This is a genomic window from Lysobacter niastensis (assembly GCF_015453285.1).
Classification (GTDB): domain Bacteria; phylum Pseudomonadota; class Gammaproteobacteria; order Xanthomonadales; family Xanthomonadaceae; genus Lysobacter_J; species Lysobacter_J niastensis.
In genome coordinates this window covers 1-54670 of sequence record NZ_JADLZT010000004.1, presented here as the reverse complement: position 1 = coordinate 54670, position 54670 = coordinate 1, and the positions used below count along the sequence as shown (strand labels likewise).

The 54670-nt window shown below is 67.4% G+C and carries 60 protein-coding genes and 2 tRNA genes (1 of these 62 cut by a window edge); 21 read left to right on the top strand and 41 right to left on the bottom strand.

Going from position 1 to position 54670, the window contains the following annotated elements:
* The 9 genes from IU514_RS07830 to IU514_RS07790 form a co-directional block, all read right to left on the bottom strand.
* Positions 1–421 carry the 5' portion of a F0F1 ATP synthase subunit epsilon gene (locus IU514_RS07830; RefSeq protein WP_194930547.1) on the bottom strand. The gene continues 5 nt to the left of window position 1, outside the view, so the window shows 421 of its 426 coding nt (coding positions 1–421); the start codon lies at positions 419–421; the stop codon falls past the left edge of the window.
* A 39-nt stretch (positions 422–460) separates the two neighbouring features.
* Positions 461–1861 carry a F0F1 ATP synthase subunit beta gene (gene atpD, locus IU514_RS07825; RefSeq protein WP_194930546.1) on the bottom strand — a complete coding sequence of 467 codons (1401 nt, stop codon included), beginning with the start codon at positions 1859–1861 and terminating at the stop codon, positions 461–463.
* 67 nt (positions 1862–1928) lie between these two features.
* Positions 1929–2792 carry a F0F1 ATP synthase subunit gamma gene (gene atpG / locus IU514_RS07820; protein ID WP_194930545.1) on the bottom strand — a complete coding sequence of 288 codons (864 nt, stop codon included), beginning with the start codon at positions 2790–2792 and terminating at the stop codon, positions 1929–1931.
* A 77-nt stretch (positions 2793–2869) separates the two neighbouring features.
* Entirely contained in the window at positions 2870–4420 is a 1551-nt protein-coding gene (atpA, locus tag IU514_RS07815) for a F0F1 ATP synthase subunit alpha (RefSeq protein ID WP_194930544.1), read from the bottom strand.
* A 22-nt stretch (positions 4421–4442) separates the two neighbouring features.
* On the bottom strand, positions 4443–4970 hold the full coding sequence (locus tag IU514_RS07810; RefSeq protein ID WP_194930543.1) for a F0F1 ATP synthase subunit delta: 528 nt from the start codon (positions 4968–4970) through the stop codon (positions 4443–4445).
* A gap of 11 nt (positions 4971–4981) precedes the next feature.
* On the bottom strand, positions 4982–5452 hold the full coding sequence (locus IU514_RS07805; protein ID WP_194930542.1) for a F0F1 ATP synthase subunit B: 471 nt from the start codon (positions 5450–5452) through the stop codon (positions 4982–4984).
* Positions 5453–5532: 80 nt separating this feature from the next.
* On the bottom strand, positions 5533–5829 hold the full coding sequence (gene atpE, locus IU514_RS07800; protein WP_158983994.1) for a F0F1 ATP synthase subunit C: 297 nt from the start codon (positions 5827–5829) through the stop codon (positions 5533–5535).
* A gap of 76 nt (positions 5830–5905) precedes the next feature.
* Entirely contained in the window at positions 5906–6736 is an 831-nt protein-coding gene (gene atpB / locus IU514_RS07795) for a F0F1 ATP synthase subunit A (RefSeq protein ID WP_194930541.1), read from the bottom strand.
* 9 nt (positions 6737–6745) lie between these two features.
* A complete protein-coding gene (locus IU514_RS07790) occupies positions 6746–7114 on the bottom strand; it encodes a hypothetical protein (protein WP_324187797.1) in 369 nt (122 codons plus the stop codon).
* A 241-nt stretch (positions 7115–7355) separates the two neighbouring features.
* Between IU514_RS07790 and IU514_RS07785 the strand changes: the two genes are divergently transcribed.
* On the top strand, positions 7356–7583 hold the full coding sequence (locus tag IU514_RS07785) for a DUF2061 domain-containing protein (RefSeq protein WP_194930540.1): 228 nt from the start codon (positions 7356–7358) through the stop codon (positions 7581–7583).
* A 196-nt stretch (positions 7584–7779) separates the two neighbouring features.
* On the opposite strand, the gene lpdA is transcribed toward IU514_RS07785, so the two are convergent.
* The 4 genes from lpdA to IU514_RS07765 form a co-directional block, all read right to left on the bottom strand.
* Positions 7780–9585 (bottom strand): dihydrolipoyl dehydrogenase, encoded by a 1806-nt coding sequence (gene lpdA, locus IU514_RS07780; RefSeq protein ID WP_194930539.1) that lies wholly within the window; start codon positions 9583–9585, stop codon positions 7780–7782.
* An 18-nt stretch (positions 9586–9603) separates the two neighbouring features.
* Positions 9604–10257: a hypothetical protein gene (locus IU514_RS07775; RefSeq protein ID WP_194930538.1), complete on the bottom strand. Its 654-nt coding sequence runs from the start codon at positions 10255–10257 to the stop codon at positions 9604–9606.
* A complete protein-coding gene (locus IU514_RS07770; protein WP_194930537.1) occupies positions 10254–11675 on the bottom strand; it encodes a dihydrolipoyllysine-residue acetyltransferase in 1422 nt (473 codons plus the stop codon). The genes IU514_RS07775 and IU514_RS07770 overlap by 4 nt, the downstream gene beginning before the upstream one ends.
* A gap of 123 nt (positions 11676–11798) precedes the next feature.
* Positions 11799–12602, bottom strand: coding sequence for a DUF2884 family protein (locus tag IU514_RS07765; protein WP_228760571.1), 804 nt, complete (start codon positions 12600–12602; stop codon positions 11799–11801).
* Positions 12603–12861: 259 nt separating this feature from the next.
* Between IU514_RS07765 and IU514_RS07760 the strand changes: the two genes are divergently transcribed.
* Complete coding sequence (locus IU514_RS07760; protein ID WP_194930536.1) at positions 12862–13518, top strand: OmpW/AlkL family protein; 657 nt, start codon at positions 12862–12864, stop codon at positions 13516–13518.
* Positions 13519–13580: 62 nt separating this feature from the next.
* Here IU514_RS07760 and IU514_RS07755 read toward each other — a convergent pair whose 3' ends face one another.
* The 3 genes from IU514_RS07755 to IU514_RS07745 form a co-directional block, all read right to left on the bottom strand.
* The gene (locus tag IU514_RS07755) at positions 13581–14423 is read right to left on the bottom strand and encodes a DMT family transporter (protein WP_194930814.1); all 843 of its coding nucleotides are present in this window, start codon (positions 14421–14423) and stop codon (positions 13581–13583) included.
* Positions 14424–14625: 202 nt separating this feature from the next.
* Positions 14626–15447 carry a transporter gene (locus IU514_RS07750; protein WP_194930535.1) on the bottom strand — a complete coding sequence of 274 codons (822 nt, stop codon included), beginning with the start codon at positions 15445–15447 and terminating at the stop codon, positions 14626–14628.
* Between the two features lie 98 nt (positions 15448–15545).
* Positions 15546–16319 carry a hypothetical protein gene (locus IU514_RS07745; RefSeq protein WP_194930534.1) on the bottom strand — a complete coding sequence of 258 codons (774 nt, stop codon included), beginning with the start codon at positions 16317–16319 and terminating at the stop codon, positions 15546–15548.
* Positions 16320–16361: 42 nt separating this feature from the next.
* On the opposite strand from IU514_RS07745, the gene IU514_RS07740 reads away from it, so the two are divergent.
* Entirely contained in the window at positions 16362–16568 is a 207-nt protein-coding gene (locus tag IU514_RS07740; RefSeq protein WP_194930533.1) for a hypothetical protein, read from the top strand.
* A 3-nt stretch (positions 16569–16571) separates the two neighbouring features.
* Here the strand turns inward: IU514_RS07740 and IU514_RS07735 are convergent, their stop codons facing one another.
* Positions 16572–17645 (bottom strand): NAD(P)-dependent alcohol dehydrogenase, encoded by a 1074-nt coding sequence (locus IU514_RS07735; RefSeq protein ID WP_194930532.1) that lies wholly within the window; start codon positions 17643–17645, stop codon positions 16572–16574.
* A 148-nt stretch (positions 17646–17793) separates the two neighbouring features.
* Here IU514_RS07735 and IU514_RS07730 point away from each other — a divergent pair, with 148 nt between their 5' ends.
* Together IU514_RS07730 and IU514_RS07725 are read left to right on the top strand one after the other, a co-directional pair.
* The gene (locus tag IU514_RS07730; protein WP_194930531.1) at positions 17794–18276 is read left to right on the top strand and encodes a YajQ family cyclic di-GMP-binding protein; all 483 of its coding nucleotides are present in this window, start codon (positions 17794–17796) and stop codon (positions 18274–18276) included.
* Between the two features lie 35 nt (positions 18277–18311).
* Positions 18312–18851 carry a DUF1415 domain-containing protein gene (locus tag IU514_RS07725; RefSeq protein WP_194930813.1) on the top strand — a complete coding sequence of 180 codons (540 nt, stop codon included), beginning with the start codon at positions 18312–18314 and terminating at the stop codon, positions 18849–18851.
* Between the two features lie 124 nt (positions 18852–18975).
* Here IU514_RS07725 and IU514_RS07720 read toward each other — a convergent pair whose 3' ends face one another.
* The 3 genes from IU514_RS07720 to IU514_RS07710 are packed head-to-tail and all read right to left on the bottom strand — an operon-like array spanning position 18976 to position 21430.
* Positions 18976–19653 (bottom strand): HAD family hydrolase, encoded by a 678-nt coding sequence (locus tag IU514_RS07720; RefSeq protein WP_194930530.1) that lies wholly within the window; start codon positions 19651–19653, stop codon positions 18976–18978.
* Complete coding sequence (locus IU514_RS07715; RefSeq protein ID WP_194930529.1) at positions 19650–20357, bottom strand: pseudouridine synthase; 708 nt, start codon at positions 20355–20357, stop codon at positions 19650–19652. The genes IU514_RS07720 and IU514_RS07715 overlap by 4 nt, the downstream gene beginning before the upstream one ends.
* Positions 20354–21430, bottom strand: coding sequence for a class I SAM-dependent methyltransferase (locus IU514_RS07710; RefSeq protein WP_194930528.1), 1077 nt, complete (start codon positions 21428–21430; stop codon positions 20354–20356). The genes IU514_RS07715 and IU514_RS07710 overlap by 4 nt, the downstream gene beginning before the upstream one ends.
* Before the next feature lie 144 nt (positions 21431–21574).
* On the opposite strand from IU514_RS07710, the gene IU514_RS07705 reads away from it, so the two are divergent.
* Complete coding sequence (locus IU514_RS07705; protein WP_194930527.1) at positions 21575–21835, top strand: hypothetical protein; 261 nt, start codon at positions 21575–21577, stop codon at positions 21833–21835.
* Between the two features lie 73 nt (positions 21836–21908).
* Here the strand turns inward: IU514_RS07705 and IU514_RS07700 are convergent, their stop codons facing one another.
* Positions 21909–24422 (bottom strand): ABC transporter permease, encoded by a 2514-nt coding sequence (locus IU514_RS07700; RefSeq protein ID WP_228760570.1) that lies wholly within the window; start codon positions 24420–24422, stop codon positions 21909–21911.
* Positions 24419–25117, bottom strand: a complete 699-nt coding sequence (locus IU514_RS07695) for an ABC transporter ATP-binding protein (protein ID WP_228760569.1) — start codon at positions 25115–25117, stop codon at positions 24419–24421. Before IU514_RS07695 ends, IU514_RS07700 begins: the two co-directional genes overlap by 4 nt.
* A 42-nt stretch (positions 25118–25159) precedes the next feature.
* Here IU514_RS07695 and IU514_RS07690 point away from each other — a divergent pair, with 42 nt between their 5' ends.
* Positions 25160–25897, top strand: a complete 738-nt coding sequence (locus tag IU514_RS07690) for an arylesterase (protein ID WP_228760568.1) — start codon at positions 25160–25162, stop codon at positions 25895–25897.
* Here the strand turns inward: IU514_RS07690 and IU514_RS07685 are convergent.
* Positions 25894–26829: a hypothetical protein gene (locus tag IU514_RS07685; RefSeq protein WP_194930526.1), complete on the bottom strand. Its 936-nt coding sequence runs from the start codon at positions 26827–26829 to the stop codon at positions 25894–25896. The genes IU514_RS07690 and IU514_RS07685 overlap by 4 nt on opposite strands.
* A gap of 716 nt (positions 26830–27545) precedes the next feature.
* On the opposite strand from IU514_RS07685, the gene IU514_RS07680 reads away from it, so the two are divergent.
* From IU514_RS07680 to IU514_RS07665, 4 genes are all read left to right on the top strand, one after another.
* A tRNA-OTHER gene (locus IU514_RS07680) sits at positions 27546–27615 on the top strand.
* A 2-nt stretch (positions 27616–27617) separates the two neighbouring features.
* Positions 27618–27681 (top strand) — tRNA-Phe (locus IU514_RS07675).
* Positions 27682–28028: 347 nt separating this feature from the next.
* Complete coding sequence (locus tag IU514_RS07670; protein WP_194930525.1) at positions 28029–29153, top strand: slipin family protein; 1125 nt, start codon at positions 28029–28031, stop codon at positions 29151–29153.
* 62 nt (positions 29154–29215) lie between these two features.
* On the top strand, positions 29216–30436 hold the full coding sequence (locus tag IU514_RS07665; protein WP_194930809.1) for an RtcB family protein: 1221 nt from the start codon (positions 29216–29218) through the stop codon (positions 30434–30436).
* 280 nt (positions 30437–30716) lie between these two features.
* On the opposite strand, the gene IU514_RS07660 is transcribed toward IU514_RS07665, so the two are convergent.
* The 4 genes from IU514_RS07660 to IU514_RS07645 all read right to left on the bottom strand — a co-directional run bounded on the left by IU514_RS07660 (position 30717) and on the right by IU514_RS07645 (position 33595).
* Positions 30717–32000, bottom strand: a complete 1284-nt coding sequence (locus IU514_RS07660) for an aminopeptidase (protein ID WP_194930524.1) — start codon at positions 31998–32000, stop codon at positions 30717–30719.
* Between the two features lie 132 nt (positions 32001–32132).
* Positions 32133–32600 carry a hypothetical protein gene (locus IU514_RS07655; RefSeq protein ID WP_194930523.1) on the bottom strand — a complete coding sequence of 156 codons (468 nt, stop codon included), beginning with the start codon at positions 32598–32600 and terminating at the stop codon, positions 32133–32135.
* Positions 32597–33187: an RNA polymerase sigma factor gene (locus IU514_RS07650; protein WP_194930522.1), complete on the bottom strand. Its 591-nt coding sequence runs from the start codon at positions 33185–33187 to the stop codon at positions 32597–32599. Before IU514_RS07650 ends, IU514_RS07655 begins: the two co-directional genes overlap by 4 nt.
* A gap of 39 nt (positions 33188–33226) precedes the next feature.
* On the bottom strand, positions 33227–33595 hold the full coding sequence (locus IU514_RS07645) for a nuclear transport factor 2 family protein (protein ID WP_194930521.1): 369 nt from the start codon (positions 33593–33595) through the stop codon (positions 33227–33229).
* A gap of 339 nt (positions 33596–33934) precedes the next feature.
* Between IU514_RS07645 and IU514_RS07640 the strand changes: the two genes are divergently transcribed.
* Positions 33935–34261, top strand: coding sequence for a DUF6249 domain-containing protein (locus IU514_RS07640; RefSeq protein WP_194930520.1), 327 nt, complete (start codon positions 33935–33937; stop codon positions 34259–34261).
* A gap of 67 nt (positions 34262–34328) precedes the next feature.
* Here IU514_RS07640 and IU514_RS07635 read toward each other — a convergent pair whose 3' ends face one another.
* Together IU514_RS07635 and IU514_RS07630 are read right to left on the bottom strand one after the other, a co-directional pair.
* Positions 34329–35990, bottom strand: a complete 1662-nt coding sequence (locus tag IU514_RS07635) for a M28 family metallopeptidase (protein ID WP_194930519.1) — start codon at positions 35988–35990, stop codon at positions 34329–34331.
* A gap of 214 nt (positions 35991–36204) precedes the next feature.
* Positions 36205–36639, bottom strand: coding sequence for a PepSY domain-containing protein (locus tag IU514_RS07630; RefSeq protein WP_194930518.1), 435 nt, complete (start codon positions 36637–36639; stop codon positions 36205–36207).
* A 284-nt stretch (positions 36640–36923) separates the two neighbouring features.
* Between IU514_RS07630 and IU514_RS07625 the strand changes: the two genes are divergently transcribed.
* Entirely contained in the window at positions 36924–38198 is a 1275-nt protein-coding gene (locus IU514_RS07625; protein ID WP_194930808.1) for a CynX/NimT family MFS transporter, read from the top strand.
* 125 nt (positions 38199–38323) lie between these two features.
* On the opposite strand, the gene IU514_RS07620 is transcribed toward IU514_RS07625, so the two are convergent.
* On the bottom strand, positions 38324–38533 hold the full coding sequence (locus IU514_RS07620; RefSeq protein WP_194930517.1) for a cold-shock protein: 210 nt from the start codon (positions 38531–38533) through the stop codon (positions 38324–38326).
* Between the two features lie 245 nt (positions 38534–38778).
* On the opposite strand from IU514_RS07620, the gene IU514_RS07615 reads away from it, so the two are divergent.
* The 4 genes from IU514_RS07615 (at position 38779) to IU514_RS07600 (ending at position 40601) form a co-directional block, all read left to right on the top strand.
* Positions 38779–39063, top strand: coding sequence for a DUF4031 domain-containing protein (locus IU514_RS07615; RefSeq protein WP_194930516.1), 285 nt, complete (start codon positions 38779–38781; stop codon positions 39061–39063).
* Between the two features lie 64 nt (positions 39064–39127).
* Positions 39128–39610: a DUF4019 domain-containing protein gene (locus IU514_RS07610; RefSeq protein ID WP_194930515.1), complete on the top strand. Its 483-nt coding sequence runs from the start codon at positions 39128–39130 to the stop codon at positions 39608–39610.
* An 84-nt stretch (positions 39611–39694) separates the two neighbouring features.
* Positions 39695–39931 (top strand): DUF3297 family protein, encoded by a 237-nt coding sequence (locus tag IU514_RS07605; RefSeq protein ID WP_194930514.1) that lies wholly within the window; start codon positions 39695–39697, stop codon positions 39929–39931.
* 112 nt (positions 39932–40043) lie between these two features.
* Positions 40044–40601 carry a DUF3016 domain-containing protein gene (locus tag IU514_RS07600; protein WP_194930513.1) on the top strand — a complete coding sequence of 186 codons (558 nt, stop codon included), beginning with the start codon at positions 40044–40046 and terminating at the stop codon, positions 40599–40601.
* 9 nt (positions 40602–40610) lie between these two features.
* On the opposite strand, the gene IU514_RS07595 is transcribed toward IU514_RS07600, so the two are convergent.
* From IU514_RS07595 to IU514_RS07585, 3 genes are all read right to left on the bottom strand, one after another.
* Positions 40611–41372, bottom strand: coding sequence for an ABC transporter permease (locus IU514_RS07595; RefSeq protein ID WP_194930512.1), 762 nt, complete (start codon positions 41370–41372; stop codon positions 40611–40613).
* Complete coding sequence (locus IU514_RS07590; RefSeq protein ID WP_194930511.1) at positions 41369–42322, bottom strand: ABC transporter ATP-binding protein; 954 nt, start codon at positions 42320–42322, stop codon at positions 41369–41371. Before IU514_RS07590 ends, IU514_RS07595 begins: the two co-directional genes overlap by 4 nt.
* Before the next feature lie 74 nt (positions 42323–42396).
* A complete protein-coding gene (locus tag IU514_RS07585) occupies positions 42397–42654 on the bottom strand; it encodes a DUF2798 domain-containing protein (RefSeq protein ID WP_194930510.1) in 258 nt (85 codons plus the stop codon).
* Between the two features lie 182 nt (positions 42655–42836).
* Between IU514_RS07585 and IU514_RS07580 the strand changes: the two genes are divergently transcribed.
* Positions 42837–43211 (top strand): YciI family protein, encoded by a 375-nt coding sequence (locus IU514_RS07580; RefSeq protein ID WP_194930509.1) that lies wholly within the window; start codon positions 42837–42839, stop codon positions 43209–43211.
* Positions 43212–43265: 54 nt separating this feature from the next.
* Here IU514_RS07580 and IU514_RS07575 read toward each other — a convergent pair whose 3' ends face one another.
* Complete coding sequence (locus tag IU514_RS07575) at positions 43266–44585, bottom strand: metal-dependent hydrolase family protein (protein WP_194930508.1); 1320 nt, start codon at positions 44583–44585, stop codon at positions 43266–43268.
* Between the two features lie 292 nt (positions 44586–44877).
* Here IU514_RS07575 and IU514_RS07570 point away from each other — a divergent pair, with 292 nt between their 5' ends.
* The 3 genes from IU514_RS07570 (at position 44878) to IU514_RS07560 (ending at position 47333) form a co-directional block, all read left to right on the top strand.
* Positions 44878–45204 (top strand): RcnB family protein, encoded by a 327-nt coding sequence (locus IU514_RS07570; RefSeq protein WP_194930507.1) that lies wholly within the window; start codon positions 44878–44880, stop codon positions 45202–45204.
* A 439-nt stretch (positions 45205–45643) separates the two neighbouring features.
* A complete protein-coding gene (locus IU514_RS07565) occupies positions 45644–46225 on the top strand; it encodes an aldose epimerase family protein (protein ID WP_194930506.1) in 582 nt (193 codons plus the stop codon).
* 115 nt (positions 46226–46340) lie between these two features.
* Positions 46341–47333 (top strand): MBL fold metallo-hydrolase, encoded by a 993-nt coding sequence (locus IU514_RS07560; protein ID WP_194930505.1) that lies wholly within the window; start codon positions 46341–46343, stop codon positions 47331–47333.
* A 4-nt stretch (positions 47334–47337) separates the two neighbouring features.
* Here IU514_RS07560 and IU514_RS07555 read toward each other — a convergent pair whose 3' ends face one another.
* From IU514_RS07555 to IU514_RS07525, 7 genes are all read right to left on the bottom strand, one after another.
* Positions 47338–48054 (bottom strand): SDR family oxidoreductase, encoded by a 717-nt coding sequence (locus IU514_RS07555; protein WP_194930504.1) that lies wholly within the window; start codon positions 48052–48054, stop codon positions 47338–47340.
* Positions 48055–48091: 37 nt separating this feature from the next.
* Positions 48092–49282, bottom strand: a complete 1191-nt coding sequence (locus IU514_RS07550) for an acetyl-CoA C-acyltransferase (RefSeq protein WP_194930503.1) — start codon at positions 49280–49282, stop codon at positions 48092–48094.
* Between the two features lie 61 nt (positions 49283–49343).
* Complete coding sequence (locus IU514_RS07545; RefSeq protein ID WP_194930502.1) at positions 49344–49844, bottom strand: PaaI family thioesterase; 501 nt, start codon at positions 49842–49844, stop codon at positions 49344–49346.
* A complete protein-coding gene (locus tag IU514_RS07540; protein WP_194930501.1) occupies positions 49841–50443 on the bottom strand; it encodes a TetR/AcrR family transcriptional regulator in 603 nt (200 codons plus the stop codon). Before IU514_RS07540 ends, IU514_RS07545 begins: the two co-directional genes overlap by 4 nt.
* Before the next feature lie 125 nt (positions 50444–50568).
* Complete coding sequence (locus IU514_RS07535) at positions 50569–51537, bottom strand: quinone oxidoreductase family protein (RefSeq protein WP_194930500.1); 969 nt, start codon at positions 51535–51537, stop codon at positions 50569–50571.
* Between the two features lie 183 nt (positions 51538–51720).
* Positions 51721–52293, bottom strand: a complete 573-nt coding sequence (locus tag IU514_RS07530; RefSeq protein ID WP_194930499.1) for a hypothetical protein — start codon at positions 52291–52293, stop codon at positions 51721–51723.
* A 75-nt stretch (positions 52294–52368) separates the two neighbouring features.
* The gene (locus tag IU514_RS07525; RefSeq protein ID WP_194930498.1) at positions 52369–54363 is read right to left on the bottom strand and encodes an alpha/beta hydrolase family protein; all 1995 of its coding nucleotides are present in this window, start codon (positions 54361–54363) and stop codon (positions 52369–52371) included.
* Positions 54364–54670 lie beyond the last annotated feature (307 nt).

The following is a 54670-nucleotide window of genomic DNA, read 5'->3' as shown; positions in this document are numbered from 1 at the left end:
GCTTCAGCGTCTTGCGCAGACGCTCCAGCGCGCTGAGCTGGGCGACGCTCATCGCCAGCTGGGCCTGGGCCTCTTCCATGCTCATCTTCGGGTCCTTCTGCGACAGGATGCGCTCGGCTTCGGCCTTGGCGGCCAGCACCGCGGCCTCGTCGATGTCCTGCGCGCGCACCGCGGTGTCGGCCAGCACGGTCACGACCGTCGGCTGCACCTCGAGGATGCCGCCGGAGATCGCGAAGTCCAGCTGCTCGCCGCCCGGCAGGGTCACCACGACCTTGCCCGGCTTCAGACGGGTGATCAGCGGCGCGTGCTTCGGCGCAATGCCGAGCTCGCCGATCTCGCCGGTGGCGACCACCAGCTCGGCGTCGCCGTGGAAGATCTCCTGCTCGGCGCTGACGATGTCGCAACGAATCGTGGATGCCATCGTGGTTCCTCTGGTCGGTCGGTCAGGAAGTCAGCCGGATCAACCGGTGATCTTCTTGGCCTTCTCGACCGCCTCTTCGATGCCGCCGACCATGTAGAACGCCTGCTCCGGCAGGTGGTCGTACTCGCCTTCGACGATGCCCTTGAAGCCGCGGATGGTGTCCTTCAGCGGGACGTACTTGCCCGGCGAACCGGTGAAGACTTCCGCCACGTGGAACGGCTGCGAGAAGAAGCGCTCGATCTTGCGGGCGCGCGACACGGCCTGCTTGTCTTCTTCCGACAGCTCGTCCATGCCGAGGATCGCGATGATGTCCTTCAGCTCCTTGTACTTCTGCAGGGTCGCCTGGACCTTGCGGGCGACCTCGTAGTGCTCCAGGCCGATCACGTTCGGATCGAGCTGGCGCGAGGTGGAGTCGAGCGGGTCCACGGCCGGGTAGATACCCAGCGAGGCGATGTTACGGCTCAGCACGACGGTGGCGTCGAGGTGGGCGAAGGTGGTCGCCGGCGACGGGTCGGTCAGGTCGTCCGCGGGCACGTACACGGCCTGGATCGAGGTGATCGAACCGGTCTTGGTCGAGGTGATGCGCTCCTGCAGGACGCCCATTTCCTCGGCCAGCGTCGGCTGGTAACCCACCGCCGACGGCATGCGGCCCAACAGCGCCGACACTTCGGTACCGGCCAGCGTGTAGCGGTAGATGTTGTCGACGAACAGCAGCACGTCCTTGCCCTTGCCGGATGCGTCCTTCTCGTCTCGGAAGTACTCAGCCATGGTCAGGCCGGTCAGCGCGACGCGCAGGCGGTTGCCCGGCGGCTCGTTCATCTGGCCGTACACCATCGCCACCTTGTCGAGGACGTTGGAGTCCTTCATCTCGTGGTAGAAGTCGTTGCCCTCGCGGGTACGCTCGCCCACGCCGGCGAACACGGACAGACCCGAGTGCGCCTTGGCGATGTTGTTGATGAGTTCCATCATGTTGACGGTCTTGCCGACGCCGGCGCCGCCGAACAGGCCGACCTTGCCGCCCTTCGCGAACGGGCACATCAGGTCGATGACCTTGATGCCGGTCTCGAGCAGGTCGTTGGTCGAGGACTGCTCCTCGTAGGTCGGCGCGGAACGGTGGATTTCCCAATGGTCGGAAGCGGCAACCGGGCCGGCTTCGTCGATCGCGTTGCCGAGCACGTCCATGATGCGGCCGAGCGTGCCGGCGCCCACCGGCACCGCGATGGCGCGGCCGGTGTTGTTGGCGATCAGGTTGCGCTTCAGACCGTCGGTCGAGCCGAGGGCGATCGTGCGCACGACGCCGTCACCGAGCTGCTGCTGCACTTCCAGCGTGATCGCGGTGTTCTCGACCTTCAGCGCGTCGTACACCTTCGGCACGGACTCGCGCGGGAACTCGACGTCGACGACGGCGCCGATGATCTGAACGATCTTGCCCTGACTCATGGTGGTTTCCTCTAACTTGAATCTGCTTTTGCGGCTGCGGTGTCATCCGCGCCGCGGGAATGGGATGTCAGACCGCGGCGGCGCCGCCGACGATCTCGGAGATTTCCTGCGTGATCGCTGCCTGGCGGGCCTTGTTGTAGACCAGGTTCAGGGTGCCGATCAGCTTGGTCGCGTTATCCGAAGCGGACTTCATCGCGACCATGCGCGCGGCGTGCTCGGAAGCCACGTTCTCCAGGACCGCCTGGTACACCAGCGACTCGACATAGCGCGTCAGCACGTGCTCGAGCACGCTCGCCGCGTCGGGCTCGTAGATGTAATCCCAGTCGTGCTTGGCGACCGGCGTGTCCGACGGCGGCAGCGGCAGCAGCTGATCGAACGCCGCGCGCTGGGTCATCGTGTTGACGAAGTCGTTGTAGCAGACGAAGACGCGATCGACGTTGCCGGCGCTGTAACCATCCAGCATCACCTTGATGACGCCGACCAGCTGCTCCAGCTTCGGCTGGTCGCCCAGGTGGGTGACCGAACCGACCATGTTGACCTTGATGCGGCGGAAGAACACCGACGCCTTCTGGCCGATGGTGACGACGTCGATCTCGACGCCCTGCTCCTGCCACTTGCGGAACTCGCCGAGCAGCTTGCGGAACAGGTTGTTGTTGAGGCCGCCGGCGAGGCCGCGGTCGGACGACACGATGATGTAGCCGACGCGCTTCACGTCCTTGCGCTCGACCAGGTACGGATGCTGGTAATCGGAGTTGGCCTGGGCCAGGTGGCCGATCACCTGCTTCATCACCCGCGCGTACGGGCGCGAGACCTTCATCCGGTCCTGCGCCTTGCGGATCTTGGAGGCCGAGACCATCTCGAGCGCGCGCGTCACCTTGCGGGTGTTCTGCACGCTCTTGATCTTGGTTTTGATTTCGCGTCCGCCTGCCATGCTGCTCTCTTCTGCTTGGACTCAACGACGCGGGCCGGAGCCCGCGCGGATGATTGCCGGTTCGACCTGCGCGTGGATTACCAGGAGCCGGTCTGCTTGAACTCGGCGATGCCCTTCTTGAAGGCACCTTCGATGTCGTCGTTCCAGTTGCCGGTGCTGTTGATCGTCTTGACCAGCTCGCCCTGGGTGTTGACGAAGTGGGCGTGCAGGCCCTCTTCGAACGCCAGGATCTTGCTGACCGGCACGTCGTCGAGGTAACCCTCGTTGACGGCGTAGATCGACAGCGCCTGCAGCGCGATCGACATCGGCGCGTACTGCTTCTGCTTCATCAGCTCGGTGACGCGCTGGCCGCGCTCGAGCTGCTTGCGGGTGGCTTCGTCGAGGTCCGAGGCGAACTGCGCGAACGCAGCCAGCTCACGGTACTGGGCGAGCGAGATGCGGATGCCGCCCGACAGCTTCTTGATGATCTTGGTCTGGGCAGCGCCACCGACGCGCGACACCGAGATACCGGCGTTCACGGCCGGGCGGATGCCGGCGTTGAACAGATCGGTTTCCAGGAAGATCTGGCCGTCGGTGATCGAGATCACGTTGGTCGGAACGAACGCGGACACGTCGCCGGCCTGGGTCTCGATGATCGGCAGCGCGGTCAGCGAACCGGTCTTGCCGGTGACGGAGCCGTTGGTGAACTTCTCGACGTACTCCTCGGACACGCGGGCGGCGCGCTCGAGCAGGCGGCTGTGCAGGTAGAACACGTCGCCCGGGTAGGCTTCGCGGCCCGGCGGGCGCTTCAGCAGCAGCGAGATCTGGCGGTAGGCCACGGCCTGCTTGGACAGGTCGTCGTACACGATCAGCGCGTCTTCGCCGCGATCGAGGAAGAACTCGCCCATGGTGCAGCCCGAGTACGCCGAGATGTACTGCATCGCGGCCGACTCGGACGCCGTGGCGGCCACGACGATCGTGTGGGCCAGAGCGCCGTTCTCTTCCAGCTTGCGCACGACGTTGGCGACGGACGAGGCCTTCTGGCCGATCGCCACGTACACGCACTTAATGCCGGTGCCCTTCTGGTTGATGATGGCGTCGATGGCCAGCGCGGTCTTGCCGGTCTGGCGGTCACCGATGATCAGCTCGCGCTGGCCACGGCCGATCGGGATCATCGCGTCGACGGTCTTGTAACCGGTCTGCACCGGCTGGTCGACCGACTTGCGCCAGATCACGCCCGGAGCGACGCGCTCCACCGGCGCGGTCAGCGAAGCGCCCAGCGGGCCCTTGCCGTCGATCGGCTCGCCCAGCGCGTTCACGACGCGGCCGAGCAGTTCCTTGCCGACCGGCACTTCAAGGATGCGGCCGGTGGTCTTGGCGACATCGCCCTCGCGCAGGTGCTCGTAGTCACCCAGGACCACGGCGCCGACCGAGTCGCGCTCCAGGTTCAGCGCCAGCGCGAAGGTCGCGTTGGGCAGCTCGATCATTTCGCCCTGCATCACGTCGGCCAGGCCGTAGATGCGCACGATGCCGTCGGACACCGAGGTCACGGTGCCTTCGTTGCGCGCTTCGGCGGTCAACTTGACCTTCTCGATGCGGGTCTTGATCAGTTCACTGATTTCGGACGGGTTGAGCTGGGTGGTTGCCATGGGTCGTTCCTAGATGAATTCGTTATTGCGCGAGCGAGGTCTGCAGGCGCGCGAGCTTGCCCTTGAGCGAGCCGTCGATGACCACTTCGCCCGCGTCGATCACTGCGCCGCCGATCAGCGAGGCATCGACCGAAGTCTCGATCTCGACCTCGCGGCCGAAGCGCTTCTTAAGCGCGGCCTTGATCGCGTCGAGCTCGGACGCCGGCAGTTCGCTGGCGGCGGTGATCTTCGCCTTGACCACGCGCTCGGCTTCGGCGCGCAACTCCTCGAACAGACCGGCGATTTCCGGCAGCAGCGCGAGGCGGCGGTTGTCGGCCAGCAGGCCGAGGAAGCGGGTGAACGCCTCGTCGACGCCATCCATCGCGAGCAGGCCAACGGCGTCGGCCGGGCTCAGCAACGGATGGCCGAGCAGCGCTTGCGCCTGCGGTTCGGCAGCAACGCGTGCGGCGAAGGCGAGCGCCTGCGACCACGCGGCGGTACGACCGCCTTCGCGCGACAGGGCGAAGGCGGCGCGGGCGTACGGACGGGCGAGGGTCAATGCCTGGGTCATCGCTAGTTCGCTCAGATCTCAGCAGCCAGTTCGTCGAGCAGCGCCTTGTGGGCGTTGGCATCGATTTCGCGCTTCAGCAGTTTCTCGGCGCCGCTGACGGCCAGCGACGACACCTGCTTGCGCAGATCCTCGCGGGCACGGTTGGCGGACGCGGCGATCTCTGCTTCGGCCAGCGCCTTCTGGCGCGTGGCTTCGGCGACGGCGTCGTTCTTGGCCTGGTCGATGATCTGGTTGGCGCGCTGATGCGCCTGCTCGATGATCTCGTTGGCCTTGGTGCGAGCCGAACGCAGTTCGGCATCGACGCTCTGCTGCGCCTGGGCGAGGTTCTTCTGGCTCTGCTCTGCAGCGGCCAGACCCTCGGCAATCTTGTGTTGACGTTCTTCGATCGCCTTGTTCAGGGGCGGCCAAATGAACTTCATCGTGAACCAGATGAGGATCGCGAACGTGATCATCTGGCCGAAGAAGGTCATGTTGAGATTCATGACAGCTCCGATAGGACGCTGCGGGCGGTGACGCCCGGGAGAGCCGCCCGGAGGACCGGACGGCTCAGTGGTTGCAACTATTAGTGCGCGGCGCCGGCGACGGCAGCAGCTGCGTTCTTCACTTCGCCCAGCAGCGGGTTGCCGAAGGCGAACAGCAGGCCGACGGCCAGCGCGATGATGAACGCGGCGTCGATCAGGCCGGCCAGCAGGAACATACGGCCCTGCAGCATCGGCACCAGCTCCGGCTGACGGGCAGCCGACTCAAGGAACTTCGAGCCCATCAGCGCGATGCCGAGGCACGCACCGATCGCGCCGAGGCCGACCATCATGCCGATCGCGATCGCGGTCAGGCCCTGCACACTGGCGATGAATTCCATGGTTTTCTCCTACTGAAACGTTTGGTTTGGTTTGAAGGGTGAAGCGAAAGGTGAAGCGGTATTTCTCGAACGCGGATCAATGACTCTCGTACGCGCCGGCGATGTAGACGACGGTGAGGATCATGAAGATGAAGGCCTGCAGCAGCACGATCAGGATGTGGAACAGTGCCCACGCGGCGTTGAAGAGCACGCCCGGCACGAACATCAGCAGGCCGCCGCCGAGCAGGCCGGCAATCAGCATGAAGACGAGCTCGCCGCCGTACATGTTGCCGAACAGTCGCATCGCGAGGCTGACCGGCTTGACCAGGTATTCGATGACGTTGAGGCCGAGGTTGGCCGGAGCCAGGGCGATCTTGGTGCCGGTGCCGTGCGCATGGAACGGCGCGGTCAGCAGCTCCTTGCCGAATCCGAAGCCGCCCTTGGCCTTGATGGAGTGGTACAGGATCAGGAAGAACACCGTGGTCGACATGGCCAACGTGGTGTTCAGGTCCGCGGTCGGAACCCAGCGGAAATACGTGTGATGCGCGGCATCGGCGCCGGCAGCGAGCTTGATGGCCGTGTACGGCGCATCCAGCGGCAGCAGGTCCATGCAGTTCATCAGCACGACCCACATGAAGATGGTCAGCGCGAGCGGCGTGATGGAACGACGGTCGCCGTGGAAGCTGTCCTTCACCTGGCCATCGATGAACTCAAGGATGAGCTCGACGAACGCCTGGCCCTTGGAGGGCACGCCGGACGTCGCCTTGCGGGCGAAGAAGCCGAACCAGGCGATGAAAATCAGGCCCAGCACCAGCGACACCGCCCAGGTGTCGATGTGGAACGCACCACCGAACAGCTCGATAGAGTTCTGCTGGAGGTGGTGCTGGATGTATTCGTTCAGGCCGCCCGAACCGGTCTGTTCACTCACGAAAGACACCTATCGTTTCAAAAGGTTGGCCAATACGAACGCCAGCGTCGCCGCGAGCACTCCCATCAGCATTGGCAGCGGCGGCAGCTTGAACCCGGCCAGGCCGAGCGTTAAAACTGCAAGCACCACCACCCACTTCAACATCACCCCGGCGACGAGCCGCCCGACAGCCATGCCGGCGGGCTGGATACCGCCACCGAGGGCCATCAGGGCCGCCGCTGCGCTGCCTGCGACGATCGCACCACCGCCGACCGCCGCCGCCAGCGCCAGAGGCGCCCCGAAGGGGAGGAAGGCCAGCGCGACCAGCGCTGCCGCGCCGGCCTGCCAGGCAGTCGCGCGCGACGCCAGCCGGCGACCTGCGGACAATGGATCGTGCACGCGGGACTCGTCGGTCTGGAGGCAGGCGCAAAAGCGCCCGGTTGAGCCGCAAAAGTATAGACGGCGGGCCTGCGCGGGGCAACCGCCGGGGGTCACGGCGGGCTGGCGCCCCCTTTCTTCCCGGCCCCGGTTTATCAATAGCTTCCGGCTATCGGCGCCACCGGAACATTCGATTAGATTTTCCCGGCCAGGCCGGGAAAATGAGATCAACTCTCATTTTCCACCTCTCCGGGGCGCCCCCATGGCCAAGACCCTCAGCTTCGCCGCCGCGCATTTCACCGTGGCTTTCACCGTCGGCTACCTGATGACCGGCAGCGTTCTGGTCGGCGGCGCGCTCGCCCTGGTGGAGCCGGCCTGCAACACCGTCGTGTTCTATTTTCACGAGAAGGTCTGGCGCCGCTTCGAACTCCGGAAAAAAGCACTCCTGTCCAACCCCCCGGGCGCTTCCGGCGTTAGCATCCCCCTGTAGAACGCCGCCGCGGAACCTTTCGCAATCCGGCCGGTCTGACCTTCTCGAATACCCGCCGCTACTCACTCCTCGTCAAAGTCCAGGCGGCGGGTCCCCCGAAGCCCCGGTTCCCCACCGGGGCTTCGCCTATCCGGGCCCATAAAAAAGAGCCCCGGACCAGGCCGGGGCTTCCTGCTTTCCGCATCGCGCGATGCGATCAGGCTTTCTTCTTCGGGATGTAGAGGTCGGTGATCGTGCCCTCGTACACCTCTGCCGCCATCGCGACGGTTTCGCTGAGCGTCGGATGCGGGTGGATCGTGTGGCCGATGTCGCCCGCCTCCGCACCCATTTCGATCGCCAGCGCGATCTCGGAGATGAGGTCGCCCGCATGCACGCCGGTAATGGCACCGCCGATGATGCGATGCGTTTTCTCGTCGAAGATCAGCTTGGTCACGCCCTCGCCGCGGCCGATGCCCACCGCGCGCGCCGACGCCGCCCACGGGAACTTGCCGACACCGACGTTCAAACCCTTGGCCTTGGCTTCATTCTCGGTGACGCCGACCCACGCGATTTCCGGATCGGTGTAGGCCACCGACGGGATCACCCGCGCCACCCATTCGCGCTTTTCGCCAGCCGCCACTTCGGCGGCAAGCTTGCCTTCGTGCGTGGCCTTGTGTGCGAGCATCGGCTGACCGACAAGGTCACCGATCGCGAAGATGTGCGGAACGTTGGTGCGCATCTGGCGGTCGACCGGGATGAAACCGCGTTCGGTGACCTGCACGCCGGCCTTGTCCGCATCGAGCTTGCCGCCGTTGGGCGAGCGGCCCACGGCCACCAGCACGCGATCGAACGCGCCCGACTTCAGACCCGGCTCCTGACCGGCGTCGGCGCCTTCGAACGACACGGTGATGCCGTTCTTCGACGCCTCGACCTGCGCGGCCTTGGTCTTGAGGTGCACGGCGACGCCCTGCTTCTTCAGGCGATCCGCCAGCGGCCTGACCATGTCCTTGTCGGTGCCCGGCATCAGCTGGTCCATGAACTCGACGACGGTCACTTCGCTGCCCAGCGCGCGGTAGACGGTCGCCATCTCCAAGCCGATGATGCCGCCGCCAACGACGAGCAGCTTGGTCGGGATGTCGGCCAGTTCCAGCGCGTCGGTGGAATCCATCACGCGCGGGTCGTCCCACGGGAAGTTCGGCAGCTTCACTGCCTGCGAACCGGCGGCGATGATGCACTGCTCGAAGCGCAGCAACTCCGTCTTGCCGTCGTCGCCTGCAATCTCCAGCTCGTTCGCCGAGACGAACTTCGCCACGCCCTGCACGCTGCGCACCTTGCGCTGCTTGGCCATGCCGGCCAGCCCCTTGGTGAACTGGCCGACGACCTTGTTCTGCTTGAAGTCGCGCAGCTTGCCGAGGTCGAGCTTGGGCTTGCCGAACTCGATGCCGATGTCGGCCGAGTGCGAGGCCTCGTCGATCAGCGCGGCGGCATGCAGCAGCGCCTTTGACGGAATGCAGCCGACGTTGAGGCAGACGCCGCCGAGCGTGGCGTAGCGCTCGACGAGCACGGTATCGAGACCGAGATCGGCGGCGCGGAACGCAGCGGTGTAACCGCCAGGGCCCGAGCCGACCACGACGATGCGGCATTCAATGTCGGCCTTGCGGCCGGTGCCGAGGGCGGGCTTGGGTGCCGCCACGGCCGGTGCCGCGGGCGACGGCGCGACCGGCGGCTTCGGTTCCGCAGGCGCAGCCGGAGCCGGCGCGGCCTTGGACGGCGCTTCGGCGGCGGCAGCGCTCTCGACGAGTGCGATGACCGAACCTTCGCTTACCTTGTCGCCGACCTTGACCTTCAGCGCCTTGACGACGCCGTCGGCGGACGACGGCACTTCCATCGTCGCCTTGTCGGATTCCAGCGTGACCAGGCCCTGGTCCTTGCGCACCGTGTCGCCGACCGCGACCAGCAGTTCGATCACCGGAATGCCGTCGAAATCGCCGATGTCCGGCACCTTGACTTCAATCGTCGCCATGCATGTATCTCCTGCGCTTCAGCCGGTGGCGCCGGCGAGCGATTGTTCCAGTTGGTCCAGCGACTCCTCGAGCTTGCGCCAGCGCTTGATGCGCTTTTCGTCGCCGTCGTCGGTCGCTTCGATCATCAGGGTGGCCTGCTCCATCATCTGCACGATGGGGCCGCAGGCGGGTTGCAGTCCGCTCACGCGCACGCCGTCGACGACGAACAGCAGCACCTCGCCGTCATGGAATTCCGCGGCACGATCCTTCGGCACCTGCCCATCCAGCACGCGCTGCCAGTCGGTCACGACGCGTCGTGCGAGCGCGGCCGGCATCGGTACCGAGGCGACGTCCGGTTGCTGCTGCACGCGCAATTCGCGGCGCCCACCGGTCCACACCTGGATGCGCTCGTCGGCCTCGACATAGCGCAGCGTCCAGTCGCCCTCGCCTTCGCCGGCGATCAGCTGCAGACCGCTTTCCGCGCTGCGTGCCGGCAGGCGGGTCAGCGAGAGCGTCGGCGTCAGACCTCCGGCGAACAGCGTTTCGGCAGCCGAGCCGTGGTTCTCGGTGGCCGGCGGCCAGCCGCGGCCGAGGTCGATGCGGCAGACCTCGTCGTCGGCATGCGCCGGCATGACCACCAGGGCCTGCGCGGCCAGCATGGCGGCGAGGAGGCACCCGATGCGCCGGCTCACAGCAGCACGCGCCTCATGTCGGCCAGCAACTGGCCCAGGGTGGCGGTGAAGCGCGCGGCCGCGGCGCCATCGATGACGCGATGGTCGTAGCTGAGCGACAGCGGCAGGATCAGGCGCGGCACGAACTGCTTGCCGTCCCACACCGGCTGCATCGCCGACTTCGACACGCCGAGGATGGCCACTTCCGGCGCGTTGACGATCGGCGTGAACTTGGTGCCGCCGATGCCACCCAGCGAGCTGATCGAGAAGCAGCCGCCACTCATGTCGGCGGGACCGAGCTTGCCGTCGCGCGCCTTCTTGGCCAGGTCGGAGGTTTCCTGGGCGATCTGCATCACGCCCTTCTTGTCGACGTCGCGCACAACCGGCACGACCAGGCCGTTCGGCGTGTCGGCGGCGAAGCCGATGTGGAAGTACTTCTTCAGCACCAGGTTCTCGCCACTGGCATCGAGCGAGGCGTTGAAGTTCGGGTACTTCTGCAGCGCGGCGACCGAGGCCTTCATCAGGAAGGCGAGCATGGTCAGCTTGATGCCGCTCTTCTCGTTTTCCTTGTTGAGAGCGACGCGCAGCGCTTCCAGGTCCGTGATGTCGGCATCGTCGTGCTGCGTGACGTGCGGGATCATCGCCCAGTTGCGCGCGAGGTTGGCGCCGGACAGCTTCTGGATGCGCGACAGCGCCTTGGTCTCGATCTCGCCGAACTTGGTGAAGTCGACCTTCGGCCACGGCAGCAGATTGAGACCGCCTCCACCGGCCACGGGCGCGGCAGCGCCGCCCTGGACCACTCCGCCGGAGAGCACGCCCTTCACGAACTTCTGCACGTCTTCCTTGCTGATGCGGCCGCCACGCTCGGTGCCGGCCACCTGCAGCAGGTCCACGCCGAGCTCGCGCGCGAACAGGCGCACCGCGGGGCTGGCGTAAGGCACCTTGTCGGGCATCAGCTCGTCGGCGTTGAACGCGACCGGCGGCGTGCGCGGCGGCATGGCTTCGGGGTCGGTGCCCGGACGGGCATCGATCGAGGCCTGCGCGATGCGATCCGCCTGCTGCGGCACGACCACCGGCTCGACGCGGGTCGCCGTTTCTGCGGCCCGGACGGGCGCAGCGGCGACCGGCTCGGCGCGCGGCGGTTCGGCGGCCTTGGCCGGTGCGGGTGCAGGCTTCGCGGCTTCCGGCTGGCCGGCCTCGGCCGGTTCGATCATCGCGACGATGCTGCCTTCGGCCAGCTCGTCGCCGATCTTGACCTTGATCTCGCGGATGATGCCGGCGAAAGGCGCCGGCACTTCCATCGTGGCCTTGTCCGATTCCAGCGTAACCAGACCCTGGTCCTGCTTGACCGTGTCGCCAACCGCGACCAGCAGTTCGATCACCGGCACGCCATCGTAGTCCCCGATGTCGGGAACGCGTGCTTCCTTCAGCTCAGCCATTGTGTGGGGGCTCCGCAACTAGAGCGAAAACCCTATTGTGGCGGTTGCGGGCGACCAGCGCCAACCGGGCCGGCATACGTCACGGTATCCCGGGGTCGGCACCCGCCTTGCATGGCCTGGCCCTTACTCTTCGCGACGCTCCTCGCGTGCGACCTGCTCGGCTTTGTCCTCTTTTTTGTCCTCCTCGGGTGGGCGGGCCCGAAGCAGGTCCAGCGGCCGCCCGTCGGGAAGGCGGTATTCGATGGCATCGTCGATCCGGTCGAGGTCGGCCATGCGGCTGCACAGCGCCTGTGCCCGCTGCTCGAGCGCCCGGGCGCGAGGCTCGACCCGCTCGTCGATCTGGGCGTCGAGGTTCTCCAGGCGCTTCAGGCGCGAGGAATCGCCACTGAAGGCCGCACTGATCGCGCCGCCGACGATGTCGCCGATCATGCTCGGGATCACTTCCGACACCGCCGCGCCGATGCCCTCGCCGAGGTCGCTGCCGTCGAAGCGGGTCGGAGTGACCGAATGCGCCAGGCGCGCGTCGATCTGCGCGCGCGCCCTGGCGATCTTCGCCTGCGCCTGTTTCGGATCGCTGGCGAAACCGGCTGCCACCTCGCCGAGCACGGTGAAGGCGATGTCGGCGGCGTCGCGACCGATCGCCTGCGCCTCCGGCATCGCCGCACGCGTGCCCCTCTCGAAGTCGGCGATGCGCTGCGTGTCGGCCGCGCCCAGCGTGACCCAGCGGTCGTCGATGAAGAGCCGGCCCTGCCGCATCACGATCGCCTTGGGCACGCCGCTGTCGCGGGTGAGGATCACGCTGCGTTCATTGAGCGAAAGATCGTAGTCGCTGTCCATGCTGCACGACACCTTCACGTCGGCGGCGAAGGCGCCGCTGCAGGCCAGGGACAGGACGGACAGCATGGGCAGCACAAACAGGCGGCGCATCGTCGACTCCGGATACCGGACAGGCCTCTATCTTGCCGCGCCCGCGCGCGGCTGTCCGCATGACTTGGAGCATGTGCGCGGCGTGCGGGGTCAAGGCCGGTTCATCGATGCCGTGCAAATCGCATGCGCGCGGGTTGCCACACCTGCAACGAAAGTTCCGCGCTGATGCGCCCGCAGGGCAATCAACGTTCATCCGCGCGTCGCTACGGTGTCGGCGCCTCCCCCGAGGCGTCGATCCAATAATGAGGAGAACCTCTCCATGATGCGCTTCAGTCGAATGACCTTGGCCCTGTTGGCCACCCTGGCCGTTGCCCCGGCCGCCTTCGCCCAGGACACGGGCAACACCGGAACTGCAAGCGGCAAACGCTTCGCCGTCGTCGGCGGCTATGCGCTGTCCGAGCCCACCAGCAACCCGTCGATCGCCGGCACGCGCACGCAGGTCGATGGCGACGGCGCGGCGACGCTGAGCGCAAGCTGGTACGTAACCGACAACATCGCCGTCGAGGCGTGGGGCGCGGCCGACAAGTTCGGGCATCGCGTCAACACGGCCAACGGCAAGGTCGCCAGCGTCGACACGCAGCCCTATGCGCTGAGTGGCCAGTACCATTTCCGCCAGGCCGACAGTCTCGTGCGCCCGTTCGTGGGCCTGGGCTACTACGAAGCCAACACCGATGGCGAGAAGGCCGAGCCGTCCGGCGCACTGGCCGGCCAGCGCATCGGCGTGGAAACCGCCAAGGGCGCGATGGCCACGGCAGGCGTCGACGTCAACATCAACCCGACCTGGTTCGCGCGCGCCGACGTGCGCTACATGCAGGACACCACCGGCCAGCCGAACGTCGCCCTCGATGGCGTCAACGCGGGCAAGGCCGAGCTCAACCCGGTCGTGCTCGGTGTCGGCCTCGGTGCGCGCTTCTGACGCAGCTGTTCCGATAGCGAGCGATACGCGAACGGGCCCGTCGGGCCCGTTCGCTTTTCGGGTCAGGGATGCTCGGCCTCGACGTGCACGCGTTCGCGCCGCAGCAGGTAGAGGCCGCTGGCGACGATGATCGCCGCGCCTACCCAGGTGATCGCATCGGGCAACACGCCCCACAGCGTGAGGTCGAGCAGGACGCCCCACACCAGCGCGGTGTACTCCAGCGGCGCGATCAGCGACGCCTCGCCGAGCCGGAACGCTTCGGTAATGGCGTACTGGCCCAGCGCGCCGGCGATTCCGACGCCGGCGATCAGCCACCAGTCGCTGTCGCGGATCGGCGTCCAGTCCGGCAGCGCGAGTACGCCGGCGCCGCCCGCGATCATCGCCATCAGCCACACCATCATCGACTGCGTGCTGTCGGTGCGCGCGAGGATGCGCACGGTGATCGCGCTGATGGCGTACATCACCGCCGCCAGCAACACCATTACCGCCGATATGCTGATCAGGCCCTCGCCGGTGGGGCGCAACAGCACCAGCACGCCGACCAGTCCGATCGCGATCGCGATCCAGCGGCGCGGCCCGACTTTCTCGCCGAGGAACGGCACCGACATGGCCGTGATCAGCAGCGGCGCGACGAAGAAGATCGAATACGTGGTCGACAGCGGCAACCGCGCGACGGCATAGACGAACGCCGCCATCATCGCCACGCCGAGCACGCCGCGCAGCAGGTGCAGCGACCAGCGCACCCGGATCAGCGGCGCGACGCCTGCGGTGGCCAGCGCCCAGACCAGAACGAGGGGCAGCGACGCCGCACCGCGCAGCGACGCCACCTGGAACGGCGAGTAATGCGCCGACAGCTGCTTGAGGCCCGCATCCATCAGCGCGAACAGGGCAACCGCGGCGAGCATGGTCAGCATCGCCCGGCCTTGGCGGTGACGCGCACCGGCCCCTGCCGCCGCGCCTGCCGCTCCTGGATGCTCCCGATGCTCCCTGTCCACCTGTGCCGCCCGTATGCCGATATCAGGCGCACACGCTGCCTGTTGCCGCGTGTCACGGCAATAGGCGCATGGCGGCGCGCCCCCGCGCCGCCGTGTTTGAGCCGCGGTTACTTCAGAACGCGTGCATGTAGGAGAGGCCTGCGCCCCATTCCGGACTGCCGTCGGACAGGCCGGCACTGCCATAGAGCTGCATCCGCCCGTTCGCCCCCGCGCCGAAACCGTAGAAGCCGATGACTTCGCTGCGATCGTCGGAGTCGTCCGACGCGGCCTGGCGGTAGTCGTACATCACGCCCAGGTTGCCACTGCCGATGCGCTGGCTGACGCCGGCATTCGCACCGCCGACGGCGTCGACGTCGATGAAGTCCGAATCGCCCAGCATCGTGTAGCTGACGCCACCGAACAGCATGGTGCCGTCGAAGTCGCGGTACAGGTCGAGCGCGACGCCGTAGTCGTTGGCGCCGGTGCCGAGGCTCTTGTCCTCGTCGGCGGTCGCGATCTTGACGTTGCCGGTCAGGTCCACGCCGAGCGGACCGCCCGTGTCGAAGGCGTAGGCGGCCGACAGGCGCAGGTCGCCGATGCCGGAGGCGCTGCCGTCTTCGGTGACCGGCTCAGGAGTCGGCGGCGGCGCGTTGCCGTTTCCGTTGCCATTTCCGTTGCCGCGGCCGCGGCCGTTCGGGTTGTTGTTGTCGACCCGGCCCAGGCCGGGCAGCACGTTGGGATCGCCCGTCACGTCCAGCCACGGCAGGCTGCCCTTGAAGGTCCAGTTGCCGCTCACGTACTTGCCGTTGACCGGCACGGAGAAGATCTCGGTGGTGACGTCGCTGCCATAGTCGCCGCTGCTGTAGTCGGCGCCGATGCCCAGACTGAAACCGTCGCCGGCCTGCGCCGCGCCCGCGGCAAGCAGGCCGGCGCACAGGATTGCCAATTGCTTCATTCGATTCCTCGAAGCGGACAAGACGATGGGCGCCGAACCCGCTGGCGCCCATCAAGAGGGAGTTGTTGCAGGGTGTTGCCGGATTTCCCCGGCGAGAATCAGATGCGGCCGACGCGCTCCGGCTTGTCCGGACGTTCCGGCTTCTGCGGCCGCTCCGGGCGTTCGGGGCGCTGCGGGCGATCGACCTTCTCGGGCTTGTCCGGGCGCTCCGCCTTGGCCACGCGCTCCGGCTTGGCCGGCTTGTCGTTTCCGGATTTGCCCTGCACGCGCTCGGCCTTGGCCTTGTCGGCGCGGGCCGTGCCGGCCACGGCCTTGTCGCTGTGGTTGGACGCGCTGATCAGCGAGCCCAGGTTGAAGCCGAGCTGCTTGGCGATCTGGCCCCAGCCGCCGCCGTCGGCGCGCAGTTGCAAGACGCCAGGCATCGTGGTGACGGTGCCATCCGCATTGGTGATCGTGGCACCGGCCAATGCCGACTGCAGGTCCGGCGCGGCACCGGAGTCGACCATCGCCTGCGCCAGCGACAGCGTGATGTTGACCTCGCCCCAGCCCATCGGCCCGTTCGCGTTGACGATGGCGTGCTCGACCGGCGTCGTCACCGTGGTGGTGGTGCCGTCGGGATTGGTCGTGGTGGTGGTCACTTCTTCGACGATGACGAAGTCGCCGCCGGTGCGCAGGTCGCCGACCAGGTCGGCCGAAGCGTCGGGGCCGCCGGCCAGTTCGGTGTAGCGGTCGACCAGTCGGGCCTTGGGGACGGTGGCTTCGGCGATGACCGGAGCATCCGGGTCGGCGTCCTGGGCAAAGCCCGGCGCCATGGTGAACAACGCGGCGGAGATCGCCGCGGCAAGAAGGAAGGTGCGTGGCTTGAGGTTCATGGCGCGTCTCATGCGGGTGGTCGCCGCGGTATCGGCGCACGCATGCTGCGCATCGGTCGCGCCGCACAACAAGCGAGTGCGGCCGCTTCATTAAGGTGTTGTTGTCGCGGCCACGGTGATGCCGTGACTGGCATCACGGGAAGCGCGTTTTGTTCATCGAAAACGCCGACGAACGGCAAGCAGCGCGATGTGACCGGCGCCACTGAAGTGCGCCGCCGTTGCCACGATTGCAGCGTGATGCGCGCGTGAAACTCAGCGCGCGCCGCGCAGGCTGGCGATGTCGATCACGAACCGGTAGCGCACGTCGCCCTTGAGCATGCGCTCGTAGGCCTCGTTGATGCGGTCGATGCCGATCAGCTCGATGTCGGACGCGACGCCGTGGGCGGCGCAGAAGTCGAGCATCTCCTGGGTCTCGCGGATGCCGCCGATCATCGATCCGGCCAGGCGCCGGCGCTTGCGGATCAGCACGCCGGCGGCGACCGGTGCGGGCACCTCGGGAATTCCGAGCAGCACCATCGTCCCGTCGACCTTGAGCAGGCCGAGGTAAGCGTTGTAGTCGTGGTCGGCCGAGGCGGTGTCGATGATGTAGTCGAACCGCATCGCGTGCGTCTTGAACACCTGCCCGTCGCGAGTAGCGGCGAAATCCTGGGCACCGAGCGCCAGCGCGTCGCCACGCTTGGACTCCGACGTGCTGAGCACGGTCACGTGCGCGCCCATCGCCACGGCGAGCTTCACCGCCATGTGGCCCAGGCCACCGAGCCCGACCACGGCGACGCGATCGCCGGCCTTCACGCCGAAATGCTTCAGTGGCGAATAGGTGGTGATGCCTGCGCACAGCAGCGGCGCGGCGCGATCCAGCGGGATCGAGTCGGGAATGCGCACGACATACGCCTCATCGACGGTGATGCGCGTCGAGTAGCCGCCGTAGGTCGGCCGGCTCTTGTCGATGCGCCCTTCGGCGTCGCGTTCGTAGCTGTTGTAGGTGGCGCTCATGCCGAAATCGCAGTACTGCTCCTCGCCGGCGTGGCACGACGGGCACTGGCGGCAGGAGTCGATGAAGCAGCCGACGCCGACCGTGTCCCCCACCTTCCATGCGCCGACCTGCGCCCCCACCTGGGTCACGCGGCCGACGATCTCGTGGCCGGGCACCATCGGGAAGATCGCGCCGCCCCACTCGTCACGCGCCTGGTGGATGTCGGAGTGGCACACACCGCAGTAGAGGATGTCGATCAGCACCTCGCGCGGACCGGGCTCGCGCCGCTGCAGCGTGAACGGGGCCAGCGGCGAGGCGGCATCGGCGGCGGCGTAGGCAGGCGTGGTCAGCATGGTGGCGATGTGGTGGAGGCGACGTGGGAACGCCGAGTCTAGCCGCGACGCACCACGGCGGTTGTGCCAAACCGGCCCGCGCGGCTGCAAGGGAGGGCGCGCTGCGCTACCCTTTGCGCCCCGTCGCAAGCCCCACGCGGAGCCCGCCATGCCTTCCTTCGACGTCATTTCCGAAGTCGACAGCCACGAACTGACCAACGCCGTCGACCAGGCCAACCGCGAGCTCGGCACGCGCTTCGACTTCAAGGGCGTGGACGCCAAGTTCGTGCTGGACGAACAGGTCATCACCCAGTCCGCACCGAGCGACTTCCAGCTCAAGCAGATGACCGACATCCTGCGTGCGCGCCTGATCGCCCGCAGCATCGACGTGCGTTGCCTGGAGTTCGTCGACGTCGAGACCAACCTCGCGGGCGCGCGCCAGAAGGTCACCGTCAAGCAGGGCATCGAGCGTGAGCTGGCCAAGAAGATCCAGTCCGCGATCAAGGACGCGAAGCTCAAGGTCGACACCCAGATCAACGGCGACAAGCTGCGCGTGATCGGCAAGAAGCGCGACGACCTGCAGGCCGCCATCGCGCTGCTGCGCGCGGCCGAGTTCGAGCGTCCGCTGCAGTACGACAACTTCCGCGATTGAGCGACGCCACCGTGTCCACGTCGAGCACTAACGGCATGACGGGCGAAGACCCGATAGCCGCGACCCGCCGCTGGCTTGAGCGCGCGGTGATCGGGCTGAACTTGTGCCCGTTCGCCAAGGCGGTGTATGTCAAGCAACAGGTACGCTTCGTGCTGAGCGAGGCGACCACGCCGGACGCGTTGCTGGAAGAGCTCGGGTTCGAGCTGGTCAGGCTGGCGCAGACCGATCCCGAGGAAATCGACACCACGCTGCTGGTGCATCCGCACGTGCTGACCGACTTCCTCGACTACAACGATTTTCTCGACCAGGCCGATGCCGCGGTCGAGGCGCTCGGACTGGAAGGCGAGATCCAGGTCGCCAGCTTCCATCCCGACTACCAGTTCGCCGGCACCGAAACCGACGACGCCAGCAACTGCACCAACCGCTCGCCCTACCCGACGCTGCACCTGCTGCGCGAGGCCAGCGTGGAGCGCGCAGTGGATGCGTTCCCGGACCCCGACGTGATCGTCGAGCGCAACATCGAGACGCTGGAGAAGCTGGGCATCGAGGGTTGGCGCAAGCTGCTGGAGCCCTGAGCCCCACGCAGACAGCCCCCTCTCCCGCTTGCGGGAGAGGGTTGGGGTGAGGGCAGGCGAACGCTCGGCGCTGCGCGCCTTACGCCCCCATCCCAACCTTCCCCCGCAAGCGGGGGAAGGAGATCTACGCCAACGCCGGCTCGATCAGCAGCCGCGCCTGCGCCAGCGATTCGACGATGCGGTGGCCCAATGCACGCACGCTGTCGGTGGGCATGGCCAGGTCGGGCACCTGGATCGGCGTCATCCCCGCCGCGAGCGCAGCGCGCACGCCGGGCGCGGAGTCCTCCAGCACCACGCAGCGCACGGGATCCACGCCAAGTTCGCGCGCCGCCAGCAGGTAGATGTCCGGTGCGGGTTTGGGATGGGCGACGTCGCTGCCGGTCAGCACCGCGTGGAAATGCGGCAGCAATCCACACAGCTCGAGCTTCTGCAGGGCGCGTGGTCGTCGCGTGGACGTCGCCACCGCGCGCGGGATGCCGCGGGCATCGAGCAGGGACAGCAGGTCGAGCACGCCCGCCTTGACCGGCAAGCCTGCAAGCACCTGTTCGTCGTAGAGCGCATGGCAGCGCGACAGCAGCGCCTCGATCTGCGCCTCGTCCAGGCGGACGCGCAGCAGGTCGTGGCAGGCCTTGTCGTGCAGGCCGATCATCGACATCCACAACGCGTCGTCAAGGTGCAATTCAAGCTCGGCCGATGCTACGCGCCAGCATTGCAGCAGCGCTCGCTCGCTCTCGATCATCAGGCCGTCCATGTCGAACATCACGGCTGCCGGCCTGAAACCGATGGGCTCCAGCCGGTTCATCCCGGCTCACCGAAGAGACGGGCGATGTCATCGGCGCCGAGCAGGCGCCACTCGCCCGGCGGCAGGCCGTCCAGCGCCAATCCGCCGATGCGGCTGCGATGCAGCGCTTCCACGTGGTTGCCGACCGCGGCGAACATGCGACGCACCTGGTGATAGCGGCCTTCGGTCAGCGTCAGCCGCGCGTGGCGCGCATCGACCGTTTCCATGTGCGCCGGCGCCAGCGGCGTGGTTTCCGACTCCAGCATCAACGTGCCGCTGGCAAAAACCTCGCCCTCGTCGCCGCGCAGGTCGCCCGCCAGCGTCGCCTCGTACACCTTGGAGAGCTTCGCCTTCGGCGAGACGATGCGATGCAGCAGCGCGCCGTCGTCGGTCAGCATCAGCAGGCCGCTGGTGTCGCGGTCGAGGCGGCCGACAGTGGAGAGCAACGGCGAGCGCAGGCGGAAACGCGGCGGCAGCAGGTCGTAGACGATGCGGCCTGGATCCTTGGTGGAGCAGGTGTAACCGGTCGGCTTGTGCAGCATCAGCACCATGCCGGCCGGTGGATCGAGCGGCTCGCCATCGACGCGCACAGCTTCGTGTCCGACCTTGTCGTCGGCGTACAGCACTTCGCCTTCGGCGTCGGTGATGCGGCCCTCGCGGAACATCGCGGCGACGTCCTTGCGACTGCCGTAGCCGAGGTTGGCGATCAGTTTGAGCAGCTTCATCGTGCGGCCTGTTTCAATGGGGGCGATGCCGTGGCGCGCACCGCTTCGATCGCCTTGAAACCGTCGCGCTCAGCCACGGTGCGGACCTGGCCGAAGTGCGCGCCGAGTTCGGATTCGTACGGCAGGTGCCGGTTCGCCACCAGCCACAACCTGCCACCCGGATTCAACGCCTGCGCCGCGACCGCGATGAAACGGCGGCCGATGTCGGGCCGGTCGGCGCGGCCCTGCGCATGGAATGGCGGATTGCTGACGATCACATCGAAGCGCTGGTCCAGGCCGCGCGTGACGTCGTGCCAATGGAAATCCAGCGCGACCCGATCGGCGAATGCGGCAAGGTTGGTGCGTGCAAGATCCAGCGCGCGCGATTCGGCCTCGAACAGGTCCAGCGCACTGATCCGGGGACAGCGCGCCAGCAGCTCGGAAGCGAGATAGCCGTAACCGGCGCCGAGATCGGCCGCGCGCCCCGCGAGATCGGTCGGCAGGTGCTCGGCGAGCAGGCGCGACGCCGCGTCGATGCGATCCCAGGCGAATACGCCGGGACGGCTGACGAAGCGTCCATCGAGGATCGGCCGCGGCTCGTCGGCCAACAGCCACTCCTGCATCAGTGCGCCATCGGCAGGGCCCTGCAGCGGTGCGGTCCAGAACACGCGGCACTTGTGCTTGGAGTTGCTCGAGACCGGCCCGGCGATGCGCGCCAGGTCGGCCTCGCCCGATTTCGCGCCTTCGTTGTTGCCCAGGCACGCCACGACGCGGCCACCGGGCGCGCAACGGGCGACGGCTCGCGCGAACAAGGCACGCGCCTCCTCGCGCTGGCGCGGCGGCAGCACCAGCACCAGCGGGTAGCGCGTGCTGTCATCGCTGCTGGCCAGAGGCAGGCCGGATCGCTCCAGTGCCTCGGCTTCGGGTTTGAAGGTCTGCTCACACACCAGCCCGGGCCAGCGGCGCTGGTGCAGCGGCCAGCCGTCGCGTGCGCGCAGGAATAACGCACCGCCCTCGCCCGGCCAGGTCAGCGAGCCGTCGGCAAATGGCAGCAGCAGGGTCTGCAGGGCGACGTCGCCGTCGTCAGCACGCATCGCGGGAAAGGGCCGGAGTCATGCCGCGGATTGTACGCGTCGACAGTTCGTCGACACGGCTGAAGCCGCCACAACGCCCGGCTTCATGCGGGCACAACATCGCCGGAGCGAGGATGTGAATACTCCATCAAGAGGAGAACCGCGATGCGTGCCCTCTTCGTCGGCGGCCAGGTCGACAACAGCGAACTGGATCTCGACACCCGCGATCCCCCGATGCACTACCCCGAGAACACGGGAGGCGGCCGGCCCCGCTACCGCCTCCACCAGATCGGAATGCGCGATGGCGAGATCGCCTACGCCGTCTACGGCGCGCCCGACCTCGCCGACGCCGAGGTCGAACGCGTGGCACGCGAACGCGACTACTCGCGCCGTTTCAACGCGCAGGCGCAGGCGGTGTTCCACTAGAGCCGTCGCTCTCCGAGGCTCGCCGAACCCTCACCCCTCTCCCGGCGGGAGAGGGGTGAGGTCGCGGGCAAAGTCAGCCCTGCAATTCCCGCAACGTCACCGACGGCGGCGCGTCCAGCACGCGGCGCGTCGCGAACAGCCCGGCGAGCAGCGCCGCGATCACGCCGGCGAGAGCGCCGAATGCCGCCAGGCGCCAATCCGCCTGCCAAGGCAGGTCGAATACCTGTTCAGCGATCACTCCGGCCAGCACCGACGCGGCGATCGCCGCCGTGAGTCCGGCCAACAGTCCGATCGCAGCAAACTCGGACGCCTGCGCCAGCCGCAACTGCCGGCGGCTGCCGCCAATCGCGCGCATCACGCCGCCTTCGAGCAGTCGCTCGTCCTGGCTCGCGCTGACCGCGGCCATCAGCACCAGCAGTCCTGCGGCCAGCGAGAAGTAGAACACCACCTCGACCACGGTCGAGACCTGGTCGGCGGTGCTGCGTACCTGCTTGAGCACCGCTTCGACGTCGATCACCGAGAGGTTCGGGAAACGCTCGACCAGGTCCGCGGTGAAGCGCGTGCGCTGCGGAGGCACGCTGACCGCGGTGATGTGGCTGGCCGGGAATCCTTCCAGCGAACCGGGTGAGGCGATGACGAAGAAGTTGGGGCGGAAGCTTTCCCAGTCGACGCTGCGCAAGCTGGTGATGGTCGCCTCGAAGCGTTGGCCGGCGATGTCGAAGGCGATGCGGTCGCCGAGCTTCCAGCCCAGCCGCTCCGCGAAATCCTCCTCCACCGAGGCTTCCGGTTTCACCGGACGCGTCTTGCCCCAGAACGTTCCCGCGGTGACGCGGTTGTCGTCGCGCAGTTCGTCGGCGACGGAAAGATTGAACTCGCGCTCGGCCAGGCGCTGCGCACGCTCGCCCTGCCCGGCATAGTCGGCGCCGGTCACCGCCTTGCCGTTATGGCTGGTGAGGCGGCCGCGGATCATTGGATACAGCGTCGGCGGTGCGACCCCCTGCTGCGCGATGAAGTCGCGCACGGCACCAACCTGGTCGTCCTGCACGTTGATGATGAAGCGGTTCGGCGCATCGTCCGAGAGCGCCATCTGCCAGCGGTCGAGCAGGTCGGTGCGGACGAAGGTCAGCAGCAGGAGCGCCATCAATCCGAGGCCCAGTGCCGACACCTGCGCGATGCTGGCGCCCGCACGCCGGCTGACATTGGCCAGGCCGTAGCGCAGGCTGCCGCGAAGGCGCGAACGCAGCCGGCGCACGGCGACGATCATCAGCCAGGCCAGCAGTGCCAGCACCGCCAGCGTCGCGGCAATGCCGACCAGCATCGCCAATCCGAGCGCCGCCGAACCCGCCTTCCACCACAGCAGCGCTGCCAATCCTCCCAGGCCAGCGATAGCCACCAGCCATGCGCTGGGCTCGGCCGGATCGAGGTCGCGACGCAGCACGCGCAGCGCGGGCACGCGACGCAGCGCCAGCACCGGCGGCGCACCGAAGGCCATCAACACGACCAGGCCGACGCCGTAACCCTGCAATGCGGGCAACCAGCCTGCCGGCGGAATCGACAGCTTCAGCGCCTGCGCAAGCCAGCCGCCGACCAGCCACTGCAATCCGAACGCCAGCGCGACGCCGACGGTGCTGGCGAACAGCCCCAGCATCAGCAGCTCGCCGACCTGGATGCCGACCAGCGTGGCCTGCGTCGCGCCGAGGCAGCGCATCACCGCGGTACCGGACAGATGCCGGGCACTGTGGCGTCGCGCCGCCATCGCGACGGCAACGGCGGCAAGCACCACCGAGACCAGCGCGGCAAGACCGAGAAAACGTCCAGCGCGGTCGAGCGCGGAACGGATCTCCGGGCGAGCGTCGGCAATCGTCTCCAGGCGCTGGCCGCGGCCGAGCACGGCGCGCGTGGTGGCGTTGAACTTGTCGACCGCGGTTGCGGAGCCCGCCACGACCAGCCGGTAGCGGATGCGACTGCCTTCCTGCACCAGCCCGGTCGATGCGATATCGGACAGGCCGAGGAAGACCTTCGGTGCGACGTTGAAGTAATCGAGCGCCGCATCGGGCTCCTGCACGACGAGTGCAGCCAGGCGCAGGCGCGCATCGCCGATCGCGATCTCGTCGCCCAGCCGCGCCCCGAGCGTGTCGGCGCCGGCCCGGCTCATCCACAGCGTGCCGCGCGCGGGAACGCCGCCGGCGTCGCGTTCCACGCCATCGGGTCCGACGATGCGGAACGCACCGCGCAAAGGAAAGCCAGCGCCCAGCGCGCGCAGGTCGCCCAGCTGCAGGCGTTCGCCGACGCGGATCATCGTCTGCAGTTCCATCGTCTCGGTGCGCTGCAGGCCCGGGACTTCTGCTGCGCGGCGGATCGCGCCGCTGATGGGCTCGTCGGACCGGACCACGGCATCGCCGCCGAGCAGGCGGTTGGCCTCGATCGCCAGCGCGCGTTCCGCGCGATCGGTGACGAAGCCGACCGCTGTCACCGCCAGCACCGCCAGCACCAGCGCCGCGATCAGGATGCGCACGTCGCCCGCCGCGAGGTCGCGGCGCAGCTGGCGCCACGCCAGCCGCGGCGTCTGCATCAGCGAGGAACTCATGAGGCCACCAGCTGGCCGCCGTCCAGCCGCAACAGGCGGTGGCAGCGCGAGGCCAGGTGTTCGTCGTGGGTCACCAACACCAGCGTCGTACCGGCATCCGCATTGAGTTCAAACAGCAGCTCGATGATCGCCTGCCCAGTGTGGGTATCGAGATTGCCTGTGGGCTCGTCGGCAAACAGCAGCGACGGCCGGGTGACGAACGCGCGCGCCAGCGCGACGCGCTGCTGCTCGCCGCCCGACAGCTGGCGCGGGTAATGGCCCAGGCGCTGACCGAGGCCGACCTTCTCGAGGATCGAGCGCGCAGGGGTCTCGGCATCGCGGTCGCCGCGCAATTCCAGCGGCAGCATGACGTTCTCCAGCGCGGTCAGCGACGGCAGCAGCTGGAAGTTCTGGAACACGAAGCCGACCTTCTCGCCGCGTACACGCGCGCGGCCGTCTTCATCCAGCGTCGACAGCGCCTGGCCATCGAGCAGCACGTTGCCTTCGCTGGGCGTATCGAGTCCGGCCAGCAGCGACAGCAGCGTGCTCTTGCCTGAACCGGATGCACCGACTATCGCGACCGAGTCGCCCGCGGCAATCGAGAAGCCCACCCCTTCCAGGATGATCAGTTCGCCGGAGGGCAGCATCACGCGCTTGCCGAGTCCGGCCGCCTGGAGTGCGGCAGTAGTGTCCACAGGCGCGATGGAATCGGCCATGATCGTCCCCATGCTGGTGTCGTTGGTCATTGGGAGAAAGGAATGAAGCGCCTGCTCATCGGGAACCTCGCCTTGAACGGACCCGCAGGACATGGATATGCGGCAGCGCGGCCGCGCATTCAATGGGCCATCGGTTGGGTCCTCGCGCTGCTGGCGCCGGTACTGCTCGCCCTGGCGATGTCGCCAGCTTCCGCACAGACCGCAGCCCGCGCCACTGCAGCTCCGGCCGCCGCACGCACCGTGCTGGTGATGGGCGACTCGCTCGCCGCCGGCTACGGACTTGCTGCCTCGCAGGGCTGGGTGGCGTTGACCGCCGATCGCATCGCGAAGACGCGGCCCGGCTGGCGCGTGGTCAATGCCAGCATCAGCGGCGAGACGACGGCAGGCGGCGTCGCGCGCATCGACGGCGAGATCAAGCGCAACAAGCCCGAGGTCGTGGTCATCGAACTCGGCGCCAACGACGGCCTGCGCGGGCTGCCGCTGTCGCAGACGCGCACCAACCTCGACCGCATGATCCGCAGCGCCAAGGGAAGCGGCGCCAAGGTGCTGCTGATCGGCATGCGCATGCCGCCGAACATGGGCCGCGACTATACGCAGGGCTTCGCCGACAACTACACCACACTGGCCAAACAGCATGCCGTGGCGCTGCTGCCGTTCCTGCTCGAACCGATCGCGACCGACCGCAACGCGTTCCAGGCCGACAACCTGCATCCGGTCGCGAGCGTGCAGCCGAAGCTGCGCGACCATGTGTGGCCCAAGCTCGAACCGTTGATCCGCTAATCGGGAACGGCACCGCCGGCCGCTGCGGCAGGCTGCGACACCGCCGCCGCAGTGGCGACCGGTGGAACACTCTCCGGCAAGTGCAATCCGGCCAGGACCTGCCGCGTATCAAGCATCAGGGTGTGAGTGCCGGCTTCATCCTCGTAGGTGATGTCCAACTGGCTGGGCGCCGGCGAGATCGGGAAGAACACGTCGAGCTGCCCCCCTTCGCCTGCAGCGAGCGTTAACGGAAACTCCGTATGGCGCTGCCCGATGCGGTTGTCGACCTTCGCATTGCGCACCACGCGAACGATGCCATAGCCCACCAGCACCGGACCGCCGATCAACAGCGCACCGGTCGCCGCACCGACGCCGGTACTCGTCGTCGCCGCCGTCGACATGACCTGCGAAGCCGCCTCCGCGTACACCATGCCAACGCCCAGCGCCGTGGTGCCCGCGCCCGCGGCGATCAAAGTTCCACCGCCACTGCCCGCTTTCACCTTGATCCCATCATCGCGATAACGCTTCACGGTCTTCCGGGTCTGCTTGACCAGGGCCTTCCGCTCGGCGAGGGGCGTCGAGGCGTGCCCCGAGGAATCGGTCACCGACGTCCGGGGGATGCGCATTGGCATTGCGGACGTGTTGTGCACGCGGATCAGGTATTCGTCCCAATCCGCATTGCGCGCCCACGCGCCGTAGCCATTTCGCACGATCACCCAATCCAGGGTCGCCGAAAGAGCCGCATTGCTACCCGACGCAACCTGCTTGTCGGCGGGTGGCGCTGGCGCATCCTTGATCAGCTTCGTACCTCCGCTGCAGGCAGCCAGCGCCAGCGCGATCACGCACACGGATATCCGGATCATCGTGTCCCTCCCCTTGGGTGTTCCAGGCAGCAGTCCCCACTGCTGCCGACAGCGAGAACGGCCACACCAGGAGCGACCGGCCAGCGTCACGCAGCGTGCACCCGTTCGCCGAGCCGAGCAATCGCACGATCGCGTGCCGGCGTGCGTTTGCTAGACGCTCCTCGCGAGCGTGCGATTCGCACCGTCACTTGCACATTGCCGCTCGCTCCCCGATGAACGGTGGTTGCAATCGCATTTGCATCGGCGTAACTTGCGCGCCCTTCGCTCCTGCGAGCGTTATTCGAGATCGGCTTCAACCATGAACTTCGCCTTCGACATCGCCAAGCGTCACGCGCTGCAGCCTGCGGGCTACGGCCCAGGCACGCTCGCGCCGTCGCTGCATGCGAAGCGCGACGAAGCCATCCACCACGACTGATCTCCGCCATCAAGGGAGATCGGTCACCCCGATCTCCCGAGGCCAAGCGAACGCCCTCGGGTCCACAACCCGGGGGCGTTTTGCTTTTGGCGTTTGCCAAGGAAATCAAACTGTTTTATCGCGATTGCATCGCGTACTCCCGAAGCATCCGGAGCGTGCTGGCTCCGAGGCGGGGAATGCTGCGAAGGCGCTCACAGCGCCGTGCCTGGATGCTTCGGCACGGGCAGCGGACGGATGCGATCGCGCACGAATTGGCGTCATATGACGCCAATGCGAAACATCGACGGACGATCCATCGCGGTGCGGGTTCGTGGCCTGAAGCCTCACCCGCCTGGTGCGCGCGGCATTGCCGTGGTGCATGCCGTGGATCGCGAGACGGTGTTTCGAGAGCGGACGGTAGCTCAGAGGCAGAGCAGCGGCGCGAGCCGTTGGCCGCCGGTTCGATTCCGGTTCGTCCACCACTGGATAGCTTAGTCGGGTAGAGCATCGGTTAAACACCGAGTGTCGCGGGTTCGATTCCCGCTCCAAAACGACCTGTTACGTCGTTGATCCGGGGCGAAAGCCCCAAACAGGAAACGCCCTGTGCGGCGTGGCGCCAGGCGATGCAGTCCATCGCATCGTGCAACGCCATCCCGCAGCGGCGATGTCGCCGGGCCCGCGTCCCGAATGCGCGCGGAACCGGTTGCATGCGCGGCACTGGCAATCCATCGCCTGCCGCGTTGCCCGCCGGAATCTCCGCGCAGACAGCGCGCGGGCTTCGCGGCATCGGCGTCAGGGGCGTTTCCATCTTTTTCTTTGCAGCACGCGATGACCGATCCCTCGCGCGCCTTTGATTCAGTGGATCGGACCACCAGAGCCAACAAGGAGAACACCCGTGTTCTGGACCAAGAGGGTCGTGATCGGTGACGGCGAGCGCGGCCTGGTGTATCGCAACCGTCAATTCGCAGGCGTGCTGGCCGCGGGCGTGTACCGCTGGTTCGACCCGCTGCGCCGCGTCGAAGTTGTCGTGCACGACATCAGCAAGCCGGAGTACGCCTGCCGCGATTCCGACACGCTGATCGCCGTGCTCGGCGAAAAGCTGGGCGACACCTTCGTGCTGGCCAACCTCGGCACCAACGAGGCGGGCCTGCTGATGAGGAACGGCAAGCTCGAAGATGTGCTCGCTCCGGGTTCGCGCAAGCTGTACTGGAAGGGCGTCGTGGCCGTCGAAGTGCAGGCCGTGTCGCTGGCCCAGGGGCTGGAGATCGAGGCCGGCGTCGTGAAGCGTCTGCGCCAGCTCGGCATGCTCGAGCGTCTGGCGGTGTCGCTGATCGTGCCGGAGGAGACCGCCGGCCTGCTGTTCGTCGACGGCAAGCTCGTGCGCACGCTCGGCGCTGGCGCGTACGCCTTCTGGAACTTCCAGAAGAACGTGAGCGTGGAGATGATCGAGCTGCGCGTGCAGTCGCTGGAAGTCTCGGGCCAGGAGCTGTTGACCCGCGACAAGGTGAGCCTGCGCGTCAACCTCGCCGCCAGCATCCGCGTCACCGATCCGGTGGCCGCACGTACGAAGGTCGCCAAGTACGGCGACTACGTGTACCGCGAGCTGCAGTTCGGCCTGCGCAAGGCGATTGCCGCCAAGTCGCTGGACGAGCTGCTCGGCGACAAGGCTTCGCTCGACGCCGACATCTTCGGTTACGTGCGCGGTCGCGTCGTCGAACTGGGCATCGAGGTGCTCGGTGTCGGTGTCAAGGACGTGATCCTGCCGGGCGAGATGAAGGAGATCCTCAACAGCGTCGTGCAGGCGGAAAAGGCGGCCCAGGCCAACGTGATCCGTCGTCGTGAGGAGGCGAACGCCACGCGTTCGCTGCTGAACACGGCACGCCTGATCGAGGAGAGCCCGGTGCTGATGCGACTGAAGGAGCTGGAAGCTCTTGAGAAGGTCACCGAGAAGATCGACAAGCTGACCGTGTTCGGCGGCCTGGATGGCGTCATGAAGCAGCTGGTCAGCCTCAAGCAGTAAACTTCGCGTGGCGGACGGAATCGCCACGCGGAGTCTTCATTCAAGGAAGGATTCCCATGAACATGCAACACACGCAATTCGAGTTCCTCCATGCCGAGGGTGCACGCACGCCGATCAAGGGCTGGGTGCACGGCGTTCCGGTGGAGGACCAGGCGCGGCAGCAGCTGCGCAACATTACCGCGCTGCCCTTCGTCGGGCCGTGGGTCGCCGTGATGCCCGACGTGCACCTGGGCATCGGCGCGACCGTCGGCTCGGTCGTGCCCACGAAGGGCGCGATCATCCCCGCGGCGGTCGGCGTCGACATCGGCTGCGGCATGGCTGCGGTGCGCACGACATTGCGCGCCGACGACCTGCCCGACGACCTGGCGCTGCTGCGCAACTCCATCGAGCGCAGCATCCCGGTCGGCAACGGTCCGGGCGGCGAGCATCGCCGCATTCCCGACAGTATCGAGACGCGGCTGGCGCAGTCGGAGCTGATGGCGCGCCTGGCGGCGATCCGCTCGCGCCACCCGAAGATCCGTCCGGACAAGGTCGACAAGCAGATCGGAACGCTCGGCGGCGGCAACCACTTCATCGAGATCTGCCTCGACGAAGCCGACCACGTTTGGGTGATGCTGCACTCGGGTTCGCGCGGCACCGGCAACCTGATCGGCACCTACTTCATCGAGCTGGCACGTCGCCAGCTGGAGAAGCGTGTGCTCGGCTTCCACCTGCCCGACAAGGACCTGGCGTTCTTCCTCGAGGGCGAGGCGCTGTTCGACGACTACGTCGAGGCGGTGTCGTGGGCGCAGGACTACGCGCGTGCCAACCGCGACGCGATGATGTCGCGGGTGCTGCACGAGATGCGCCATCGCCTGCCGAAGTTCCAGACCGACAAGCAGGCGGTGAACTGCCACCACAACTATGTCCAGCGCGAGGACCATTTTGGCGATTCACTGCTGGTGACGCGCAAGGGCGCGGTCAGCGCGCGCGAAGGCGAGCTCGGCATCATTCCGGGCAGCATGGGTGCGCGCAGCTACATCGTGCGCGGCAAGGGCAACGCGGATAGCTTCCACAGCTGCAGCCACGGCGCCGGCCGCGTGATGAGCCGTACGCGGGCGCGCGCGGAAATCACGCTGAAGCAGCATCGTGAAGCCACCGCGCACGTCGAGTGCCGCAAGGACGCAGGCGTGATCGACGAGTCGCCGGCCGCCTACAAGGACATCGACGCGGTGATGGCGGCGCAGACGGATCTGGTCGAGATCGTGCACACGCTGCGCCAGGTGGTGTGCATCAAGGGGTGAGGAGGGTCGCTTGCGCGCCACTGGCGCGCGACCCGACGAACGCCTTCGGGCTATGCCCGAAGGCCGGCAAGGAGGCGCGCTGATGCGCCACGGGCGCATGCGCCGACGAACGCCCGACGGCTATGCCGGCGGGCCGGGAGAAGAAGCCCTCACCCCAATCCCTCTCCCGCGTGCGGGAGAGGGGCTTTCTTTGCTTGCGCGCCAGATCGAGGCTTCTGGCTTCTCCCTCTCCCGCATGCGGGAGAGGGCCAGGATGAGGGTGCTTTCTGTAAGCGCCGCCTCAGAGCTTCAGCTCGCCCTTCTCGACGATCGGCTTGCCGTCGAGCGTGACGGTGCTTCCGGGCAGGAACACGGCATGGCCGTACGACAGCGTGTTCTCGCCGCCGGCCCAGGAGTTGCCGCCGAATCCGACGGCGACGCTGCCTGCCGGCATCCATGCGCCGATCGGGCTCGACGTCGGCAGTTTCACGTTCGGGTTGATGCCGAAGTCGATGAAGCTGACCTGGTTCTTGCGGTCGTCGGCGACGGCGTCGTAGTCGGCCTTGAAGTCCTCGTAGCCGGCACCGCCGCCGCTGATCGCCGTGACCTTGCCGCCGCTGATGGTCAGCGTGAGGTTGTCGATCTGCTTGCCGCGGAAGTAGCTGCGCGTGTGCACGACCTTGCCTTCCGCGCTGCCCGGCACCGGCGTGGTGTAGACCTCGCCGGCCGGCAGGAACGCCGCCAGCGCGGGACCGCCGGCCTTGCGGTCGGCCTCGGAAATGATGCCGTCGCTGACCAGCACGCGCCGTCCCTGCACGCGCAGTTTCAGGTCGGTGCCATTGGCGTTGGTCACGTGCAGCTCGTTGCCGGCGGCGATCGCCGACTTGATCTGCTCGCCACGCGTCTGCAACTGGCTGTAGTCGATGTTGACGCCGTTCCAGAAGACCTTGGCGAGCTCGTCCTGGCTCATGCCGAAACGCTGCGCGCGCCACGAGGTCGGGTACATCTCGTTACCGATCTCGACGGTGCGCACGTTGTTCTTCAGGAAGGCCTGGCTGACCGCCTCGTCGGCCTTGGCGCGCGCGGCCATGCGCTTGGGGTCGGCGCCTTCGAACAGGTTCTCGGTGGTCATGTTGCCGAGGCTGATCACCACGTCGGCGATCCCGGCCATCTTCATCGCCAAGGCGCTGGTCTGCGTGTCGTACTTCTCCGGCACGTCGAAAAACATGCGGCGCGACATGCGGTCGCTGCTGTAGCCGACCCACGGGAAGGCGCCGACCTTGCGCACGTTGACGGCGATGTCTTCCAGCAGCTCGGCGTCGTGCTGGCGCCCGTAGATCAGCACGACCTCGCCTTCCTTGACGCCGGCGCTCTGCGTCACCAGGCGTTCGGCCAACTGTTCCAGGTCGGTTGGCGCCTTGACCGCTTCCGTGGCCGACGCAGCCGCCTGCGCGGGTTCGGCCGGCGCCGCCGGCGCTGCCGGTGCGGCAGCCACGGGTGCGGTGTCGTCGCTGGAGCGCTGGCAGCCGGCCAGAATGGTGCAGACGGCAGCCGCCAGCGCGGCCGCAAGGAGTGAACGGGTCATGGAAGGGTCCTCGAAGCCCGGTCAGGATACGGACTAGGGGAACCAACGGCGAAGCCCGTAAGTAACGGTAACGTCGTAACGGTAACGGTCGTAACGGCCGAATGGGGCGTCGGGACCGCGGTTGCTGGCGTTTCAGGCGTGATGCAGGCCTCCGGCCCGCCACAGTCTCGCCATCCCCTGCCCCAACCCGGACAGCGCCAGGCAGCCCACCAGCAGCGCAGCCCAGCCCCAGGCCTGGCCGGGGAGATCCGGCAGCAGCCCGGTGAAGGCCGGCAGCCAGCTCGACCCGTACATCACCACCGCGGCAGCGGCCGCGGCCGCCAGCACGAACCCGAGGATGTTCAGCAGCCAGCGCTCGACACGCTCCCCCATCGTCTGCGCGGCTTTGACGTGGTGGACGATCTGCGCGGCCAGGTCCATCGGCAGCGGCTCCATCGCCGGCGTACGCAGCGCGCGCGCGATCAGGCGGTACTCCGCCACCGCGCGATCGTCGGCATCCATGGGCAGGCCGCGCCGCTCCTCGTCGCGGGCGCGCTCCTGCGCCAGCCATTCCTTCGCTTCGCGTTCGAAGCGGTCGTGATCGTTGGGCGTCGTGTTCATGCGAAGGCTCCCATCCGGTCCTGCAGGCGCTCGCGAAGGCGCGCACGGGTCCGGAACAGATGGCTCTTGATCGTACCTTCGGCGAGACCGGTGATGCGGGCGATCTCGACGATGGGGACCTCATCCAGGTGATACAGCGTCAACAGCGTCCGTTGCAATGGCGGCAATGCTTCGATTTCCTCGTGCAGGCCGGCGGCGACCTCGGCATCGGCGCAGGCCGTTTCCAGGTCGAAGCCGTCGCTGACCTGGTCGAGCAGCGACAGCCCGTCCTCGTCGTCGCCGACAGGCTCGGCGATCGCGATGCGGCGCTTTTCCAGGTGGCGCTTGGCGACGGAGTAAGCGACCTGGCCGATCCACGACTTCAGCGCGCTCTCGCCGCGGTACTGATGCAGGCACTGATGCACCCGCAGGAACGCCTCCTGGCACAGCTCGCGGGTGTCCTCGGGCTGGCGCACCATGCGCTGGATGATGTGCCAGCACAGGCCCTGGTAATCGCGCACGAGACGCTCGAACGCGCCCGGCGCATTCGCCAGGACGGCTTCGACCAGCCTGCGATCGTCCTGGTAGGTGGCTTCGTTGACGGTCATCGCATCACGCTCATGCGCACGACTGACGGCATCATTCCGTCACTGCGCCAGGCGATGGTCGTAACTGAGCACGCGGGCGAGCTTCCATTGGCCTTGCTCCTGTTTCCATACATGAGTGAACCGGGCGGTTTCCGTCAGCCGGTCCGGCTTGCCTTCCGCGATCGCATGGAAGCGATGCACGCCGATCTCGATCGCTCCGTAGTGCGCGAGCGGATAGACCTCCATCGTGCCCGGCACCAGTTCGCGGCGGGCGCGGAAATCGATGCCCTTGGCCTGCCGCTCGCACATGCCGCGCACGGCGGCGACGAATTGTGCACCGGAGGTCGCGCTCAGCCCATCCTTGTCGTGGAAGAACTCGAGGTCGTCGCTGACCATCGTGGCCAGCCTGTCGGCGTCGCACTGCGTCATCGAACAGCGCGCGGTCGGCAGCAGCGATCTGCGCCGGCCATTCCGGCGGCATCGTCGCGCCGGGACGCAGGTTTACCTGGGCCTCGACTTTCCCCAGAGTGGCCGGGTCCGCTCCGGACGCCATCCCCGGGACCAGCAGGCAGGCGCAGGCGAGCAGGAAGGTGCGGAGCATCGGGATGCATCCCATCAAGGCAATGACCTTTGGGATACGGCCAGGGCGCCCGCCGTTGCATTGGCCGACGAACGGTAGCGAAGGACCGGCCACGAGCCTGCAACCGGCCGCCGCATGGCCGTATCTACTGCCTCGAAGCCCCTGTCACGCACAACCGAGACCCGGCCATGAACCACGAAGTCTTCATTCCGATCACCCTGTTCATCTGCGTCGTCTACGCCATCAAGGTCGTGGTCGACGCCCGCACTCGCGCCAAGATCATCGCCAGCAACGGCTCCGAGGACCTGATCAGGTCGATGGTGCAGGCCGAAGCGCAGCAGCGCCGCCACTCTTCACTGCGCTGGGGCATCCTGCTGCTGGCGATGGCACTGGGCTTCGTGCTGATCGAAGCCTTCGGCTGGGATCACGTCACGCCCGGCGTGATCGGCGTGCTGCTCGGCGTGACCGGCCTGGGCAACCTGCTGTCGTACGTCGCCGCGCGCAAGCTCGGCTGATCGCCAGAAAACGAAACGGGCGAGGCCGAAGCCTCGCCCGTTCGTGCGTACCGATGACCGCGACGGATTACTTGCGCTGGTCGGCGCTCTGGTCGCGCGCACCGCGGAACTCGGACGATGCGTCCCAGTTCGGCCAGCGATTGGAGTCGGCGAGATCGCGGCCAACCTTGTAGAGCAGCTGCAGGTCGCGCGCCATGCCGGTGAAGGCCCAGCCCGCTTCCCACTGGTCGGCCGGCTGGTGGTAACGGTCGGCGACGTACTCCTCCTCCATCTTCTTGCCGGCTTCGAGGCCGCCGTCGACCAGGTCGTTGCCGGAGCCGAACGAGATCGCCGGCACGCCGCGCTTGGCGAACGGGAAGTGATCGGAGCGGAAGAAGTGGCCGGCTTCCGGCTTCGGATCGGTCACGTACGCCAGATTCCACTGCTTGGCGGTGTCGATCAGCTGGTCGAGCAGTTCCTGCTTGGCGCTGCCGGAGGTGGTGAAGTTGCGCGCCGGGCCGTGCGGATCGAGCGCGTCCATGTTGATGTCGGCCACGGTCTTGGCCAGCGGGTACAGCGGCTTGGAGGCGTAGTACTCCGAACCCAGCAGACCCTTCTCTTCGGCCGTCACCGCGAGGAACACGACCGAACGCTGCGGCTTGGGCGCCTTGGCGTAGGCGCGGCCGAGCTCGATCAGCGCGGCGGTGCCGGTGGCGTTGTCGACGGCACCGTTGTAGATGCGATCGCCCTTGGCGTCGGGCTGGCCCACGCCGAGGTGGTCCCAGTGCGCGCTGTAGATGACGGTCTCGTCGGGACGCTTGCTGCCATCGATGCGGCCGACGATGTTGTGCGAGGTGATGATCTGGCGGTCGACGTCGTACCTGGCGCTCAGCGTCGCGCCCTTCAGTTCGACCGGCTTGAAGTCGCGCGTCTGCGCCTGCTTCTTCAGCGCATCGAAGTCGAGGCCGGCGCTCTTGAACAGATCGACGGCAAAGTCGTGCTGGATCCAGCCTTCCATCTTCGGATGCACCGACGACGGCTGGTCGCGCACCACGTCGAACATGGTGTTGGTGTTGGAGTTCTTCACCGTCGCCCAGCCGTAGGAGGCCGGTGCGGTCTCGTGCACGATCAGCAGGCCCAGCGCGCCCTGGCGCGCGGCCTCTTCGTACTTGTAGGTCCAGCGGCCGTAGTAGGTCATGGCCTTGCCGCCGAAGTCGCCCTGGCCGGTCTCGAAGTCCGGATCGTTGATCAGCACGACGACGACCTTGCCCTTGACGTCCATGCCCTTGAAGTCGTCCCAGTTGCGCTCCGGCGCCTTGACGCCGTAACCGGCGAAGACGATCGGCGCATTGCTGATGTCGATCGAGGTCGAACCGTCCTGCGCGGCGCGCACGGCGATCTGCTCGCCCTGCGTCAGCGCCTGTGCCTTGCTGCCAACCTTCACCGACACCTGCGGCGCACCCTTGATCTCGGCGCGTGCCAGCGGCACGGCCTGGGTCCACGCGCGCTTGCCGTCGGTCATGTCGCCGCCCGGCTGCAGGCCGGCTGCCTTCATCTGCGCGACGACGTAGTCGACGGTCTTGGTCTCGCCTTCGGTGGCCGGACCACGGCCTTCGAACTCGTCGGAAGCGAGCACCTTCACATCATTCGAAATCCGCTGCGGATCGAACACCGGCGCCTTGGCGGCGAGCGCGGGATGCAGGACGGCGGACAGGGACAGCGCGAGCAGCGTTACAGCCGGTAGCTTCATGTCGGGAAAACCTGGTCAGGAGTGCCGGCCGATAGTAAGGAGCCCGCGCGCGCCCCGCCAGCCAACCAACCGCACCCCGAACGCCTGCCCCCCCCTTTTCGGTTGACATACGCTGGCGTCTCTTTGCCGACTTTGGCCCCGGGGCATTGGCTCGCGATGCGCGAGCCGTCGCGTGCCTCGAAACCTCCCCCTGCACGCAGGGGGAGGCGCAGCGTCAGTCCTTTTCCTTGCCGATGACCTTGCCGGTCTTCGGGTCGAGCTTCACTTCGACATCGCGGCCGCTGGGGTCGTCGGCCTCGGCATTCCAGATGCCACCCGCATAATCGACGTCGTGCACATTCGTGTATCCCGCCGCGGCAAGCTGCGCGCGCACGTCGGCTTCGCCGAGGTTGGCCACCTGCTCGTCCGGGTAGATCTCGCCGGTTTTAGCATCCAGGCGCACGTCGACATGGTTGCCTTCAGCGCTTCGCGCATCGGCCTTCCAGACGCCGTCGGTGAACTTCACGTCGTTGACCTTGGTGTAGCCCATCTCGGTCAGCCTGGCACGCACCTGTGCTTCGGTCAGCGCTTCCTGCGCCATCGCGACACCGGCGGAGCCGAATGCGATCGCGACGGCACAGGCGAGCGACAGGGAACGGGGCATCTTCATCGTTGCGGTCTCCAGCGTTTGCGGGAGATTCGAGTGTTGTGCGCCCTCGACCAACCCGCAGTGAACGATGCAGGCTGGAAACCGTGCGCTTTGATGCGTCCTTGACGCGGATTGCACGCGCTTTCCACCAACGTGAATCACGGGTTCAGATGCGATGGCACCGGAGGCCGGATCGCGTTGAAACCCTGTGTTCCCGTATCGCGGCTGGTGACATCGTGATTGCGGGCGCACACTTCGCATCTCGCGAAGTCGCGATGCTTCTCCCCCGCCCCCATACGATCGACATGGACGCCGCCCGCGCAACTACTGCTCCCCTGACCGCATCGCTATGGCGCGACCGCGCCCTGGTGCTGATCGGCATCGTGCTGTCCGCGTTCAACCTGCGCACGGCGGTGACCTCGCTGACGCCGCTGCTGGACAGTCTCGGACAGACGCTCGGCTTCGGCTCGACGATGACCGGCGTGCTCGGCATGGTGCCGACTGCGGCCTTTGCCGTATTCGGTGTCGCGACGCCCGGCATCGCGCACCGCTTCGGCCTGGAGCGAACCGCACTGCTGGCGATGCTGCTCGCCACCGCGGGTCTGCTCGCGCGCGCGTTCGTCGGCGACACCTGGATGCTGCTGCTGACATCCGCCGTCGCGCTATCGGGCATGGGCATCGGCAATGTCGTGCTGCCGCCGCTGGTGAAGCGCTATTTCGCCGATCGCGTCGGCACGGTGAGCACGCTCTACATCACGGTGCTGCAGCTCGGCACGATCCTGCCGGCGCTGCTCGCGGTGCCGCTCGCGCAGAGCGCCGGCTGGCGCGTTTCACTGGGTGCGTGGTCGCTGGTCGCCGCCGCGGCGACGTTGCCGTGGATCGCGGTACTGTGGATGGAGCAGTTCGGTCATTCGCGCCAGGCGCATGCATTGGCGCGCGCGCACGACCGCGCCGTGAGCCGCGGCGACGAGGCGCCGGAGCTCGCCGAACCCGTCTGCCCCGGCCGCGTGTCGCGATCGCCGGTGGCGTGGGGCCTGGCGTTGATGTTCGGCATGACCTCGCTGATCACGTACTCGATGTTCACGTGGCTGCCGAAGCTGCTGGTCGAGGCCGGCGGCAGCCCGGCACTGGGCGGCAGCATGGTCGCGCTGTTCTCGACGCTGGGCCTGATCAGCGCGCTGGTGCTGCCCTCCGTGGCGGTACGCATCGCCAATCCGTATCCGATCGTGCTCGCCTGCGTCGCCGCCTACATCGCCGCGTTCGCCGGCCTGCTGCTGGCACCGATGGCGGCCCCGATGTTGTGGGTCGCACTGCTGGGACTCGGCCCGAGCTCGTTCCCGCTGTCGCTGACGCTGATCAACCTGCGCACGCGCACGCCCGTCGGTTCGGCAAGGTTGTCGGGCTTCATGCAGGGACTGGGCTACAGCCTGAGCTGCGCCGGTCCGGTACTGGTCGGCTGGCTGCACGACCTCAGCCGTGGCTGGCAGTGGCCGTTCGCATTCCTCGGCCTGTGCCTGGTGGTGCTGCTCATCGGCGGCTGGCTGGCGTGCCGTCCGCGCATGCTCGAGGACACCTGGTAAGCGGCTTCGCCTGTGCAGCACCGACGGGCCGCCGGCATTGACCGCTTCGCCATGGCCCCGGAAAACAAAAAAGCCCGGCCGAAGCCGGGCTTTTTCGGTTCACCGCGCAAGCGCGGCGAAAAGGCTTAGACCGTCTGGACGGCGTCGGCCTGCAGGCCCTTCTGGCCCTGCACGACGGTGAAGGTCACCTTCTGGCCTTCCTGCAGGCTCTTGAAGCCCGAGCCCTGGATCGAGCGGAAGTGGACGAACACGTCCTCGCCATTCTCACGGCTGATGAAGCCGAAGCCCTTGGCGTCGTTGAACCACTTGACGGTACCGGTTTCACGGGTCGACATAACGTTTGCTCCTTGGAACATGGATGAATGGCCGCGGATGCGGCCGTGTCGCTGGTTGCAAGGAGAAACGAGGTGCAACGATGAAGTGAAACTAGATCTACATCGGGTCACGAACCACGGTGACCCTTGGCTAACTCAGCTCGCGAACGGTAGACCGTATTGATGAAAAAGGCAACGTAGCGCCCATTTTTCATTCAGCATGGCCGCCAAGCCCCCCATTCAGACAGAGCCGCCAGGAGGCAGCCATGACGGTCTATGTAGATGATGCGGTCCATCTGTGGCGCGGCCGGCGCTGGGCCCACCTGATGGCCGACACGCTGGAGGAGCTGCACGCCATGGCGGAGCGGCTCGACATCCCGCGCCGCGCTTTCCAGAACAAGACCAGTGGCGCCCACTACGACGTGCCTGCCGAGCTGCGCGAGCGGGCGATCGAGCTGGGGGCGACCCCCATTTCCCGCCATCACGACCGTGAGCAGGTCCGCGCGGTGATACGGGTGGCCAAGCAGCAGGGACGCGGCGAACACGACTAGCGGCCCTTCGTGGCGAGCCGCCGGCGGTACGATGCCGGGTTGCCCTCCGCCCGGGACCCGGAACATGAACACGAAGCACGCCTCATCTGCCCTCGCCGCCCTGCTGGCCACCCTGGCCGTCCTGCCCGCCTTCGCGCAACAGCCCTCCAAGCCGGCCCAGCAGGCCGAGCGCCCGGCCGCCGCCGCGCGCGACATGGACCCCAACACCCTGGTCAACGGGGCGCTGCAGATCGCCCAGCTGGTCGACTCCGGCAAGACCGGCGAGGTCTGGGACGGCGCCTCGGCCGTGGCCAAGAAGAGCGTCGACCGCAAGAAGTTCGTCGACGGCATCGACGCCCAGCGCAAGCCGCGCGGCGCCGTCGCAGGCCGCCGCTGGACGTCGGTCAACCGGCATTTCACCCAGGGCACCAAGGAATTGCCGGCCGGCGCCTACGCCAATGTCGAGTTCGACACCCTATACGCCGGCAACAAGGTCGGGCACGAGCTGGTCTCGTTCCGCCTCGACGAAGACGGCACCTGGCGCCTGAGCGGCTACGTGATCAAGTAATCCCGCGGGGCGGGCGCAGGCGGTGCCAAACCCGCCGCCTGCACTTATCCTTTGTCGGTTCCGCCAACAGCGATTCGCCCGACCATGACCGACGCCCCGCCCGACCGCCTTTCCAACGACCCGCGCAGCCCGTTCTACGACGAGGCCGTTCTCGAACGCGGCATCGGCATCCGCTTCAACGGTGTGGAGCGGACCAACGTCGAGGAGTACTGCATCAGCGAAGGCTGGGTGCGCCTGCCGGTCGGCAAGTCGCTGGACCGCCGCGGCAACCCGATGACCACCAAGGTCAAGGGCGTCGTCGAGGCCTGGTTCCGCAACTGATCGCGCCGGCGAAACCGCGGCTGTACGAAAGCGGCGCCGCGCTTGGCGGCACCGCCCCCGCGGGCGGAAAATCAGCGCATGGGCCGACCAGGCCCGTCATCGGGAGCCCGCCATGAACCTGCGCCCCGCCCTCATTGCAGCCGCACTGATCCTGGCTACCGCGGCCGGCAGCGCATCCGCCCGCATCCGCAACGTCACCGACGCCGACGCGCCGCGCAGCCTGCCCGACCAGGGACCGGTGAGCGTGAGCTGGGAAGACCCGGCGAACTTCACCGAGCTCCGCTACAGCGCCAACTCCTGGGAAGCCCGCCGCGGCAACTGGGTCGAGGAACTCGCCGAGTACCTGCGCGAGAGCGTCGAACAGAAGCTGCCCGCCGGTGAGCGCCTGCAGGTCGACATCACCGACATCCGCCGCGCCGGCAGCTACGAGCCGTGGCGCGGCGTGCAGTTCAACGACACGCGCTTCATCCGCGACGTCTACCCGCCGCGGATGACGCTGAACATCCGGCGCACGACCGCCGACGGCACCGTCATCGCCGAAGGCGAGCGCAAGCTCAGCGACCCCGGCTTCCTGATGACCGCCAACCCGATCTTCAGCAGCGATCCGCTGCGTTACGAGAAGGCGATGATCGACCGCTGGGTGTGGCGCGAGCTGAAGCCGGAGTCGTAAGCCGGCCCGCTAGGCCTTGAGCCGCCAGCCGGTGCGGAAGATCCACCACACCGCGAGCAGGCACAGGCCGAGGAAACCCAGGATCGCCGCCGCGCTGACGGCGACGTTGACATCGGCGATGCCGTAGAAGCTCCAGCGGAACCCGCTGATCAGGTACACGACCGGGTTGAACAGCGCGATCTTCTGCCACAGCGGCGGCAGCATGCCGATCGAATAGAACGCGCCGCCAAGGAAGGTCAGCGGCGTGATCACCATCAGCGGGATCAGCTGCAGGCGCTGGAAGCTGTCGGCCCACAGCCCGATGATGAAGCCGAACAGGCTGAAGGTGACCGCCGTCAGCAGCAGGAAGCAGACCATCCAGAACGGATGCGCGACCTCGTAGTCGACGAAGAAGCGCGCCGTGACCAGGATCAGCGTGCCGAGCATCAATGACTTGGTCGCCGCCGCGCCGACATAGCCGATCACGATCTCCATCGGCGACACCGGCGCCGAAAGAAGTTCATAGATCGTGCCCGACCACTTCGGCAGGTAGATGCCGAACGAGGCGTTGGAGATGCTCTCGCTCAGCAGCGACAGCATGATCAGGCCGGGAATGATGAAGGCGCCGTAGCCGACGCCGTCGACATCGCCCATGCGCGCGCCGATGGCTGCGCCGAACACGATGAAGTACAGCGACGTCGACAACACCGGCGAGACGATGCTCTCCATCAGCGTGCGGAAGGTGCGCGCCATCTCGAAGCGGTAGATCGCGCGGATGCCGTGGATGTTCATGCCCTCGCCTCCTGCCGGCCGTGCCGCACCAGGTTGACGAAGATCTCCTCCAGAGAGCTCTCGCTGGAGTGCAGGTCCTTGAAGTCGATGCCGTGCTGCTGCAGCCGCCGCAGCAGCGGCGCGATGCCGGTTTCCTGAGCCTGCACGTCGAAGGTGTAAACCAGGGAATGGCCGTCCTCGGCCAGCTCCAGCGAATACCCTGCAAGCTCCTCCGGAATGCGCTCCAGCGGCGCCTGCAGGTGCAGGGTCAGCTGCTTCTTGCCGAGCTTGCGCATCAGCGTCGCCTTGTCTTCCACCAGGATCAGTTCGCCCTGGTTGATCACGCCGATCCGGTCGGCCATCTCCTCGGCCTCCTCGATGTAGTGCGTGGTCAGGATGATGGTCGTGCCGTTCTCGCGCAGCCGCCGCACCATCTGCCACATGTCGTGGCGCAACTCGACGTCGACGCCGGCGGTGGGTTCGTCGAGGAACAGGATCTGCGGCTCGTGCGCCAGCGCCTTGGCGATCAGCACGCGCCGCTTCATGCCGCCGGACAGCGTCATGATCTTGCTGTCCTTCTTGTCCCACAGCGACAGCTCGCGCAGCACCCGCTCCAGATAGGCGGGATCGGGCGCCTTGCCGAACAGGCCGCGGCTGAACTTCACCGTCGCCAGCACGCTTTCGAAGGCGTCGGTGGACAGCTCCTGCGGCACCAGCCCGATCAGGCTTCGCGCGGCGCGGTAGTCGCGCACGATGTCGTGGCCATCGGCATGCACGGTGCCGCTGCTCGCGTTGACGATGCCGCAGACGATGCTGATCAGCGTGGTCTTGCCGGCGCCGTTGGGGCCGAGCAGCGCGAAGATCTCGCCGCGCCGGATCTGCAGGTCGACGCCTTTCAGCGCCTGGAATCCGGACGCGTAGGTCTTGGTGAGATTGCGTATATCAATGACGGGCGTGTCGGCCTGCGCCATGCGGGGCTCACTTCGCAGCGATGAATGGGTCACATCGTAACGGAGCCGATGTCTGTCCATGCCTCACTCGTTCGTCAGCCAAGCTCGCCGAGGCCACGGCCACGCGGTGCCACGCGGGTCAGCCGCGCCAGCAACGCGCGCACGCCCGGCAGTATCAGCCAGGCCGCCGGCAGCGCCACGGCGAAGGCCACTGGCCAGTTCCGCAGCCAGGCCTGCAGCAGGCCGGGAACCAGGCCATGGTGCAGGAAGGTCATCGCGAAGCTGATGATCGCCGACATCGCGATGACGACCAGCGGAGTGAATGCGAGCTGCGCTTGGCGGGGCGTGAGCATGGGCGTGGCCGCGTTCCGGGGGAGGCGCCAGATTAGGCGTGGCCTGCGTTGCCGATAAGCCATCGCATCGGGGAAGCATCATCCCGCCGATGGGCGAATCGGCATTGGCTCCATGCGTGGCGTGGCGACACCGCGCCGGCTTGCCCGCACAATGGCGTCATCCCCTTCGCAGCGAGATGCCGATGAAATTCCTGTTGACGGTGTACACCGACCCCGCACTGCTCGAAGCGCTTCCGGAAGGCGAGTTCGAAACGATGATGCGCGGCTGCCTGCAGAAGGCCGACGAGATGAAGGCCAGCGGACGGCTGCTCGACTTCCAGCAACTGGAGCTGCCGTCGACGGCGCGCTCGGTACGCACGCGCGAGGGTCGCGTCTCGATCACCGACGGTCCGTTCGCCGAGGCCAAGGAAGTGTTCGCCGGCTTCAACCTGATCGAAGCCGACAGCATGGAAGAAGCCGTGCGTATCGCGCAGGAGTTCCCATGGACGCGCACCGGTTCGATCGAGGTGCGCCCGGTGCGCGACATCGGCGAGGTGCGCAGGCGCGTGGGAGCGTAGGGCTTCCGTCATCCCGGCTGTCGCCGGGATGACGTTCAAGCAAAGGCCCGTTGTTTACGGCGTACCGCCCCGCACGATGGCCCCCTGCTTCATCACCAGCAGCGGACGCTGGGTGGCGCGGATGTCTTCCAGCACGTTGCCCGGCACCGCGACGACGTCGGCGTACTTGCCGGACTCCAGCGTACCGGTCTCGCCGTCGACGCCCAGCAGCTTCGCCGAGCCCTGGCTGCTGGTCATCAGCGCCGCGGCCGGCGACATGCCCAGGTCGACCATGTCGCCGAACTCCTGCGCATTGAGGCCGTGCGGATAGACCGCCGCGTCGGTGCCCAGCGCGATCGGCACGCCGATGCGCAGCGCCTCCTTGAACATCTTCGTGTGCGCCGCGCCGGCCGCGCGCGCCTTGTCGGCGATCTTCGGCGGATAGGTGTCGGCCTTGTCGACCACCCACACCTGCGTCATGCGCGTCGGCACCAGGTAGGTGCCTTTCTTCTTCATCAGCTGCAGCGTCGGCGTGGTGAGGAAGCTGCCGTGCTCGATCGAGTCCACGCCTGCTTCGACCGCCTGCTTGGCGGCGAGGTCGCCATGGCTGTGTGCGGCGACCTTGCGGCCCCAGGTGTGGGCCTCGGTGATGATCGCGGACAGCTCCGAAGGCGTCAGCTGCGGCACGTCGACCGGGTCGGCTTCCGACAGCACGCCGCCGGAGGCGCAGATCTTGATGACGTCGGCGCCGAACTTCATCTGCTCGCGCACCGCGAGCTTGCATTCGTCGGGACTGTTGCAAACGCCTTCCAGCGTGCCGGCCGGCTTCACGCGATCCGGCGGGAACGGCGAGCTGTCGCAGTGACCTCCCGTGGAACCGAGTGCATGCCCGGCGACGAGCATGCGTGGACCTTCCGCCAGCCCGGCGTTGATCGCGTTGCGCAGGGCGACGTCGACGAAGTCGGGCGCGCCGACCTCGCGCACGGTGGTGAAACCTGCCTCCAGCGTCACCTTGGCGTTGCGCGCGGCATGGAACGACTGCTCGACCGGGAAGCGCAGCATGTTCTCGTAGAAGCCCTGCGCCCAGTTGTCGTCATGGTTGGAAGCGATGTGGGTGTGCGCGTCGATGAAGCCCGGCAGCAGCGTGGCATCTCCGAGGTCGAGCACGCGCGCACCGGCCGGCACGGCAGCCGCATTGCCGACAGCGGCGATGCGACCACCCTGCACCACCAGCAGGCCTGGCGACTCCAGGCGTCCACTGCGTCCGTCGAACAGGTGGGCGGCCTTGAGCACGATGGCCTGCGGTGCCGCGGCGGGCGCCTGCGCCTGGCTGGCGATAGCGGACAACAATCCAACGGACAGGCCCGTCAGGGCCGCAAAGGCACGACGCTTCATCCCACTCCCCCCGGTAATGTTGCCGCGAGTGTAGGGCATGCCCGGCGCCGCGCCGCGTCTCGCCTCCTGCGACAGGCTTCGCCAAGACTGGCCGCCTCCTCGTCAGGGAGACTGCCGGGGCGGCGCGGTCTGGGCCCCCGCCGCCCCGGCCTTTCCGGCGGCTTTCCTAAAGGCCGGATGAAGGCGTTCATCTCAGAACAGCGACGTGCGTCAACATTCCTCGAAGAGGATCTGGCCAAGCGCCCGAGGCGTCATAGGATCGCAGCGCCAAACCGAAAACCCTGGGGGATCCATGAAACGCCTGCTCTCCGCCGTACTGATCGGCTTCGTGTTCCTGTCGCCGATGGCCTTCGCCAAGGGCCCCAAGCACGATCGCGACGACGACCACCACTATGACGACCATGACGGCCACCCGCCCGGCAAGCACAAGGGCTGGCACAAGCAGGAATACCGCCGTGGCGTGGTGTATGTCGAAAAGCGCATCTACGTCGACGACTACCGCCATTACCACCTTGCTCCGCCGCCCCCGGGCCACCGCTGGGTGCGCAGCGACGACGGCCGTTACGTCCTGATCGCGGTCGCCACCGGCATCATCGCCGACATCCTGCTGCACCACTGATCCGCAGGATCGAATCGCTTCCGAACAGCCCCGCGCATGCGGGGCTGTTTTTTTGTGCGCCCATCCATCTGCAACCCCGTTCGTCCTGAACGTAAGTGCGCGAGTGCTGGAGTCGAAGGATGGCAGAGGGAAGCGTTACTAACCCTTCTTTCTGGTAACGCCTTCGATGCCGCATCAGGTAAGGGGCGCTCACCCTTCCACTCACCTTCGCTGCGCTCACGGCGAATAGCGCCAACACCTGGCGTGTCTTGCCATGCGCATGCGCGTTGACATGCCTGAACACAGATTTCCGGTGCTGTCCGTAGCCGCGACAGTTTGGCGTACTCCTGTGTGTCGCATCGCCATCCGGGAACGCCGCAACGCGCGGCATCGGCATGCGCATCCCCACACGACCGCACCGCGACCCCGGCGCCGCTGCGTGTTCGGCGAGGATTTACGCATGAACATCGGACGATTCACCCAAGGACAACGAAAAGCTGCCGGACTGGCGCTAGCATTGATCGCCTCCCTGGCCTGCAGCGCCGTGGTGGCGGCACCACCGCCGCATGCCGGCGCCTGCGTCATCGGCGCACCGGGCTGCAAGCACCAGCCGCACCGGCTCATGTATCCGGCACACGCGCTGTCGTTCGGCAACGGCGGCTTCAGCCTGCACCCGCGGGGCGTCAACTGGGCCAACAACAACGGCGCGATGACGCTGACCCTGCGCCGCCCACTCGACTACGACGGCGGCGACGTGACCGTCACGCTGTTCTACCAGCTCACCAGCGACGAGATAGGCGACATCACCTTCCACATCACGCCGGTGACGATGCACCACGGCAGTGGTTTCGAGACCTACGGTGCGGTCGCCAGCAATACCGTGGTGGCCTCGGGCGATCCGACGATGGTGCTCGAGCAGTCGGCGGTGATCCCGCCCGGAAATGGCTTCAGCCCGGACGGCGACTGGTGGTACCTGGAAATCGGCCGCGAAGGCACGTACAACCTGGGACTGCGCATGATGTCGGTGGCGATCGACTACTGACCCTAACCGTCCGCCGGCCCGTGCGGGCCGGCCGGATGGCGCAATGACGAAAGGCACTACTTCCCCAGCACGCGCACGGTAACGTCGGTCGGCATTGCACCGCCGGATGCCGACCATGCGCCTGCTGCTGACGTCCCTCGTTGCCGTGTGCCTGTCTGCCTGTGCGACATCGTCCGCACCGTCGGCCGAACAGGTCCGCGCGGAAGGCGGCGAACTGATCGCGCCGGGCATCGTGCTGTTCCCGGGCCGCTTCGAACCGGGCCGCCAGCCCGACGGCAACAGCATCGTGATCCACGGGCGCGACGGACTCGTCGTGTTCGATACCGGGCGCCATCGCGAGCACACCCAGCGCCTGCTCGATCACGCACGTACCAGCGGCTTGCCGGTTACGGCGATCATCAACAGCCATTGGCACCTGGACCACAGCAGCGGCAACCGCATGCTGCGCGAAGCCTATCCCGATGCCGTCGTGCTCGGCAGCCGTGCCGTCGAGGGTGCGCTGACCGGTTTCCTCGCCGACAACCACAAGCAGGCACAGGACCTGATCGACAAGGGCGTCATCCGCGAACCGCAGTTGTCGGACGTGCGCGGCGACATGGCAATCGTGGAGGAGCGCGTTTCGCTGATTCCCAACCGGATGATCGACGCGTCCACGGACCAGGACCTCGCCGGACGCCGCGTGAAGATCGGCCTGAGTGCGAACGCCGCGACCGAAGGCGATGTCTGGCTGTTCGATCCGGCCACGCGCGTGTTGCTGGCCGGCGACCTGGTGACGCTGCCAGTACCGCTCCTCGACACCGCCTGCCCGTCCGGTTGGCGCGATGCGCTGGCGACATTGGATGGAATCGGCTTCGCAACGCTGGTGCCCGGCCACGGTGAGCCGATGGACCGCGCCTCGTTCGTGCAGTACCGCACTGCTTTCAACCATCTGCTGACATGCGCCGCAGGAAGCGCCGCGGCGAACACGTGCATCGACGGCTGGCTTGCCGATGCCGGCACACGGGTGCCTGCATCGCAGCACGAGCAGGCACGGCGCCTGCTCGATTACTACATCGGACAAGTGTTGCGCGCGCCGCCGGAGCGGCGCGACCGTTATTGCCCGCGCTGAATGCTCAGCCCGCCGCCATCGGCGGCGCCAGGTAGACCGCCTTGTCGGGCGAGGACAGGCTTGCCTTGACCGCTCGGCTGGTGTCGTCGGCCAGCACCTCCAGCCCGCCGGCCTGCACGGTGCGCAGGATGGTCTCGGCCACATCCTTCGGCGACGTCTTCGGCGCCTCGATGCCGGCGGTCATGTCGGTCTCCATCAAGCCGACATGCACGGCCACCACCTGCGTGCCCTGCTCGCGCAGCTCGTTGCGCAGGCCATTGGTCAGCGCCCACGCCGCGGCTTTCGACACGCTGTAAGTGGCAGTTCCCGGCAGGCTGAGCCAGCTCAGCACCGACAGCACATTGACCAGCGCGCCGCCGCCGTTCTTCGCCAGCACCGGCGCGAACGCACGGCTCACCAGCAGCGGGCCGTAGAAGTTGGTCTGCATCTCGGCGGCAAGCGCGTCCAGGCCGTCGGGCGACAGCAGCACGCCGCTGCGCGAGATGCCGGCGTTGTTGATCACCATCGTGACGTCGGGGCATGCCTTCGCTGCGGCGGCGATGCTGTCGGTACTGGTGACGTCGAGTGCAACCGGCGTGACGCCTTCGCTCTTCACCGACGACGGATCGCGCGCGGCGGCGTAGATCTTCGCGGCGCCGGCCTGCTTCAAGGCTTCGACCAGCGCGAGGCCGAGGCCGCGGTTGGCGCCGGTGACCAGCACCACGGAATTCTTGATATCCATCAATGCACCTTCAGTTTGACGTTGGGGAAGGAGGAGTTCATTCGGCACGTTCGATGGCGATGGCCGTCGCCTCGCCGCCGCCGATGCACAGCGCCGCCACGCCGCGCTTGAGTCCGCGACGCTGCAGCGCGTGCAGCAGGGTCACGATCAGGCGGGCGCCAGTGGCGCCGATAGGATGTCCGAGCGCACATGCGCCGCCGTTCACGTTCAACCGGTCACGTGCGATGCCCAGGTCCTTGGCGGCGGCCATCGCCACGACCGCGAACGCCTCGTTGATCTCGAACAGGTCGACATCGCCGGCCGTCCAGCCGACCTTGTCGAGCAGCTTCCCGATCGCCGGGATTGGCGCGGTGGTGTACCAGGCAGGCGCCTGGCTGTGCGTGGCATGGCCGCGGATCTCGGCGAGGATCGGCAGGCCTTCGCGCTGCGCGACCGAGCGCCGCGTCAGCAGCAGCGCGGCAGCGCCGTCGGCGTTGGCGGACGCACTGGCGGCGGTGATGGTGCCGTCGGCACGGAATGCCGGTTTGAGCTGCGGGATCTTTTCCGGCGACACCTTCAGCGGATGCTCGTCGGTATCGACGATGCGCTCGCCGCCCTTGCCCGGCACGGCGACCGGCACGATTTCGTCGGCGAAGGCACCGATCTCGATCGCCTCGCGCGCCCGCGTCAGCGTCTCGGCCGCGTAGGCGTCCTGGTCGGCGCGCGTGAAGCCGTAGTGCTGCGCCGCGGCCTCGCCGAAATCGCCCATCGGGCGGCCGGGCTCGTAGGCGTCTTCGAGACCGTCGAGCATCATGTGGTCGAGGATGCGGTCGTGGCCGACGCGGTAACCGCTTCGGGCTTTCGCCAGCAGATAGGGCGCGTTCGACATCGACTCCATGCCACCGGCGACGATCATGTCGGCCGATCCGGCGCGCAGCAGATCGTGCGCCAGCATCGTCGCCTTCATGCCCGATCCGCAGACCTTGTTTACGGTGGTCGCGCCGACCGCATCGGGCAAACCGGCGGCGCGCATCGCCTGCCGCGCCGGAGCCTGGCCCTGGCCGGCTGGAAGCACGCAGCCCATCAGCACTTCGTCGACGCGCTCGGGCGGCAGATTGGCGCGCTGCAGTGCGGCGCGGATGGCGTGCGCGCCGAGCGCGTGCGCGGGCAGCGGCGACAGGTCGCCCAGGAAACGGCCCAGCGGCGTACGCACCGCGGAGACGATGACAACGGGATCGTGTTCGGTCATGGCAATCAGTGGGGGAGTGATGCGCATCCCTTGCGCGGGGGAATCGGGCTGGTGGGCGCGCTTACGCGGGCCGTTCGAACACCAGCAGCGTGGAGGTGGCCGAGGCGTACAGCACGCCCTGCGCGTCGACGAGACGCGCTTCGGCGAAGGCGGCGCGGCGGCCCATCGACAACACCTTGCCTTCGGCGCGCAACGGGCCGGTGTCGTGGCGGATGGCCTTGTGGAACGCGACCTTCAGTTCGAGCGTGGTGTAGGCCTGCTCCGCCGTCAGCTGCGAATGCGCGGCGCAGGCGCAGGCCGAATCCAGCAGCGTCGACGCGTAACCTCCGTGCACGACGCCGATCGGGTTGTAGGCGTGCTCGCCGGGCGTGCCGGTGAACACAGCGCGCCCAGGCTCGACCTCGCTCAGTTCGAAGTCCAGCGAGCGCAGGATGCCCGGCTTGCGGCCCGAGGCGATCAGTGCGCGCAACTGGCTCAGTCCGTCCATGCCGGAACCCACCTGCTCGATCAGGCTGGTTTGCAGGCCGATGGGATCGGCCACTTTCGGATCGTTCTGGTTCATTCGTGTTTCTCCGCGGAGGTCAGGGAGAGCCGGCGGTACAGCGCGTGGCGTGACGACGCCAGCAGCGCATTCGAACGCTTGCGATCCGGCTCGCAGCGCGCCAGTGCGATTGCACCCACGAGTTCGGCCAGCACCGAAGCGGCGAGAGCCGGCGCGTCGTCATGGCCGAGGCGTGCCAGCGTTTGCGACAAGGCCTGCTGCAGTCGGCGCGAGCCTTCGGCGAACGCCCTGCGGGCATCGGCATCCAGACGCGGCAGTTCGCTGGCGAGCGCAGCCATGGGACAGCCATGCCCGGGGTGATCACGGTGTTTCGCCGACAGGTACAGGTCGATGTAGCCGGCCAGACGCTCCGCATCGCCGCGCCCTTCGTTCACGCGCTGCCATTGCGCCAGGGCGTCGTCGAACATCTGTCCGATCGCGGCGACGACCAGCGCGTCCTTGGACTCGAAATGGGCGTAGAAGCCGCCGTGGGTGAGCCCAGCCTCGCGCATGACGCCGGCCACGGCGACGCGCTGCGCGCCGTCGCTGCGGATGGCCCTGGCCGCGGCGCGGAGCACGCGCTGGCGGGTCTGTTGCTTGTGGCTGGCGTCGTATCGCATGGCGGCTGGCGAGTTATATGATGCCGATCATATAACTCCACAAGTCCCTCGCAACAACCAATCCCGCGGGCCGGAGGGGCGTTCGTTCAGGCGCGCCCCGCTGAATGCGGGGGCCGCCAGCAGGTTCAGGGAATCAGCAGCACCTTGCCGCTGGTGGTCCGGCTTTCCAGCAGCGCATGCGCCTGTGCGCCATCGCGCAACGGGAAGCTCGCGGCGATGGCCACGCTCAGGCGGCCATCGCGGACCGCCTCGAACAACCGCGCCGCCCGGTCGTGGCGAGCCTGCGGGCTGGTCAGCACGTTCCACAGGTCGCCGCCGGTCAGCGTCAGTGAGCGGTCCATCAGCACGCGCGGATCGACCGGATCCGGATCGCCTGCCGCCATGCCGTAGAACACGACGGTGCCGCCGATGCGGGCGAGCGCCAGGCTGTCGTGCAGCGTGCGTCCAATCGAGTCGTAGACGACATCGACGCCGTCCGGCGCCAGCGCGCGCACGCGATCCGGCCAGCCTTCGCCGGAATCGATCGCCGCTTCGGCGCCCGCCGTCAGTGCGGCACGGCGCTTGTCGTCGCTCGACGCCAGCGCGATCACCCGCGCCCCGCGGGTGGCCGCCAGCTGCACCAGCAGCAGGCCGACGCCGCCACCGGCGGCATGCACCAGCAGCGTCTCGCCGGCCTGTACCGCGTGGCTGTCTTCCAGCAGGAACTGCGCGGTCAGGCCTTGCAGCAGCAGCGCCGCCGCGGTGTCGAAAGCAATGTCGTCCGGCAGCGCGATCAACCGGTCCAGCGGAACCGCCACCTGTTCGGCGTTGGCGAAGGCGCTGTCGGCGAACGCGACGCGCTGGCCGACACGGAATGGCCCGCCTGCATCGTCTGGATGCAGCGCCGCGATCTCGCCGGCGCCCTCGTAGCCGGCGATCCACGGCGGCGAGCCGGCCAGGTGATAGCGCCCCTGGCGGCGGTAGACATCGGCGAAGTTCAACCCGATCGCGCGCGTGCGCACGACGGCAACGCCCGGCGCGGGTTGCGGGTCGGGCAGCGAGGTCCATTCCAGGACATCGGGACCGCCGAAGCGTGAGAAGGTAAGCGCATGCATGCGAGGATGCTCGCGCAGCCGACGCGCCCGCTCAAGGGCGCGTGCAACACGGCGTCAGGCTTCGACCAGCGGCGCCCACGACAGGTGGACGATCTCCCGCGGGTTTCCGTCCCTGCTTCTGGACGCTGCATAAAGAAGAAGGGCGACCAAGGCCGCCCTTCATTTTCTTCCTTTGGAGGCACGTTACCGGGCGCGCTCGCGGCGGCCCAGCCACCAGGCCATCGCCGCACCTGCGATCAGCCAACCGATCACCTGCTCCAGCAGCGAGCCGATCGTGAAGCTGCTCGGGAACATGAACCAGTTCCAGTACGGCACACCCAGCGAGATCCACCCGAACAACGCCATCGCGCCGGCCACCATCACCCGCCGCGCGAAGCCCCAGGCACCCAGCGACAGCACCCACGCGGCTACCAGCGCCGCAAGGATGCAGGTCACCAGTTGCTTGACCAGGTTGGGGACCATGCTCTGCATGATCGGGTTGCCGCCCGGCTGGTAGACCACGAACGCGTACGGCTTGCCGCGCGTTTCCCCGGCGAACTTCTGCATCGCCGCCGCGTCCTTCATCGTTTCCGGCCCGACGCTCGGATACATGTAGACGCCTTCGCCCGCGGTCGTCGGGCCGATCGCGTCGAGCACCGCCTGCTGCTGCGTGGGCACCTTCACACCCATCTCGCCGATCGGCAGCGCCATGTGCGCCACCGCGCCCCAGATGAACATCACGATCCCACCGATGACGCCTGCAATGACGACCCTCATGCTCCCCTCCCCGGGATTGAATGGTGCGCCGAGCTTGCCCGTTTGCCGCGCGGCGCACAAATGTGACGCACCGGCCTACTGCGTGCCCTGCACTTCAGCGCCTGCCTTCGCCCGCGCACCACCGATGTTGCGCGCCAGGAAGTCCAGCAGCTTCGTGTAGAACTCGCGACGATGCGGCTCGGTGTAGAAGCCGTGGCCTTCGCTGGAGTAATACAGCGTCTCCACCGGCACGCCCGCATCGCGCAGCGCGCGCTCCATCTTCTTGCTGTGCTCGATCGGGGCGCGCTGGTCCTGTCCGCCGGCCGCGAGGAAGACCGGCGCCTTGATCCGGTTCGCCATCGTCGTCGGCGAGCGTGCGTCCAGGCCGTCGCGTTGCCCCACCCATTCGTCAGACCAGTTGCGCACCCAACGCGCTTTACGGCTGTTGTCGCGATGCATCGCCTCCAGGTCGTACACGCCGACATAGCCCACGGCGCAGCGATACAGGCCCGGCTCCTTCGCCACGCCCATCAGCGCGGCATAGCCGCCGTAGCTGCCGCCGTAGATGCAGATGCGCTCGCCGTCGGCGATGCGTTCGGCGACCGCCCAGCGCGTGGCATCGGTGAGGTCGTCCTGCATCGTGCCACCCCACTCACCCGCACCGGCGACGCGGAACGTCCTGCCGTAGTTGCCAGAACCGCGGTAGTTGATGCGCAGCACCGTATAGCCCGCCTCGGCGAGCAACTGGGTGTCGGTGTCGAACTGCCATCTGTCGAAGATGCCGAACGGTCCGCCATGCGGCATCACCACCATCGGCAGAGGCTGCTGCGGGGCCTTGCGCGGCAGCGTCAGGTAGCCGCGCAGCGACGTGCCGTCACGCGCCTGCAGCGTCACTTCGCGGGTGAGCGGCATGACCTCGGGGTTGAACCATTCCTGCTGCGCGAAGACGCCGTTGGCGTTGCGCGTCTTCATGTCGTACAGGTAGTAATCGCCCTGCATCCGGTCGTTCCAGATCTGCAGCATCGCGATCCCATCGCCCGCGAACGAGGTGATCGACACCGCCGAACCCGAAAATGCCCTTTCCAGGCGGCGATAGGTGAGGGCGATCTCGCTGTTCTCGTCGAAGAAGCGGCTGCGAACACCCGCGCTCATGTAATGCGCGCCCACGAGTGTCCCGTCGCGGTCACGCAGGAGAGAGTACGGGTCGACGTCGGGATCGCGCAGCATTTCCTTGCGCTCGCCGGAACGGGTGTTCCAGGCGACGATCGAGTCGGGCCCCTGCTGATGGCTGACCTGCAGGTACGCGGTCACGCCGTCAGCGGAGAATCCCAGCGGCGACTCGTAGTGGCCGCTGGCCTTCTGGTCGTTGACCAGCGTCCAGTCGGCGTCGTCATTCTCGCGGTAGTAGAGCTTGAAGTAGTTGTCGTCTCCGGCGCCTTCGGCCAGGCGCACTTCGCCCTTCCCATCGGCGACGAAGTCGGCGCGGCGCACCGGCGCGATCGTCACCACCGTGCGACGCCCGGTATACACATCCAGCTTTTCCACCCGGGTCTGCGGATTGGCGCTGAAATCCGATACGGCGATCAGGACGCTGCGCGGATCGCCCGGCATGCGCCCGATGAAATCCGCGTAGTCGCGGTTGCCGACATTGCCGTAGGTGTCCACCAGTCCGGGATCATCCTCGTAGCCGACCAGGACCTTGGCCCGTTCGCCGCCGATGCCCAGGCCATACAGTTCGCCGGTGCGGTAAGGCGTGTCGTCGCGGCTGCCCAGCTGCTGCGCCATCGCGATCACCACGCGCTCGTCGTTGGCCCACCAGAAGTCGGCGACCATCGAGTCCTTGACGCCGGTCGCCTTGGTGATGACCTTCTTGTCGGCGCGACGCATGATGATCAGCACGGTACGGTCTTCGAGCGGCACCGTCGCCGCGTAGTGCTTGCCGTCCGGCGAGATCTTGATCCGCTCGTATCCGTCCTTTCTCAGGTACGGCGCCAGATCGACCCCCTGTGCATCCGCGCCCTGGGCCTGCGCCCACACCGGCCCCGCCGCCCACGCCAGCGCGATGAGCAGCCATCCTTTCCACTTCCGCATCGTTCGCGCCCTCCCCCGGACACGTCATCCATTGCGCGCCACTGTAGCCAAGGCATGCCCTCCCGAGCAGCCCCAGGACGCGGCGACCATGGCGTATACGGCGAGCAAACTCCCGCCCGCCTAGACTGCGCGCCGGACCGCCGCTCCGGCGCGGTCGACCTGGAGCGTGCGATGAAGGCTGAGCCGTTCGTCCGTAGCGCATTGCTGGCCCTGGCGCTGAGCCTCACGGCCTGCGGAGGAAGCACCACGTTCTCGGCCAGCTCCGGTGGCCCGCCGCCCCCGCTGCCACACTCCGATCATGCGGTTG

Bases quoted from the DNA above. Each gene is read 5' to 3' on its own strand.
- IU514_RS07765 (WP_228760571.1), bottom strand. From the start codon at position 12,602: ATGCGCCGCCTGTTTGTGCTGCCCATGCTGTCCGTCCTGTCCCTGGCC.
- IU514_RS07740 (WP_194930533.1), top strand. From the start codon at position 16,362: ATGCTGCGCATCGGTCGCGCCGCACAACAAGCGAGTGCGGCCGCTTCA.
- IU514_RS07575 (WP_194930508.1), bottom strand. From the start codon at position 44,585: ATGAAGCGTCGTGCCTTTGCGGCCCTGACGGGCCTGTCCGTTGGATTG.
- IU514_RS07535 (WP_194930500.1), bottom strand. From the start codon at position 51,537: ATGCATGCGCTTACCTTCTCACGCTTCGGCGGTCCCGATGTCCTGGAA.
- IU514_RS07585 (WP_194930510.1), bottom strand. From the start codon at position 42,654: ATGCTCACGCCCCGCCAAGCGCAGCTCGCATTCACTCCGCTGGTCGTC.
- IU514_RS07525 (WP_194930498.1), bottom strand. From the start codon at position 54,363: ATGCGGAAGTGGAAAGGATGGCTGCTCATCGCGCTGGCGTGGGCGGCG.
- IU514_RS07565 (WP_194930506.1), top strand. From the start codon at position 45,644: ATGAACATCGGACGATTCACCCAAGGACAACGAAAAGCTGCCGGACTG.
- IU514_RS07550 (WP_194930503.1), bottom strand. From the start codon at position 49,282: ATGACCGAACACGATCCCGTTGTCATCGTCTCCGCGGTGCGTACGCCG.
- IU514_RS07560 (WP_194930505.1), top strand. From the start codon at position 46,341: ATGCGCCTGCTGCTGACGTCCCTCGTTGCCGTGTGCCTGTCTGCCTGT.
- IU514_RS07695 (WP_228760569.1), bottom strand. From the start codon at position 25,117: ATGGCCGATTCCATCGCGCCTGTGGACACTACTGCCGCACTCCAGGCG.
- IU514_RS07720 (WP_194930530.1), bottom strand. From the start codon at position 19,653: ATGAACCGGCTGGAGCCCATCGGTTTCAGGCCGGCAGCCGTGATGTTC.
- IU514_RS07590 (WP_194930511.1), bottom strand. From the start codon at position 42,322: ATGGCGCAGGCCGACACGCCCGTCATTGATATACGCAATCTCACCAAG.
- IU514_RS07545 (WP_194930502.1), bottom strand. From the start codon at position 49,844: ATGAACCAGAACGATCCGAAAGTGGCCGATCCCATCGGCCTGCAAACC.
- IU514_RS07620 (WP_194930517.1), bottom strand. From the start codon at position 38,533: ATGTCGACCCGTGAAACCGGTACCGTCAAGTGGTTCAACGACGCCAAG.
- IU514_RS07540 (WP_194930501.1), bottom strand. From the start codon at position 50,443: ATGCGATACGACGCCAGCCACAAGCAACAGACCCGCCAGCGCGTGCTC.
- IU514_RS07630 (WP_194930518.1), bottom strand. From the start codon at position 36,639: ATGAAGATGCCCCGTTCCCTGTCGCTCGCCTGTGCCGTCGCGATCGCA.
- IU514_RS07655 (WP_194930523.1), bottom strand. From the start codon at position 32,600: ATGAACACGACGCCCAACGATCACGACCGCTTCGAACGCGAAGCGAAG.
- IU514_RS07810 (WP_194930543.1), bottom strand. From the start codon at position 4,970: ATGACCCAGGCATTGACCCTCGCCCGTCCGTACGCCCGCGCCGCCTTC.
- IU514_RS07730 (WP_194930531.1), top strand. From the start codon at position 17,794: ATGCCTTCCTTCGACGTCATTTCCGAAGTCGACAGCCACGAACTGACC.
- IU514_RS07635 (WP_194930519.1), bottom strand. From the start codon at position 35,990: ATGAAGCTACCGGCTGTAACGCTGCTCGCGCTGTCCCTGTCCGCCGTC.
- IU514_RS07745 (WP_194930534.1), bottom strand. From the start codon at position 16,319: ATGAACCTCAAGCCACGCACCTTCCTTCTTGCCGCGGCGATCTCCGCC.
- atpG (WP_194930545.1), bottom strand. From the start codon at position 2,792: ATGGCAGGCGGACGCGAAATCAAAACCAAGATCAAGAGCGTGCAGAAC.
- IU514_RS07690 (WP_228760568.1), top strand. From the start codon at position 25,160: ATGAAGCGCCTGCTCATCGGGAACCTCGCCTTGAACGGACCCGCAGGA.
- IU514_RS07570 (WP_194930507.1), top strand. From the start codon at position 44,878: ATGAAACGCCTGCTCTCCGCCGTACTGATCGGCTTCGTGTTCCTGTCG.
- IU514_RS07640 (WP_194930520.1), top strand. From the start codon at position 33,935: ATGAACCACGAAGTCTTCATTCCGATCACCCTGTTCATCTGCGTCGTC.
- IU514_RS07530 (WP_194930499.1), bottom strand. From the start codon at position 52,293: ATGAGGGTCGTCATTGCAGGCGTCATCGGTGGGATCGTGATGTTCATC.
- IU514_RS07770 (WP_194930537.1), bottom strand. From the start codon at position 11,675: ATGGCTGAGCTGAAGGAAGCACGCGTTCCCGACATCGGGGACTACGAT.
- IU514_RS07595 (WP_194930512.1), bottom strand. From the start codon at position 41,372: ATGAACATCCACGGCATCCGCGCGATCTACCGCTTCGAGATGGCGCGC.
- lpdA (WP_194930539.1), bottom strand. From the start codon at position 9,585: ATGGCGACGATTGAAGTCAAGGTGCCGGACATCGGCGATTTCGACGGC.
- IU514_RS07755 (WP_194930814.1), bottom strand. From the start codon at position 14,423: ATGCTCGCCGCGGTTGCCCTGTTCGCGCTGATGGATGCGGGCCTCAAG.
- IU514_RS07725 (WP_194930813.1), top strand. From the start codon at position 18,312: ATGACGGGCGAAGACCCGATAGCCGCGACCCGCCGCTGGCTTGAGCGC.
- IU514_RS07600 (WP_194930513.1), top strand. From the start codon at position 40,044: ATGAACCTGCGCCCCGCCCTCATTGCAGCCGCACTGATCCTGGCTACC.
- atpA (WP_194930544.1), bottom strand. From the start codon at position 4,420: ATGGCAACCACCCAGCTCAACCCGTCCGAAATCAGTGAACTGATCAAG.
- IU514_RS07625 (WP_194930808.1), top strand. From the start codon at position 36,924: ATGGACGCCGCCCGCGCAACTACTGCTCCCCTGACCGCATCGCTATGG.
- IU514_RS07735 (WP_194930532.1), bottom strand. From the start codon at position 17,645: ATGCTGACCACGCCTGCCTACGCCGCCGCCGATGCCGCCTCGCCGCTG.
- IU514_RS07605 (WP_194930514.1), top strand. From the start codon at position 39,695: ATGACCGACGCCCCGCCCGACCGCCTTTCCAACGACCCGCGCAGCCCG.
- IU514_RS07785 (WP_194930540.1), top strand. From the start codon at position 7,356: ATGGCCAAGACCCTCAGCTTCGCCGCCGCGCATTTCACCGTGGCTTTC.
- IU514_RS07615 (WP_194930516.1), top strand. From the start codon at position 38,779: ATGACGGTCTATGTAGATGATGCGGTCCATCTGTGGCGCGGCCGGCGC.
- IU514_RS07805 (WP_194930542.1), bottom strand. From the start codon at position 5,452: ATGAATCTCAACATGACCTTCTTCGGCCAGATGATCACGTTCGCGATC.
- IU514_RS07710 (WP_194930528.1), bottom strand. From the start codon at position 21,430: ATGCGTGCTGACGACGGCGACGTCGCCCTGCAGACCCTGCTGCTGCCA.
- IU514_RS07665 (WP_194930809.1), top strand. From the start codon at position 29,216: ATGCAACACACGCAATTCGAGTTCCTCCATGCCGAGGGTGCACGCACG.
- IU514_RS07650 (WP_194930522.1), bottom strand. From the start codon at position 33,187: ATGACCGTCAACGAAGCCACCTACCAGGACGATCGCAGGCTGGTCGAA.
- IU514_RS07760 (WP_194930536.1), top strand. From the start codon at position 12,862: ATGATGCGCTTCAGTCGAATGACCTTGGCCCTGTTGGCCACCCTGGCC.
- IU514_RS07660 (WP_194930524.1), bottom strand. From the start codon at position 32,000: ATGACCCGTTCACTCCTTGCGGCCGCGCTGGCGGCTGCCGTCTGCACC.
- IU514_RS07750 (WP_194930535.1), bottom strand. From the start codon at position 15,447: ATGAAGCAATTGGCAATCCTGTGCGCCGGCCTGCTTGCCGCGGGCGCG.
- atpE (WP_158983994.1), bottom strand. From the start codon at position 5,829: ATGGAATTCATCGCCAGTGTGCAGGGCCTGACCGCGATCGCGATCGGC.
- IU514_RS07715 (WP_194930529.1), bottom strand. From the start codon at position 20,357: ATGAAGCTGCTCAAACTGATCGCCAACCTCGGCTACGGCAGTCGCAAG.
- IU514_RS07700 (WP_228760570.1), bottom strand. From the start codon at position 24,422: ATGAGTTCCTCGCTGATGCAGACGCCGCGGCTGGCGTGGCGCCAGCTG.
- IU514_RS07610 (WP_194930515.1), top strand. From the start codon at position 39,128: ATGAACACGAAGCACGCCTCATCTGCCCTCGCCGCCCTGCTGGCCACC.
- IU514_RS07580 (WP_194930509.1), top strand. From the start codon at position 42,837: ATGAAATTCCTGTTGACGGTGTACACCGACCCCGCACTGCTCGAAGCG.
- IU514_RS07555 (WP_194930504.1), bottom strand. From the start codon at position 48,054: ATGGATATCAAGAATTCCGTGGTGCTGGTCACCGGCGCCAACCGCGGC.
- IU514_RS07705 (WP_194930527.1), top strand. From the start codon at position 21,575: ATGCGTGCCCTCTTCGTCGGCGGCCAGGTCGACAACAGCGAACTGGAT.
- IU514_RS07645 (WP_194930521.1), bottom strand. From the start codon at position 33,595: ATGACGCAGTGCGACGCCGACAGGCTGGCCACGATGGTCAGCGACGAC.
- atpD (WP_194930546.1), bottom strand. From the start codon at position 1,861: ATGAGTCAGGGCAAGATCGTTCAGATCATCGGCGCCGTCGTCGACGTC.